The sequence below is a fragment of the Mesorhizobium sp. BR-1-1-10 genome (assembly GCF_020165595.1).
Lineage (GTDB): Bacteria > Pseudomonadota > Alphaproteobacteria > Rhizobiales > Rhizobiaceae > Mesorhizobium > Mesorhizobium australicum.
The window spans coordinates 56,051-110,411 of sequence record NZ_JAIUIL010000007.1; the positions used below are offsets into that span (position 1 = coordinate 56,051).

At 63.6% G+C, this 54,361-nt stretch carries 61 protein-coding genes (2 of these 61 cut by a window edge); 27 read left to right on the forward strand and 34 right to left on the reverse strand.

Translation table 11 applies throughout. From position 1 onward, the window contains the following. The 3 genes from fabI to LB555_RS16575 form a co-directional block, all read right to left on the reverse strand. Positions 1 to 780 carry the 5' portion of an enoyl-ACP reductase FabI gene (gene fabI / locus LB555_RS16565; RefSeq protein WP_140661425.1) on the reverse strand. The gene continues 39 nt to the left of window position 1, outside the view, so the window shows 780 of its 819 coding nt (coding positions 1–780); its start codon is at positions 778 to 780; its stop codon lies off the left edge, out of view. Positions 781 to 883: 103 nt separating this feature from the next. Beyond that, on the reverse strand, positions 884 to 1,816 hold the full coding sequence (locus tag LB555_RS16570; protein WP_140724792.1) for a DnaJ C-terminal domain-containing protein: 933 nt from the start codon (positions 1,814 to 1,816) through the stop codon (positions 884 to 886). 100 nt (positions 1,817 to 1,916) lie between these two features. Then, positions 1,917 to 2,378 (reverse strand): RT0821/Lpp0805 family surface protein, encoded by a 462-nt coding sequence (locus LB555_RS16575; protein WP_015318820.1) that lies wholly within the window; start codon positions 2,376 to 2,378, stop codon positions 1,917 to 1,919. Positions 2,379 to 2,418: 40 nt separating this feature from the next. On the opposite strand from LB555_RS16575, the gene pdxH reads away from it, so the two are divergent. After that, complete coding sequence (gene pdxH, locus LB555_RS16580; protein WP_140617306.1) at positions 2,419 to 3,036, forward strand: pyridoxamine 5'-phosphate oxidase; 618 nt, start codon at positions 2,419 to 2,421, stop codon at positions 3,034 to 3,036. A gap of 8 nt (positions 3,037 to 3,044) precedes the next feature. Here pdxH and LB555_RS16585 read toward each other — a convergent pair whose 3' ends face one another. Both LB555_RS16585 and LB555_RS16590 read right to left on the reverse strand, forming a co-directional pair. Beyond that, a complete protein-coding gene (locus LB555_RS16585) occupies positions 3,045 to 3,797 on the reverse strand; it encodes a crotonase/enoyl-CoA hydratase family protein (protein ID WP_015318822.1) in 753 nt (250 codons plus the stop codon). A gap of 19 nt (positions 3,798 to 3,816) precedes the next feature. Beyond that, positions 3,817 to 5,586, reverse strand: a complete 1,770-nt coding sequence (locus LB555_RS16590) for an acyl-CoA dehydrogenase family protein (RefSeq protein WP_224683285.1) — start codon at positions 5,584 to 5,586, stop codon at positions 3,817 to 3,819. A 211-nt stretch (positions 5,587 to 5,797) separates the two neighbouring features. Between LB555_RS16590 and LB555_RS16595 the strand changes: the two genes are divergently transcribed. Further along, the gene (locus LB555_RS16595) at positions 5,798 to 6,034 is read left to right on the forward strand and encodes a hypothetical protein (RefSeq protein WP_224683286.1); all 237 of its coding nucleotides are present in this window, start codon (positions 5,798 to 5,800) and stop codon (positions 6,032 to 6,034) included. Positions 6,035 to 6,117: 83 nt separating this feature from the next. Next, entirely contained in the window at positions 6,118 to 7,284 is a 1,167-nt protein-coding gene (locus tag LB555_RS16600) for a glycoside hydrolase family 25 protein (protein ID WP_263489134.1), read from the forward strand. Positions 7,285 to 7,303: 19 nt separating this feature from the next. Here the strand turns inward: LB555_RS16600 and purD are convergent, their stop codons facing one another. Beyond that, positions 7,304 to 8,581 carry a phosphoribosylamine--glycine ligase gene (purD, locus tag LB555_RS16605; protein ID WP_224683287.1) on the reverse strand — a complete coding sequence of 426 codons (1,278 nt, stop codon included), beginning with the start codon at positions 8,579 to 8,581 and terminating at the stop codon, positions 7,304 to 7,306. A gap of 151 nt (positions 8,582 to 8,732) precedes the next feature. Continuing rightward, the gene (locus tag LB555_RS16610) at positions 8,733 to 9,554 is read right to left on the reverse strand and encodes a phytanoyl-CoA dioxygenase family protein (protein WP_224683288.1); all 822 of its coding nucleotides are present in this window, start codon (positions 9,552 to 9,554) and stop codon (positions 8,733 to 8,735) included. Between the two features lie 90 nt (positions 9,555 to 9,644). Here LB555_RS16610 and LB555_RS16615 point away from each other — a divergent pair, with 90 nt between their 5' ends. Continuing rightward, positions 9,645 to 10,556: a LysR family transcriptional regulator gene (locus LB555_RS16615; RefSeq protein WP_224523536.1), complete on the forward strand. Its 912-nt coding sequence runs from the start codon at positions 9,645 to 9,647 to the stop codon at positions 10,554 to 10,556. A 75-nt stretch (positions 10,557 to 10,631) separates the two neighbouring features. Beyond that, complete coding sequence (gene ubiA, locus LB555_RS16620; protein ID WP_224683446.1) at positions 10,632 to 11,615, forward strand: 4-hydroxybenzoate octaprenyltransferase; 984 nt, start codon at positions 10,632 to 10,634, stop codon at positions 11,613 to 11,615. A 41-nt stretch (positions 11,616 to 11,656) separates the two neighbouring features. Here ubiA and LB555_RS16625 read toward each other — a convergent pair whose 3' ends face one another. The 3 genes from LB555_RS16625 to LB555_RS16635 form a co-directional block, all read right to left on the reverse strand. Next, the gene (locus tag LB555_RS16625) at positions 11,657 to 12,223 is read right to left on the reverse strand and encodes a DUF6101 family protein (protein ID WP_041163896.1); all 567 of its coding nucleotides are present in this window, start codon (positions 12,221 to 12,223) and stop codon (positions 11,657 to 11,659) included. A gap of 190 nt (positions 12,224 to 12,413) precedes the next feature. Next, positions 12,414 to 13,844: an FAD-binding oxidoreductase gene (locus tag LB555_RS16630; protein ID WP_224683289.1), complete on the reverse strand. Its 1,431-nt coding sequence runs from the start codon at positions 13,842 to 13,844 to the stop codon at positions 12,414 to 12,416. 9 nt (positions 13,845 to 13,853) lie between these two features. Then, positions 13,854 to 14,828, reverse strand: coding sequence for an L-threonylcarbamoyladenylate synthase (locus tag LB555_RS16635; RefSeq protein WP_224683290.1), 975 nt, complete (start codon positions 14,826 to 14,828; stop codon positions 13,854 to 13,856). 153 nt (positions 14,829 to 14,981) lie between these two features. Between LB555_RS16635 and LB555_RS16640 the strand changes: the two genes are divergently transcribed. Next, a complete protein-coding gene (locus LB555_RS16640) occupies positions 14,982 to 15,458 on the forward strand; it encodes a hypothetical protein (protein WP_224622699.1) in 477 nt (158 codons plus the stop codon). Between the two features lie 175 nt (positions 15,459 to 15,633). Next, the gene (locus tag LB555_RS16645) at positions 15,634 to 16,020 is read left to right on the forward strand and encodes a hypothetical protein (protein ID WP_015318834.1); all 387 of its coding nucleotides are present in this window, start codon (positions 15,634 to 15,636) and stop codon (positions 16,018 to 16,020) included. 71 nt (positions 16,021 to 16,091) lie between these two features. Here LB555_RS16645 and LB555_RS16650 read toward each other — a convergent pair whose 3' ends face one another. Together LB555_RS16650 and glyS are read right to left on the reverse strand one after the other, a co-directional pair. Then, complete coding sequence (locus LB555_RS16650; protein WP_224683291.1) at positions 16,092 to 16,382, reverse strand: ATPase; 291 nt, start codon at positions 16,380 to 16,382, stop codon at positions 16,092 to 16,094. A gap of 197 nt (positions 16,383 to 16,579) precedes the next feature. Further along, positions 16,580 to 18,811 (reverse strand): glycine--tRNA ligase subunit beta, encoded by a 2,232-nt coding sequence (gene glyS, locus LB555_RS16655; protein WP_224683292.1) that lies wholly within the window; start codon positions 18,809 to 18,811, stop codon positions 16,580 to 16,582. Positions 18,812 to 19,006: 195 nt separating this feature from the next. Here glyS and LB555_RS16660 point away from each other — a divergent pair, with 195 nt between their 5' ends. Next, positions 19,007 to 19,183, forward strand: coding sequence for a hypothetical protein (locus LB555_RS16660; RefSeq protein ID WP_224683293.1), 177 nt, complete (start codon positions 19,007 to 19,009; stop codon positions 19,181 to 19,183). A 3-nt stretch (positions 19,184 to 19,186) separates the two neighbouring features. Here LB555_RS16660 and LB555_RS16665 read toward each other — a convergent pair whose 3' ends face one another. After that, a complete protein-coding gene (locus LB555_RS16665) occupies positions 19,187 to 20,131 on the reverse strand; it encodes a glycine--tRNA ligase subunit alpha (RefSeq protein ID WP_140724753.1) in 945 nt (314 codons plus the stop codon). A 197-nt stretch (positions 20,132 to 20,328) separates the two neighbouring features. Between LB555_RS16665 and LB555_RS16670 the strand changes: the two genes are divergently transcribed. Further along, the gene (locus LB555_RS16670) at positions 20,329 to 20,790 is read left to right on the forward strand and encodes a GNAT family N-acetyltransferase (RefSeq protein ID WP_224683294.1); all 462 of its coding nucleotides are present in this window, start codon (positions 20,329 to 20,331) and stop codon (positions 20,788 to 20,790) included. 74 nt (positions 20,791 to 20,864) lie between these two features. Here the strand turns inward: LB555_RS16670 and LB555_RS16675 are convergent, their stop codons facing one another. The 5 genes from LB555_RS16675 to LB555_RS16695 form a co-directional block, all read right to left on the reverse strand. Next, complete coding sequence (locus LB555_RS16675; RefSeq protein WP_224683295.1) at positions 20,865 to 22,640, reverse strand: tetratricopeptide repeat protein; 1,776 nt, start codon at positions 22,638 to 22,640, stop codon at positions 20,865 to 20,867. A gap of 142 nt (positions 22,641 to 22,782) precedes the next feature. Then, entirely contained in the window at positions 22,783 to 23,232 is a 450-nt protein-coding gene (locus LB555_RS16680) for a DUF1284 domain-containing protein (RefSeq protein ID WP_224683296.1), read from the reverse strand. Further along, positions 23,229 to 23,822: a biotin transporter BioY gene (locus tag LB555_RS16685; RefSeq protein ID WP_140878100.1), complete on the reverse strand. Its 594-nt coding sequence runs from the start codon at positions 23,820 to 23,822 to the stop codon at positions 23,229 to 23,231. The genes LB555_RS16680 and LB555_RS16685 overlap by 4 nt, the downstream gene beginning before the upstream one ends. 107 nt (positions 23,823 to 23,929) lie before the next feature. Further along, entirely contained in the window at positions 23,930 to 24,598 is a 669-nt protein-coding gene (locus LB555_RS16690; protein WP_015318843.1) for a GntR family transcriptional regulator, read from the reverse strand. Positions 24,599 to 24,697: 99 nt separating this feature from the next. Next, positions 24,698 to 25,714, reverse strand: coding sequence for a polyprenyl synthetase family protein (locus LB555_RS16695; RefSeq protein ID WP_015318844.1), 1,017 nt, complete (start codon positions 25,712 to 25,714; stop codon positions 24,698 to 24,700). 188 nt (positions 25,715 to 25,902) lie between these two features. Between LB555_RS16695 and LB555_RS16700 the strand changes: the two genes are divergently transcribed. The 6 genes from LB555_RS16700 (at position 25,903) to moaB (ending at position 29,606) form a co-directional block, all read left to right on the forward strand. Beyond that, positions 25,903 to 26,127, forward strand: a complete 225-nt coding sequence (locus LB555_RS16700) for a DUF2007 domain-containing protein (RefSeq protein WP_015318845.1) — start codon at positions 25,903 to 25,905, stop codon at positions 26,125 to 26,127. Next, positions 26,127 to 26,927: a tRNA1(Val) (adenine(37)-N6)-methyltransferase gene (locus LB555_RS16705; RefSeq protein ID WP_015318846.1), complete on the forward strand. Its 801-nt coding sequence runs from the start codon at positions 26,127 to 26,129 to the stop codon at positions 26,925 to 26,927. Before LB555_RS16700 ends, LB555_RS16705 begins: the two co-directional genes overlap by 1 nt. Before the next feature lie 77 nt (positions 26,928 to 27,004). Next, positions 27,005 to 27,868, forward strand: coding sequence for a S49 family peptidase (locus tag LB555_RS16710; protein ID WP_140617598.1), 864 nt, complete (start codon positions 27,005 to 27,007; stop codon positions 27,866 to 27,868). Positions 27,869 to 27,950: 82 nt separating this feature from the next. Continuing rightward, positions 27,951 to 28,136 (forward strand): membrane protein, encoded by a 186-nt coding sequence (locus tag LB555_RS16715; RefSeq protein ID WP_015318848.1) that lies wholly within the window; start codon positions 27,951 to 27,953, stop codon positions 28,134 to 28,136. A 5-nt stretch (positions 28,137 to 28,141) separates the two neighbouring features. Next, the gene (locus LB555_RS16720; protein WP_224683447.1) at positions 28,142 to 29,065 is read left to right on the forward strand and encodes a 4-(cytidine 5'-diphospho)-2-C-methyl-D-erythritol kinase; all 924 of its coding nucleotides are present in this window, start codon (positions 28,142 to 28,144) and stop codon (positions 29,063 to 29,065) included. Next, on the forward strand, positions 29,052 to 29,606 hold the full coding sequence (gene moaB, locus LB555_RS16725) for a molybdenum cofactor biosynthesis protein B (RefSeq protein WP_140788095.1): 555 nt from the start codon (positions 29,052 to 29,054) through the stop codon (positions 29,604 to 29,606). The genes LB555_RS16720 and moaB overlap by 14 nt, the downstream gene beginning before the upstream one ends. 28 nt (positions 29,607 to 29,634) lie before the next feature. Here the strand turns inward: moaB and LB555_RS16730 are convergent, their stop codons facing one another. Further along, positions 29,635 to 30,156, reverse strand: a complete 522-nt coding sequence (locus tag LB555_RS16730) for a glycosyltransferase (protein WP_224683297.1) — start codon at positions 30,154 to 30,156, stop codon at positions 29,635 to 29,637. A gap of 150 nt (positions 30,157 to 30,306) precedes the next feature. On the opposite strand from LB555_RS16730, the gene LB555_RS16735 reads away from it, so the two are divergent. Next, a complete protein-coding gene (locus tag LB555_RS16735; RefSeq protein WP_224683448.1) occupies positions 30,307 to 31,461 on the forward strand; it encodes a PA0069 family radical SAM protein in 1,155 nt (384 codons plus the stop codon). A 152-nt stretch (positions 31,462 to 31,613) separates the two neighbouring features. After that, positions 31,614 to 32,309, forward strand: coding sequence for a ribonuclease HII (locus tag LB555_RS16740; RefSeq protein ID WP_224683298.1), 696 nt, complete (start codon positions 31,614 to 31,616; stop codon positions 32,307 to 32,309). 128 nt (positions 32,310 to 32,437) lie between these two features. Here LB555_RS16740 and LB555_RS16745 read toward each other — a convergent pair whose 3' ends face one another. From LB555_RS16745 to LB555_RS16775, 7 genes are all read right to left on the reverse strand, one after another. Beyond that, positions 32,438 to 32,929: a F0F1 ATP synthase subunit B gene (locus LB555_RS16745; protein ID WP_015318854.1), complete on the reverse strand. Its 492-nt coding sequence runs from the start codon at positions 32,927 to 32,929 to the stop codon at positions 32,438 to 32,440. Positions 32,930 to 32,939: 10 nt separating this feature from the next. Beyond that, positions 32,940 to 33,539, reverse strand: a complete 600-nt coding sequence (locus tag LB555_RS16750) for a F0F1 ATP synthase subunit B (protein WP_140823349.1) — start codon at positions 33,537 to 33,539, stop codon at positions 32,940 to 32,942. Between the two features lie 62 nt (positions 33,540 to 33,601). Continuing rightward, the gene (locus LB555_RS16755) at positions 33,602 to 33,826 is read right to left on the reverse strand and encodes a F0F1 ATP synthase subunit C (protein WP_013896722.1); all 225 of its coding nucleotides are present in this window, start codon (positions 33,824 to 33,826) and stop codon (positions 33,602 to 33,604) included. A gap of 66 nt (positions 33,827 to 33,892) precedes the next feature. Beyond that, on the reverse strand, positions 33,893 to 34,651 hold the full coding sequence (locus tag LB555_RS16760) for a F0F1 ATP synthase subunit A (RefSeq protein WP_140617330.1): 759 nt from the start codon (positions 34,649 to 34,651) through the stop codon (positions 33,893 to 33,895). A 56-nt stretch (positions 34,652 to 34,707) separates the two neighbouring features. Continuing rightward, complete coding sequence (locus LB555_RS16765) at positions 34,708 to 35,109, reverse strand: AtpZ/AtpI family protein (RefSeq protein WP_140724727.1); 402 nt, start codon at positions 35,107 to 35,109, stop codon at positions 34,708 to 34,710. 257 nt (positions 35,110 to 35,366) lie between these two features. After that, positions 35,367 to 36,548 carry a cell wall hydrolase gene (locus tag LB555_RS16770; protein WP_140878098.1) on the reverse strand — a complete coding sequence of 394 codons (1,182 nt, stop codon included), beginning with the start codon at positions 36,546 to 36,548 and terminating at the stop codon, positions 35,367 to 35,369. Positions 36,549 to 36,692: 144 nt separating this feature from the next. After that, positions 36,693 to 37,979 (reverse strand): MFS transporter, encoded by a 1,287-nt coding sequence (locus LB555_RS16775; protein WP_041163510.1) that lies wholly within the window; start codon positions 37,977 to 37,979, stop codon positions 36,693 to 36,695. Positions 37,980 to 38,095: 116 nt separating this feature from the next. On the opposite strand from LB555_RS16775, the gene LB555_RS16780 reads away from it, so the two are divergent. After that, the gene (locus LB555_RS16780; RefSeq protein WP_015318860.1) at positions 38,096 to 39,016 is read left to right on the forward strand and encodes a LysR substrate-binding domain-containing protein; all 921 of its coding nucleotides are present in this window, start codon (positions 38,096 to 38,098) and stop codon (positions 39,014 to 39,016) included. 36 nt (positions 39,017 to 39,052) lie between these two features. On the opposite strand, the gene der is transcribed toward LB555_RS16780, so the two are convergent. After that, entirely contained in the window at positions 39,053 to 40,483 is a 1,431-nt protein-coding gene (gene der, locus LB555_RS16785) for a ribosome biogenesis GTPase Der (protein WP_015318861.1), read from the reverse strand. Between the two features lie 61 nt (positions 40,484 to 40,544). Beyond that, a complete protein-coding gene (locus LB555_RS16790; protein ID WP_015318862.1) occupies positions 40,545 to 41,210 on the reverse strand; it encodes a tetratricopeptide repeat protein in 666 nt (221 codons plus the stop codon). Positions 41,211 to 41,469: 259 nt separating this feature from the next. On the opposite strand from LB555_RS16790, the gene LB555_RS16795 reads away from it, so the two are divergent. After that, positions 41,470 to 42,477 (forward strand): polysaccharide deacetylase family protein, encoded by a 1,008-nt coding sequence (locus tag LB555_RS16795; RefSeq protein ID WP_224683299.1) that lies wholly within the window; start codon positions 41,470 to 41,472, stop codon positions 42,475 to 42,477. Between the two features lie 30 nt (positions 42,478 to 42,507). On the opposite strand, the gene sbmA is transcribed toward LB555_RS16795, so the two are convergent. The 3 genes from sbmA to LB555_RS16810 form a co-directional block, all read right to left on the reverse strand. After that, positions 42,508 to 43,767 (reverse strand): peptide antibiotic transporter SbmA, encoded by a 1,260-nt coding sequence (gene sbmA, locus LB555_RS16800; protein WP_015318863.1) that lies wholly within the window; start codon positions 43,765 to 43,767, stop codon positions 42,508 to 42,510. A gap of 113 nt (positions 43,768 to 43,880) precedes the next feature. Continuing rightward, entirely contained in the window at positions 43,881 to 45,041 is a 1,161-nt protein-coding gene (locus LB555_RS16805) for a YbfB/YjiJ family MFS transporter (RefSeq protein ID WP_140715068.1), read from the reverse strand. A 78-nt stretch (positions 45,042 to 45,119) separates the two neighbouring features. After that, positions 45,120 to 45,350 (reverse strand): hypothetical protein, encoded by a 231-nt coding sequence (locus LB555_RS16810; RefSeq protein WP_224683300.1) that lies wholly within the window; start codon positions 45,348 to 45,350, stop codon positions 45,120 to 45,122. Between the two features lie 83 nt (positions 45,351 to 45,433). Between LB555_RS16810 and LB555_RS16815 the strand changes: the two genes are divergently transcribed. The 3 genes from LB555_RS16815 to LB555_RS16825 are packed head-to-tail and all read left to right on the forward strand — an operon-like array spanning position 45,434 to position 48,056. Continuing rightward, positions 45,434 to 46,426: a LysR substrate-binding domain-containing protein gene (locus tag LB555_RS16815; protein WP_224683301.1), complete on the forward strand. Its 993-nt coding sequence runs from the start codon at positions 45,434 to 45,436 to the stop codon at positions 46,424 to 46,426. Further along, a complete protein-coding gene (locus tag LB555_RS16820; RefSeq protein WP_224683302.1) occupies positions 46,423 to 47,679 on the forward strand; it encodes an aminopeptidase in 1,257 nt (418 codons plus the stop codon). The genes LB555_RS16815 and LB555_RS16820 overlap by 4 nt, the downstream gene beginning before the upstream one ends. Positions 47,680 to 47,702: 23 nt before the next feature. Beyond that, positions 47,703 to 48,056 carry a DUF488 domain-containing protein gene (locus LB555_RS16825; RefSeq protein WP_015318868.1) on the forward strand — a complete coding sequence of 118 codons (354 nt, stop codon included), beginning with the start codon at positions 47,703 to 47,705 and terminating at the stop codon, positions 48,054 to 48,056. Between the two features lie 96 nt (positions 48,057 to 48,152). On the opposite strand, the gene LB555_RS16830 is transcribed toward LB555_RS16825, so the two are convergent. Further along, positions 48,153 to 48,503 (reverse strand): ArsC family reductase, encoded by a 351-nt coding sequence (locus LB555_RS16830; protein ID WP_041163511.1) that lies wholly within the window; start codon positions 48,501 to 48,503, stop codon positions 48,153 to 48,155. Between the two features lie 165 nt (positions 48,504 to 48,668). Between LB555_RS16830 and LB555_RS16835 the strand changes: the two genes are divergently transcribed. Next, positions 48,669 to 49,025, forward strand: a complete 357-nt coding sequence (locus LB555_RS16835; protein WP_015318870.1) for an ArsR/SmtB family transcription factor — start codon at positions 48,669 to 48,671, stop codon at positions 49,023 to 49,025. Further along, complete coding sequence (locus LB555_RS16840; protein WP_224683303.1) at positions 49,022 to 49,501, forward strand: SRPBCC family protein; 480 nt, start codon at positions 49,022 to 49,024, stop codon at positions 49,499 to 49,501. The genes LB555_RS16835 and LB555_RS16840 overlap by 4 nt, the downstream gene beginning before the upstream one ends. A 94-nt stretch (positions 49,502 to 49,595) precedes the next feature. On the opposite strand, the gene LB555_RS16845 is transcribed toward LB555_RS16840, so the two are convergent. After that, entirely contained in the window at positions 49,596 to 49,949 is a 354-nt protein-coding gene (locus LB555_RS16845) for a SnoaL-like domain-containing protein (RefSeq protein ID WP_015318872.1), read from the reverse strand. Between the two features lie 125 nt (positions 49,950 to 50,074). Next, positions 50,075 to 50,677 carry a 2'-5' RNA ligase family protein gene (locus LB555_RS16850; RefSeq protein WP_140715078.1) on the reverse strand — a complete coding sequence of 201 codons (603 nt, stop codon included), beginning with the start codon at positions 50,675 to 50,677 and terminating at the stop codon, positions 50,075 to 50,077. Positions 50,678 to 50,934: 257 nt separating this feature from the next. On the opposite strand from LB555_RS16850, the gene LB555_RS16855 reads away from it, so the two are divergent. The 3 genes from LB555_RS16855 to LB555_RS16865 form a co-directional block, all read left to right on the forward strand. Continuing rightward, a complete protein-coding gene (locus tag LB555_RS16855; RefSeq protein ID WP_224683304.1) occupies positions 50,935 to 52,092 on the forward strand; it encodes a fumarylacetoacetate hydrolase family protein in 1,158 nt (385 codons plus the stop codon). Positions 52,093 to 52,387: 295 nt separating this feature from the next. Then, on the forward strand, positions 52,388 to 53,323 hold the full coding sequence (locus tag LB555_RS16860) for a substrate-binding domain-containing protein (protein WP_015318875.1): 936 nt from the start codon (positions 52,388 to 52,390) through the stop codon (positions 53,321 to 53,323). Positions 53,324 to 53,440: 117 nt separating this feature from the next. Then, positions 53,441 to 54,361 carry the 5' portion of an ABC transporter permease gene (locus LB555_RS16865; protein WP_140661452.1) on the forward strand. Its footprint extends 66 nt past the window's final position, so the window shows 921 of its 987 coding nt (coding positions 1–921); its start codon is at positions 53,441 to 53,443; its stop codon lies beyond the right edge, outside the window.

Sequence of the window (54,361 nt, forward strand, 5' to 3'; positions counted from 1 at the left end):
TTTCATGCCGACGACGTGGTAGCCGGAATCGACATGGTGCACTTCGCCGGTGACGCCACGCGACAGGTCGGACAGGAAATAGACGCCGGAATCGCCGACCTCTTCCTGCGTGACCGTCTGCTTCAGTGGCGAATTGTATTCGTTCCACTTCAGGATGTAGCGGAAGTCGCCGATGCCGGAGGCGGCAAGCGTCTTGATCGGACCGGCCGAGATGGCGTTGACACGGATCTTCTTGGCGCCAAGGTCGACGGCGAGATAACGCACGCTGGCCTCCAGTGCCGCCTTGGCGACGCCCATGACGTTATAGTGCGGCATGACCTTCTCGGCGCCGTAATAGGTCAACGTCAGCAGCGACCCGCCCTCGGTCATCAGCGCTTCGGCGCGCTTGGCGATGGTGGTGAAGGAATAGACCGAAATGTCCATGGTGCGCAGGAAATTGTCGCGCGTCGTCTCGACATAGCGGCCGGTCAGTTCGTCCTTATCGGAAAAGGCGATGGCGTGCACGAGGAAGTCGAGCTTGCCCCAATGCTTGGCAACATTGGCGAAGACCTCGTCCAGGCTCGCCGGATCGGTTACGTCGCAATGGCCGGCGACAAAGGCGCCCAGTTCCGTGGCCAGCGGCTCGACGCGCTTCTTGAAGGCTTCGCCCTGATAGGTCAGTGCGATCTCGGCGCCGTGATCGACGCAGGCTTTGGCAATGCCATAAGCGATCGACCTGTTGTTGGCGACGCCAAGAATCAGGCCGCGCTTGCCGGCCATCAGGCCCTGTCCACCCGCCATGCGTGTTCTCCGCAAGATATCTGCTTTGTGGAGTGCCTATCGCACAGGCACAGAGCCCCTTCAAGCGTTCAAACCGGACAGTTCGGGGGACAAAAGCTCACGATCAGCCTTTTTGGCCGCGCAACAGCGATTCCAGCGCGCTGTCGCCGCCTTCCGGCAGCATGATGCGCACATGGGCATAGAGATCGCCATGGCCGCCGGCTTTCTCCGGCAAGCCCCTGCCCTTGAGCCGCAGGACCTTGTCCGAGCTCGACCAGGCGGGAACGTTGACCGCAAGCCTGCCTGTCGGCGTCTCGACCGGCACCTTGGCGCCCAGCACCGCATCGGCCAGCGAAACCGGCAGGTCGGCGTGCAGGTCACGGCCTTCGATGCGGTAACGTGGATGCCGGCGGATATGGATCTTGACCAGTGCGTCGCCGGGTTGGCCCGGTCCCTGCTCGCCCTGGCCCTTCAGCCGGATGGTCTGGCCATCCTCGACATAGGCCGGCAGCTTGACCGCAACCTTGCGGCCATCCGGGAACATCGCCGTCACCTTCTCGGCATTGGCCGCTTCCTCGATGGTGACGTCGAGCGTGACGTTCAGGTCGGCTGCTGTCGCCGCCTGGCGGCGGTCGCCCGCGCCTGGCCCGCGCGCGCCTGAAAAGGCATCGCCGAAGATCTGGCTGAAGATATCGCTGTTGCCGTCGAATGGATCGCCGCCCGGACGGCCCGAACGGAACTCGAATCGCGAGCCTCCGGCGCCCTGTTGCTGGCGGCGGAACCCGGCAAAGGGGTCGCCACCGCCGGCCGCACCTTCAAAACCCTGGAAACGCGGCTTGCCGTCGGCGTCGATCTCGCCGCGATCGAAAGCCGCACGGTTCTTCTCGTCGCCGATGACCTCATAGGCCTGATTGGCCGCGGCAAAACGGTCCTTCGCCTTGGGATCATTCGGATTCTGGTCCGGATGATGCTTCTTGGCGAGTTTCCGGTACGCCGATTTTATGTCCTTGGCCGATGCGTTCTTTGCAACGCCCAGCACCTCATAGGGGTCGCGCATGCTTCCTGCCCTGGAAATGAGTTGAGTCCATACTTGCCCCCTATATGCGCTCGCATAGGAAGAAATTCCAGTAGCGGACCTTCATATCGACGGCGGAAAATCAGAGTGCCTTGAAGCCCTGCATGCGCCAGCCGCCGGCACCGGCAAGACAGAGTTCGCCTTGGAACATGGCAACGCCGTCAAAGCTTTCGCGCGAAACCTTGAAGCGGCGGCAGGTCTGGCCGCTGTCCTTCAATTCCGCCAGTTCGGTGATGGAGCCGCGCGAGCCGGTGCCGGTGTTCGCCCACGGCACCGCCTGGCCGCCGAGTTGCTCGATATCGGCGGACGATACCGCATTGCCGATCGTCGTCTGGTCGGAGTCGCGATCCGAATCGGCCGGCTTGGGCGAAGCCGATGTGCTGCTGGTCAGGATCGAGCGGTCGACTTCGGCCTTTTCCAGGCTGAAGCCACCTGCACCGCAGGCCGCGAGCGGCAGGGCGACTGCCACGATCGCCGCTTTCGTGCTGGCTGAAGCGATAACGCCCCATTGCCTGCTGTCAAAAGCTTGCGCGATACGCGACAATCGGCAACCTCCCTGGTCTCGTGACAATTTGAGAAAAACTATGAGTGACACAGAGTTAACAAGCAGTGACTTTACCGAGGCGGCCGAGCCGTTTCGCCTCTTTGCCGCATGGCTGGACGACGCTACCAAGAGCGAAATCAACGATGCCAATGGCGTGGCATTGGCGACCGTCGATGCCGAGGGCATGCCGGACGTAAGGATGGTGCTGCTCAAGGGGTTCGATGAAAGCGGCTTTGTGTTCTACACGAATTTCGAGAGCGCCAAGGGCCAGGAGATTCTTGGCAGCATGAAGGCGGCGATGTGTTTCCATTGGAAATCGCTGCGCCGCCAGGTGCGCATTCGCGGTCCGGTGGAGCTCGTCAGCGATGCGGAAGCCGACAGCTATTACGCCACGCGGCCACGCGGCAGCCGCATCGGCGCCTGGGCGTCGAAGCAATCGCGCCCGCTGGAAAGCCGCTTCGCGCTGGAAAAGGCGGTCGCAGAATACACGGCGCGTTATGCCATCGGCGAAATCCCGCGGCCGAAACATTGGTCGGGCTTCCGGATCGTGCCGAAGACGATCGAATTCTGGCACGACCGGCCGTTCCGGCTGCATGACCGCGTGGTCTTTTCACGCAACGCGGCAGGCGGCTGGGACAAGGCCAGGCTCTATCCCTGAAAAAACCTTCAGCCCTTTTTCCTGGTCATGAATGCCGTGAGAGCGGCGCGCGCCTCGTCGGATTTCAGCCGCTCGCGGAAATGCTCGCTCTCTATCCCGATGCGGGCAACCAGATCGTCGCGTGAGCCACGCATCAGGTCGCGCGCGATCTTGAGCGCTTGCGGTGGCTTGGCCGCGATCTGGCCGGCCGCTGCAAGCACCGAAGCCTCCAGCCCACCTTCCTCGACCACCTCGTAGATCAGCCCGGCGGCCTTCGCGCGCTCGGCCGAAAAGCCCTCACCGAGACCGAGCAGGGCGAAAGCACCCTGCTGGCCCAGGATGCGGGGCGCCAAAAGGCTCGACCCTGCCTCGGGCACGAGGCCGAGATCGACGAAGGGGGTCCGAAACACGGTGCGCGGCGTGGCGAAAGTCAGGTCGCAGTGCAGGTTGATCGTGGTGCCGATGCCGACCGCGATACCATCGACGCCGGATACGATGGGCTTTTCGACCCCGGCCAGGGCGATCAGGAAATCCCAGACTTCGGTGCCGCCATCGCCGCCGGTGGCCACGACCATGAAATCGGCAAGGTCGTTGCCGGAGGAAAAGGCGCCCGGCACGCCGAAAAAGACATGAACGCGGACCGCCGGATCGGCGTCGCCTTCGGCAAGGGCCGCCGACATTTTCGCATACATGGCACGCGTCAGCGCGTTCTTCTTGTCCGGCCGGTTCATGCGGATGATCTGGATGGCGCCCTGGCGGTCGACGAGGATGTGGTCTGTCACGGTGTTTTCCTTGTGAAGGTCAGGCGGAAATCAGTGCCTCGGCGGCAGCAGCCAGGCTGACGGCGCCATCGATGACGCGCTCCTTCAAAGCGCTGGCTTCGCCAAGCAGGTTCTCGGCGAAGAAGCGGCAAAGCGCGATGCGGCCTTGGTCGGCAAGAGCGGCCCGCGCCAGATAAGCGCCGCCGGCGGCAAGCGAGATCAGCCGGAGATACGGTGTCGCGCCAGCCAGCGCCTCCTCCGTCCGGCCCTCGGCCGACAATTTCTGCAGGAAACGCGTCGCTTGCGTCAAATCGGAGAGCGCCTGATCGAGAGTGTCGGCGGTGCGGCCAAAACCTTCGAGGTTCGACGTTCGCACCGCATTGGCGATACCGGCCAGTTCGTCGATATAGCCATGCACATGCTCGCCGCCGCCAAGCGGCAGTTTTCGGGTCACCAGGTCGATCGCCTGGATGCCGTTCGTGCCTTCATAGATCGGCGCGATGCGCGCGTCGCGATAGTACGCGGCCGCACCCGTTTCCTCGATGAAGCCCATGCCGCCATGCACCTGGACGCCAAGCGAGGCGACTTCCACGCCGACATCGGTCGAAAACGCCTTGGCGAGCGGAGTCAGCAAATTTGCACGGTCGCGCCAATGCGCCGCCTCGCCGCCTGACGACACGCGCGCCATGTCGATGGCGTGGGCACAGGAATAACTGATCGACCGCGCGATCTGGGTTAGCGCCTTCATGGTCAGGAGATTGCGCTGCACGTCGGGGTGGTGGACGATCGGCGCCATGCCGGCGCCGGCGTAATCCGCCGCCTTGCCCTGGCGGCGTTCATTGGCATAGGCAATCGCCTTCTGGGTCGCTGCTTCCGCGACCGCGACACCCTGCATCCCGACAGCAAGACGCGCATTGTTCATCATGGTGAACATGCAGGCGAGGCCCTTGTTCTCCTCGCCGATCAGCCAGCCGATGGCGCCAGGCCTGGCGCCTTGAAAACCGTCGCCATAGATCATGGTGCAGGTCGGCGAGGCATGGATGCCGAGCTTGTGCTCGAGGCCGGAACAGAAGACGTCGTTGCGCGCACCGAGCGAGCCATCGTCGCCGACCAGGAATTTCGGCACCAGGAACAGCGAGATGCCACGCGTTCCGGCCGGCGCATCGGGAAGCCGCGCCAGCACCAGATGGATGATGTTGTCGGTGAAATCGTGCTCGCCGTAAGTGATGAATATCTTCTGGCCGAAGAGGCGGTAGGTGCCATCGCCGGCGGGCTCGGCGCGGGCGCGCAAGGCGGCGAGGTCCGATCCGGCCTGCGGCTCGGTCAGGTTCATCGTGCCCATCCATTCGCCGGAGACGAGCTTTGCCAGATATGTCGCCTTGAGTTCCTCGGAAGCGTGCTTGTCGAGCGCCTCGACCGCGCCCATGGTCAGCGTCGGGCCGATGCCGAAGGCCATGGCGGCGGAGTTCCACATTTCGAGTGCGGCGACGCCGAGCATGGTCGGCAGTGCCTGGCCGCCATACTCTTCCGGCCCGGAGAGCGCATTCCAGCCGCCTTCGATCCAGCGGCGATAGAGTTCCTTCCAGCCCGGAGGCGTGGTCACCGCGGCATCCCTGAGCACGGCGCCATGTTCGTCGCCGATTTTATAAAGGGGGGCCACCTCCTCGGAGGCGAAACGGCCCGCCTCACCAAGGACGGCGTCGACCAGATCCTCGCTGAGGTCTCCGAACGCTCCCGTGTCGATGGCGGATTTCATGCCGGCCACATGCTTCAGGGTGAACGCGATATCCTCGACCGGTGCCCGATACATGCCGCTCGATCCTCGCTTATGCATCGGCCTCGCCGACCCTAGGGCCAGTGCCGCCGCAAAACCATCCGCCTTTGGGCGGTCTCCGATCGCCTTTTTACGTAAACGTCAAATTTTGTCACGCTGATTTTGCAATCAGGCAGGGCTGTATTAAATTCGACAGATGCCGGGCCAAATCGACCGGCGACGGAAAACCAGCGACCGGAACATTCCCATGCTTGCCAGACCTGACGCCTATCGCTGCATCGAATGCGGTTTGCCCTATCGGGCAACCGGGTTTTCCTATTATCACGGCGACCTGGGAAATGGTGCCGCCTACTGGTCGGATCGCGGCATATTGTGCTCGCCGCGATGCTCGCTTACCCACCACCGCAAACGCGCCGCCGAAGGTACGCTGCAACAGGAGCCCGCGCCCGACCCGTTCGAATTTCAACCGTTCAGCCGGCGCTAGCTTATCCCGCACCAGGGTCCGAGAAGCATTTTCTTAACCATAGCGGTCCAGGATTTACCCTTGATCAACGGGGATTCCCTGTTTTGAAAAGGACGGCGCGCCTCCTTTGCCGCACGGCGCTTCTCGCTTTCGCGGCAGCGATTGTGCTGGGCACGACGGCAAAGGCTTCGGACTTCTCCGAGCCGTGGAAGAGCGCTGACCGCGCGCTCGTCATCGACGCCTACGAATACAATTCCATCGATTGGGCCCAGCTTGCCACCGACAAGCGCATCGTCGCCTTCATCAACAAGGCTTCCGACGGCATGCCGCCGCCCTATTTCTGTTTCGGCGGCGAGACTGACGTGAAACTGTGCAAGGCACTGTGGAAACGCCACGCGGTGACGCGCGAATTGTTCCAGACACGCAGGGTCGTGGCCAAGGCGCTCGGCATGAAATGGGGCGCCTATCATCTCGCCCGTCCCGGCAATCCGGTCGAACAGGCCAACAATTTCCTCGATTTCGCCGACCCCGCACCGGACGACCTCATGGCCCTCGACATCGAGGGCATCGATCCCTCGCAATGGATGTCGCTCGACGATGCCGAGGAGTTCGCCCGCCAGGTGCATCGGCGCATCGGCCGCTTCCCGGTGCTCTACACCAACGGCAAGACCGCCCAATATATCGCCGACAACCGCTACAAATACCGGCTCTTGTCGCGGCTGCCGCTTTGGTACGCGCGCTATAAGCCTGACATCGACGTGCATTTTCCGATGGGCAACTGGCAGGGCTACGCGCTCTGGCAGTTCTCGGCGCAGGCCAATTGCGGCCGCTTCCGTTGCCCCTACAGGGTTGCCGGCACACCCGACAACATCGACGTCAACGTGGCGCCCACGGATGCCGTCACTCTGCGCCAGCAATGGCCTTTCGGTGGCCTGATCGACGTGCCTGCCGATTATCTTGCCAGCGTACCAGTGCCGCTCTCGCGGGAAGCCGCGCTCGCCGGCAAGGCCACCATCATTTATGCCGATGTGGCGACGCCGCCGACCTTCGAGGAAATAGTCGCCGTGCTTGGTTCGCGCTGGTCAAAATTTCGCGACGGGTTCCGCATGCCAGTCGTGAAGACGGTGCCGCGACGGCCGGGGTTCGGCATTGTCCAATATGTGGCCTGGAAGCGGGGCGGGCAGCCTTCCCCCGAACAGCTTGACGCCGCCTTTGCCGCGGCCGACCCGGTCAGCACCGCTTCGACAACCCTCGACCGAGGTCAGCAATAGCCGCCACCCGGTCGGAGCTTCAGCCGGCCTGCTCGCGCTCCACGGCCTGCCAGCCTATGTCGCGGCGGCAAAACCCGTCCGGCCAGTCGATGCGGTCGAGGGCGGCATAGGCCCGCGCCTGCGCCTCTCCGACCGTGGCGCCGCTCGCCGTGACATTGAGCACACGGCCGCCGTTGGCGACCAGCGCACCGCCATTGATTGCGGTGCCGGCATGGAAAATCTGGACGCCTTCACCGGCGGCGTCCTCGACGCCGCGGATGACGGAGCCTTTCTCCGGTGTGCCGGGATAGCCCCTGGCCGCCATCACGACGGTCAGCGCCGCCTCGTCACGCCAGCGCACCGACATATGCGCGAGCTGGCCATCGGTCGCGGCATTGAGCAGCACCAGCAGGTCATCCCTGAGCCGCATCACCAGCACCTGGCATTCCGGATCGCCGAAGCGGGTGTTGTATTCGATCAGCTTCGGCCCGCTTTCCGTGATCATCAGTCCGGCGAACAGAATCCCGGCGAAAGGCGCGCCAAGCTCGGCCATGCCGCGCATCGTCGGCTCGATGATCTCGCGCATGGTGCGCTCGATCATGTCAGGCGTCATTACCGGGGCCGGCGAATAGGCACCCATGCCGCCGGTGTTGGGACCGACGTCGCCATCACCGACGCGCTTGTGGTCCTGCGCGGTGCCGAAGGGAAGCGCCGTGGTGCCGTCGCAGAGGCAGAAGAAACTCGCCTCCTCGCCGGTCATGAATTCCTCGACCACCACCTCCGCGCCGGCAGCACCAAAGGACCCGTCAAAGCAGGAAGCGAGTGCCGCCCGTGCCTCGTCCATCGTCATGGCTACGGTGACACCCTTGCCAGCTGCGAGCCCGTCGGCCTTGATGACGATCGGCGCGCCTGTCTTCTCGACATAGGCCTTGGCCGAGGCCAGGTCGCCGAACCGGCCATAGGCGGCGGTCGGAATGTTGTACCGGGCGCAGAGGTCCTTGGTGAAACCCTTCGAGCCTTCCAGCCGCGCGGCGGCCTTCGAAGGCCCGAAGACGCGGATGTTTTCGGCGCGCAGATCATCGGCGATGCCGGCGACGAGCGGCCCTTCCGGGCCGACCACGACGAGATCGATTTTTTTCTCCCGGCAGAAGGCGGCGACCGCGGCGTGATCGGTGATATCAAGCTTCACCAGTTCGGCCTCGCTGCCAATGCCCGGATTGCCGGGGGCCGCGTAGAGCTTGGTCAGCAGCGGCGAAGCGGCGATCTTCCAGGCCAGCGCATGTTCGCGGCCGCCGGAGCCGAGAAGAAGAACGTTCATGGCCACCTCTTGATGCCGCCGATCCCATAGAGAGAACAACCCGCTATTGCTCTCTGGGCGACGGGTCAAGGCGTCAGGGTGGATTGCGCACGGGAACGTTATCCCTGTCGAATAGGGCGCCGGCTACCGCCGCCCCTATTCCGGCGCTCGTTCAGCCCTGAAAGACCACCGGAAACCAATCCACGCGCAGCTTCTGTCCCGGCTGCATGCCATGGCCGTGATAGGGCGGCGAGGTGCGGCCCGGTCGCTCGACATAATGGGCATCGTCGCCGACCCAGCGCAGCGACAACGCCCGGCGCCGGGCCGCGGTCATATTGCCGCGCGCGCCGTGTGCCGTCCTGAAGTCGAACAGGATGGCGTCGCCCGGCTCCATCTCCCATTCGATAACTTTCATCGACGGATCGGTGTCGGGATCGGGCACCGGACGGTAATCGCCCTCGGCGGCGTAAAAATTGCCATCGTCCAGCCAGCGTACCGGCAGGATCATCTTGTCCCATTTGTGCGAGCCGGCGATCAGGCGCAGCGTCGCCTCCTTCACCGGATCGATGGGGATCCAGAAGCTCACCGTCTGCTGGCCGTCAACGAAATAATAGGGAATGTCCTGGTGCCACGGCGTCGGCTTCTGCGTACCGGGCTCCTTGACCAGCACATGGTCGTGGAAGAACTGCGCGGTGCGCGACTGCATCACCGCGGCCGCCAGTCGCGCCGCCGGCGAATTGCGCACGACGTCGACGAATTCAGGGATACGCTCCCAGTTGCAGTAGTCGTCGAAGAAGCTGCCCTTGCCGCCAGCGATGTCGGACGCGGTGGCGCTGCGGCTCCGCATGTTGCGCTCGATGCCGGCGGCAATCGTGTCGACCCAGCCCTTGAAGGCGCCGCGGATACAGACCGCGCCGTCACGCTGGTAGTCGGCAATTGTCTGCGCATCGATGATTTCGGTGACGATTGGCTGCGTGGCGGTTTGGGAAGCCATGGTGTCCTCCTCTCAGGATCGAGGCCACTATCGCAATGTCCTCTCATTCAGTAAAATAATAACTTCTCATCTGACACATAGGTTTTGGCTATGAGCCTTACACTCACGCAACTCCGCTATCTCATCGCCGTCGCCCGCCATGGCAGCGTCACCGGCGCGGCGCGGGCGATCAACATTTCGCAGCCGTCGGTTTCAGTGGCCATCGACACCATCGAAAGGGATTTCGGCCAGAAACTATTCGTACGCCAGCGGGGAAGCGGCGTTTCGCTGACCTCGTTCGGCCGTGTCGTGGTAGCGAAGGCAAAGCAGGTTCTTGCCGAGACTGACGAACTCATGAGCCTGGGGGCGGGCAATTCAGCCATCGGTGGGGAGCTGGTGCTCGGCTGCTTCGAGGATCTGGCGCCCTTTTTCGCGCCGGGCCTTATCCGCGCCTTCTCCGAACGTCATCCAGCGGTCGCGGTTGTCGTCCGTGACGAGACGTTCGAGACGCTTGGGCGACGCCTGGCGGACGCCACAGTCGACCTCGGCCTCAGCTACGATCTCGGCCTGCCGTCGCATTTCGCCCGCATCCTGCTGCACGAGCTTCGGCCGCATGCGCTGCTGCCGGCGGGCCATGCACTGGCGGGCCACCCCGAGGTCAGCCTGGCGGATCTGGCCGCCTACCCGCTGATCACGACCGACCAGCCGCATAGCTGGCAGCATATGCTCGACCTGTTCCGCGGCCGTGGCCTGTCGCCGGTGGCCGACATGCGCACAAGTTCGTTCGAACTCCAGCGCAGCATGGTGGCCAACGGCTTCGGCGTCGCGGTCAGCTATACCCGCCCGCATGGCGACCGCAGCTATGACGGCTTGCGCCTCGTCTGCAAACCGCTGTCGGATCCGCTGCCCATGCAGCGCATCATTCTCACCCACGATACGCATCAGCGCGTGTCGAATGCGGCGCTGGCTTTCATCGCGGTGGCGAAAGTCTGGTTTTCCACACGCGACATCTTCGCGTCGTGACGGTTGGCGGGCCGCCGCTCCTCCGCTTGCCGCTTGCCGCTTGACGGTTTCCGCCGCTGCTGCCACTCCATGCCAATGGAACCTGTCCAGTCAAAAGCGGCCCAGGGTCGCGTCGCCGATGCGCCGAGCCGCCATTGGGTCTATCGCGTGCTGCCGCGCGCCATCTGGCCCTATGCGCAACTGGCGCGGTGGGACAGGCCGATCGGCTGGCAGTTGCTTTTGTGGCCATGCTGGTGGTCGGCCGCACTTGCGGCGAGCGCCTATCCGCGCCCAGGCGACCCGCTGCTCTCGCTGCTGCCGGCGCCCTTGTACCTTGTGCTCTTCCTGATTGGCGCCATCGCCATGCGTGGCGCCGGGTGCACCTATAACGACATTGTCGACCATGACATCGATAACCAGGTCGAACGCACCCGCTCACGCCCGCTACCGTCCGGCCAGACCACGCGCCGGCGGGCCTGGCTGTTTCTTTTCCTGCAGGCCCTGGTCGGCCTGGCGGTTCTCCTGCAGTTCAACAGCTTTGCCATTCTGCTCGGCGTCTGCTCGCTGGTGATCGTCGCCGTCTACCCATTCATGAAGCGGATAACCAACTGGCCGCAACTGTTTCTCGGCCTCGCCTTTTCCTGGGGCGCGCTGATGGGGTGGGCGGTCGAGTTCGGTGATCTCGATGGCCCCGCCGTCATGCTCTATATCGGTTCGATCCTGTGGGTGATCGGCTATGACACGATCTATGCCCACCAGGACAAGGAAGACGACGCCATTGTCGGCGTACGTTCGACCGCGCGGCTGTTCGGCGACAACACCAAGGCATGGCTCGCGGGGCTTTATGGCGGTACGCTGATCTGCTTCGCCATCGCCTTCGCCTCGGCGCAGGCCCCGGTGGTGGCACTGGCGGGATTGATCGCCGCCGGCGCCCACATGGCCCGGCAGATCGCGGTTCTGGATATCGACGATCCAGACCAGTGCCTGCGGCTGTTTCGGTCGAATAACCAGGTCGGCTGGCTGATCTTCCTCGGCCTGATCGGCGGCGCACTGTGGGTGGCGCTGAAGCCGCTGGTGTAGTGGCTTTTCCTTCTCCCCGTCTCTATACGGGGAGAAGAACGCTAGTCTCTTGAAATGATCTCCTCACCGCCGATCACCAGCCTGAGGCCGAGGTCACCGGCTCTGCGGCGGGCAAGGAAGCGGGGGCGGCGCATATTGGAAACGCGGCCCTTGCGGCGCTCCCGCGGCGGCAATGTCTTGATGGCGGCGCCGAGCGATTCTTCCAGGGTGCGGGCGACGCCATCGGATTCGATCAGCAGCATCGGCAGACGGTAGGCGTCGGCCCAGGCGCGCCAGTCGGCGGCGACGTCTTCGAGATCGTCGGCCACCAGCAGCGGCACCGACAGCATCGGATCGTTGTGCAGGAGTTCCAGGGTCACCGTGACATTGCCTTCCGGATCCTCCATCGCACGGGCGGCGACCCCGCGAAATGCATTGGCGGGCAGCACGATGATCGCCGGCAGGCCGCTCATCTCGAGCAGGCGGCGGATCACTGCGCCGCGCTGGTCGATGGTGAAGGTTACGTCGCCATAATCGTCGCGCGTGGCATAGCTCACCACCTGCGGCAGGCGGAATGGGTCGAGACGCATGTTGCGTCCCGCCCAGACTGGCTTCAGTCCAGTGTTCACGTTCATAGAGCGCCTTCCTGTCTGTCTCCTGAGAGCCGGTGTCCGGTTCTCTCCGGGCCAGTTTTCCCGGCCTCGTTATGGGGAAACAGTAGCGCCGGCTCCTTACCGCCGCGCTTAAGAAAGTCGGTTAAATTTTGCTGATCTCAGGGATGGTTATCGGAATGCCACCAGCCACAGGATGGTGAAAGGATCAGATAACCTTACCAGGATTCATGATGCCCGCCGGATCGAAGGCAGCCTTTACCCGGCGCATCAGATCGATGGCCATCGGCGGCGCGGTGGCGATCAGTTCGTCGCGCTTCAACTGACCGATGCCGTGCTCGGCCGAGATCGAACCGTGCAGGCTGCGCACCACGTCATGCACGGCCTTGTTCATCGCATGATAGAGCGCCAGGAACGCCTCGTCGTCGCCATCGACAGGCCGTGAAATGTTATAATGGAGGTTGCCGTCTCCCATATGGCCGAAACAGACCACGCGGGCGCCGGCGCTCACTGACGCCACGGCGCCGGCGGCCTCCCTTATGAAGCGCGGTATCGATGCGATCGGCACCGAAATGTCGTGCTTGATCGAAGCGCCTTCCGGCTTCTGTGCCTCGGGCAACAGCTCGCGAAAATCCCAGAAGGCATCGCCCTGCCCGAGGCTGGCGGCGATGACGGCATCGCCGACGAATTCCTGCTCTAGACCCGCCGAAAGCACATCCTCGATCAGCGCCCGAGAATCCTCCGCTGAGCGGCCGGACGATATCTGCATCAGCACGTACCAGGGCCAGTCTTCGGCCAGCGGCCGCACGACGCCCTGGGCGTGCGCAAGGGTAAAGTCATACGGGCGCTTGCCGATCAGTTCGAAGGCCGTGAGTGCGGCCCCGGCGCTGTCCATGGCCAGGCTGAACAGGGAAAGGGCGGCTTCGGGCGACGACAGGCCGACGAAGGCGACGTCCGTCCCCTTCGGCTTCGGGAACAGTTTGAGCACGGCGGCGGTGATGACACCGAGCGTGCCTTCGGCGCCGACGAACAGGTTCTTCAGGTCGTAGCCGGTGTTGTCCTTCTTCAGTTTGCGCAAATCGTCGAACACCTCGCCGGTCGGCAGCACCACCTCGACGCCGAGGCAGAGCTCGCGCGCATTGCCATAGGCCAGCACGCCGGTGCCGCCGGCATTGGACGACAGGTTGCCGCCGATCTGGCAGGAGCCTTGCGCGGCGAGCGACAGCGGAAACAGCCGGCCGGCGGCATCGGCCGCTTCCTGCAAGGTCTGCAGGATGACACCGGCCTCGACCGTGACCGTATTGGACAGGACATCGATCTCGCGGATGCGGTTCAGCCGCGACAGCGACAGGACGATCTCGCGACCGGATCTGTCCGGCACCTGCGCGCCGACCAGCCCGGTGTTGCCGCTTTGCGGCACGATCGGCGTTCCGGTCTCTGTCGCCAGCCGCATGATCCGGCTGACCTCGTCGACGCTGCCGGGCCGCAGCACCACGGACGTCGCGCCGTGCCAGAGGCCGCGTCGCTCGATCAGATAAGGCGCGATGTCCTGCTGGTCGCGCAGCGCATATTTGTCGCCGACGATCGCCGCGAAACGATCGATGAGGGCGGGATCGAGTGTCTTTGCGGTTGCGGTCATCTGGGAAAACTACGTTGTGGGCTGTGCGTTGTCACGAGGAGCGGCGGCACGGGAGAGCCGGTCGTTGATGGCCTCGCCGAGCCCGTCAAAGGGAATTGGCTCGACGGCGATAATCCGCGCGCCGCTACGGTCCAAATCCTGCATGTAGGCAAAGAGATTGCTTGCCGCTTCACGCAGGTCACCTGACAGCGAGAGGTTGAGGAAAGCGGTTGCGCCGCGCCAGCCTTCCGCGCGCTGGTCGCCGAAGGCAAGCAACGCTTCTCCTTCACCAACCGTGCCGGCATTGAGCCGAACAGCCGCGCCCGGTGCGTAATGCGAGGCAAGCATGCCCGGCGCCTCGACGCCGGCAATGCCGCCGCGCTGCAGCTCCATGCGGATGGCCGCCTCGATCTCGTCGGCCGCAATGCCGCCGGGCCGAAGCAGGCGCAACCTTTCGCCTTCGGCCTTGACGATGGTCGATTCCAGCCCGACCGGCGTGGCGCCACCATCGACCACCAGTTTGATGCGCCCGCCTAAATCCGCAGCCACCGCCTGCGCCGTCGTCGCGCTGATCTTGCCGGATGAGTTGGCGCTGGGCGCGGCAAGCGGTCGGCCAAGCCTGGCGATCAGGTCGCCGCCAAAACCCCTCGGCATGCGCACGGCGATCGTGTCGAGCCCGGCCGTGACCAGCGGATGAATGCCGTTGCCGGGGCGCTGTGGCAGTACCAGCGTCAGCGGACCCGGCCAGAAGGCAAGCGCGAGCTTCCTAGACAGCGGATCGAACGAGGCGATGCGCTCGGCCATCGCCATGTCGGCGACATGGGCGATCAGCGGATTGAAACGCGGCCGCCCCTTGGCTTCGAAAATGCGCGCCACGCCAATGCCGTTGGTGGCATCGCCGGCAAGCCCGTAGACGGTTTCCGTTGGGATGGCGACGACATCGCCGCTCTCGAGCAGCGCCAACGCCGGTTCCATCGCTTCGCCGACGGCAAGTATTTCAGCCACTCTCGTCACCTCGCGGATGCCGGCTGCGTAATACGACGGGGCCGCCGGGGCAAGCGGGCATTGGCAATTCATCAATTCCTAAAATGCTATCTTTCCACGAAAGCCGGCATCAATCGCCGAGTACTATCGTGCGGCTTCTGGGCAATGGGAGCTATGTCGGTGTCTGTTCGTATCTGGGGAGCGCTTGCCATCACTTTGGCCTCAATGGGTGGCGGGGCTCAGGCCTCGTCGCTGGTCTTTCCCGGTGCGCCGGCCTCGACACCCTCCATCCTTGCGCTGAAGGCGGCCGACGGCAAGGCGAGCGATGTTGTGTCCGTCGTTGTGCTTGGCGAGCCTGACGTCACCTACGAAAAGGTCGCGGCAATCCCCGGCAAGGCCGAGGCGAGGCACTCCTTCGCGCAGAGCCCGATGATCATTAGGGGCGGCGTCGTCGGCGGCGCTTTCTCGACACCCATGCAGGCCAAGGCGCCGGCCGCGGCAACGGCCCCAGCCACCCCAACCGCCCCCGCCACGGCGACAGCCTCGGCAGCCCCAGCGCCGGCAGCGCACGGGAAAGCAGCGGCACCGGCGGCAGCCGCGCCGCCACCGCCAGCCCACCAGCCTGCTTCAGGAGCCGGCAAGGTCAAGTAGCGACCACGCAAACCGGACGGGCAAAATGCGCAGCGGCTTGACGGCGGTCTGGCGTCCTGCGCACCACTGTCCGGCGAATTTCGTCTAGAGTATCTTGCTGGCGGCCCTGCGGCTGATTTTCGCCAAGTGGCTCCAGCGGACGCAATTGCATCGTTCAAGGCAGAGGGGGTTGCTCATGAAAAATTCGAAGACCGTTACCGTGGCAGGGCTTCTGTTGGCGTCATTGCTTGGTGGCGTGGCCCAAGCGGACGACATGCTGGGATCCTATGTCGCGCGCATTTCCGATCGCGACCACCAGGCGAGCGACGGCTATGCGCTGGATGGCGCCGCGCAGATGGTGCGGCAAGACCGTGCCAACTGGCACAAATTCCATCGCCGCGACGGCGACGACGAGGGCGACGCCTGGTTCAGGACCAACGACCAGCGCGCCGACCTGCAGCGCATGCTGGAGCGCCCCGGCGCGATGAGTTCCTCGACCAAGCGCGCCATCGTCAATGGCGAGCCGCTGATCCAGGTCGACGTCTATGAAAACAGCGTGCGCGTCAGCATCCTGGAGAACTGATCAAATCAATTTGGGAAGACGGCGGAAGGGGGGCGCGAAAGCGCCGCCCTCGAGAATCTGTTACCTGAAAATCAGGCTGCTTCTTCCTTGTCGTCGTCGTCTTCGGACTCGCCGTCTTCGGATTCTTCTTCGGCGTCATCGCCTTCGGCCTTCACGGTGTCATCGGCGTCGTCTTCGTCAGACTCTTCGCCGTCTTCATCGTCGCCTTCCTCGTCATCGCCATCTCCGTCTTCGTCAGACAGATCAGCGGCTTCGACCGTGATCGCAGCGGCGTGATCGAGGGCGGTTTCGGAAGCGGATTCAAGCGGCTCGGCAGGAGCCGAGGTTTCTTCTGTCACTTCGATTTCGTGATCGGAATTCATGGAAGCCTCCGTTGGGATGGGGAACACACCCCTTTTGCCACGGAGAGATCATCGTCATATGACTGTAAGCCGGCTCGAAGGGCCGGCCGGAACATATTTTTCCAGGGGCCTGAGGCCCCTCTATCCCGGCGTGATCTCAGGACAAACGGAAACCGTTTGTCCGAGAAAATCGGTGCCGACTTTTCGAAAAGTGCTTCTCAACCAGCGATTTTCGAGAAATCCGCGACCTGACCGGTAGCCGTGCGAATGCGCGCGAGCAGCGCCAGTCGGTTGGCACGCACGGACAGGTCCTCATCATTCACGAGAACATGCTCAAAGAATGAATCAACGGGTTCACGCAACACGCTAAGCGCCATCATGGCAGCCGAAAAGTCTTGGTTTTGAATCGCTTCGCCGGCTTGCTTCTCGGCCTGATTCACCGCAGCGAACAGCGACTTCTCCGCATCTTGCCGGAACAACGCCGGCTCAACGGTTTCGGCGACGGCCGTTTTCTTCTTCTCCTCGGCGGCCAGAATGTTGGCGGCACGCTTGGTGCCGGCGAGCAAATTCTTGCCGTCCTCGGTGTCAAGGAAAGAGCCAAGCGCCTCGACGCGGCGCACGATCTGGAGGAGGTCGTCGGACTGAAGTGTGATCACGGCGTCGATGAGATCGTGACGGGCGCCTTGGTCACGGAGGTAGACTTTCAGGCGGTCGTGGAAGAAGGCGAGCAGGTCTCGATCCACAGACTTCCCGTCGCCGACTTGCCCGCGCCCGTGCGCATGGTCGCCGCCTGACTCGGCCTCCTCCCTGGCGTGCCTTTCATCGATCTGGTCAACAGTGGTCTTTCGATGTTTGGCCATGGTGGAAAGAAGCGATAGCGGTGTTCCATTCTCCAGAGTCAGCCTCACCATCCCAAGCGCGGCTCTGCGCAATGCGTAGGGGTCCTTCGAGCCTGTCGGCTTTTCATCGATGATCCAGAAACCAACCAGCGTATCAAGCTTGTCGGCGAGCGCCACGGCGACCGACACTGGATCGCTCGGCACATAATCGGACGGTCCTTGCGGCTTGTAGTGCTCCTCGACGGCCGCGGCCACGGATGGATGCTCGCCCTGCAGCAGTGCATATTTGCGGCCCATCGCGCCTTGCAATTCGGGAAACTCGCCGACGACTTCAGTGGTGAGATCGGCCTTGGCGAGAACAGCAGCACGACTTGCGAGCGCGGGATCGGCACCGACAATCGGTGCTAGCTGTCCGGCCAGTTCCCTGATCCGCTCCACCCGCTCGCCCTGCGTGCCGAGCTTGGCATGGAACGTGACATTGAGATGGTCGAGGCGGGCCATGCGCTGGTCTAGCGGCTTTTTCAGATCGAGCCCGAACTTTTCGGCCGATGCCTGGAGTTGGTCAAGGTCCGGCAAATCGCCCTGGTCGGTGGTCCAGAAATAGAGCGCGTCGGACAGGCGAGCGCGCACCACCTTGCCATTGCCGTGAGCGATCTCCTTGCCGCCATCCTTCGCTTCGATGTTGGCGGTGAGGATGAAGCGGTTGGAGAGCGCATCGCTTTCCCCCTGCGGCCGCGTCACAAAGCATTTCTGGTTGGCGCGGATCGTCAGGCGGATCACCTCGGCCGGAATGGCAAGGAAAGCCTCTTCGAACTCGCCCATCAGCACGACGGGCCATTCGACCAGCCCCGACACTTCCTCAAGCAAGCCCTCGTCCTCGACCAGGTCGAGCCCGTTGGCGAAGGCGAGATTGCGGGCGTCGGCGAGGATGATCTCCTTGCGACGGTCGGCGTCGAGCACGACCTTGCCCGCCTCCAGCTTGCCCACATAATCGTCGAAGCGGCGCACGGTGATTTCGCCGGGCGCGAGGAAACGGTGGCCGTAGGTGATGTTGCCCGAACGGATGCCGTCGATCTCGAAATCGACCACCACCGGCTCCTCGGTCTCGGGGCCGAAGGTGCACAGGATCGACTGCAGCGGGCGCACCCAGCGCAGCGAGCCCGGCTTGGCCGAGGCCGGTCCCCAGCGCATCGACTTCGGCCACGGAAAATCGCGGACGATGTCAGGCACCAGTCCGGCGATGATCTCTTCGGCCGCCCTGCCCGGCTTCGAAATATGGGCGACGTAGAAGTCGCCCTTCTTCGGGTCGGAATGGACATGCGCCTCGGCGATCGAAGACAGGCCGACCTTGCGCAGGAAGCCCTGGACCGCCTGTTCTGGTGCCGATGTCGACGGTCCCTTGATATCCTCGTGAATGTCTTTCGAGCGTGCGGTGAGCCCGCGTATGTCGAGCGTAAGGCGCCGGGGCGTCCAATACTCACGCGCCGCCTCATAGGTGAGACCCGCCTCGACCAGGCCGTCGGTGAGCATCTTCTTCAAATCGCCCGCCGCCTTGCGCTGCATGCGGGCAGGAATTTCCTCGGAACGAAGTTCAAGAAGCAGGTCAGGCATCGGGGTCAGCTCATGCGGGAGAGTGGTCCGGGCGGGGCATAGCAACTCGGCTGGCCGCTGTCACCCTTTCCAGAAATTTTGGCCACTCTGTCGGGACGAGCCGAACCCGCCCGTCCTTGGATCAAAGATTTCCATGAACTGAAAGCTGCGCTGAAGCGACCCACGCTCAGGCAGGGAACTATTGGCTGAACGACGATGAAAACGGCATCCAGACTTCTTCAGATCCTTGCGCTCAGCGCCTGCTTCACCGCGCAGGCCCACGGCGCCTTCTCGATGCCGGGCGTGCGGCAGGCGCTACGGACAATGGCTGGCCAGAGCGGCCAGATCCTGCCGCCGATCCATGCTTCCCTCGGAATGATCGAGGACGCTTGAGGCTCAGGCCGCCAATCCACCGGCCTGCGTCTTCAAGAACGCCTCGCCGCAGGCCTTCGCCAGATTGCGCACGCGCAGGATGTAGCTCTGGCGCTCGGTGACAGAGATCACGCCACGCGCGTCCAGCAAATTGAAGACATGGCTGGCCTTGATGCACTGGTCATAGGCCGGGAAGACCATCTTGTGCATCGGCAGATTGTCGTTCGACGCCGGCGCGCCGGCCTCGAGCAGCGCCTTGCACTCGGCCTCGGCGTCCTCGAAATGCCTGAGCAGCATCGCCGTGTTGGCGTATTCGAAATTGTGGCGCGAATATTCCTGCTCGGCCTGCAGGAACACATCGCCATAGGTCACCTTGTCGGCGCCCTCGCGGCCGTTGAAGTTGAGGTCGTAGACATTGTCGACGCCCTGCACATACATGGCCAGGCGCTCCAGGCCGTAGGTGAGTTCCCCCGCCACCGGCGCGCATTCGATGCCGCAGACCTGCTGGAAATAGGTGAACTGCGACACCTCCATGCCGTCGCACCAGCATTCCCAGCCAAGCCCCCAGGCGCCCAAAGTCGGGCTTTCCCAATCGTCCTCGACGAAACGTATGTCGTGCAGCAACGGGTCGACGCCGATTGCCGCCAGCGAGCCGAGATAGAGCTCCTGCAGATTGGGCGGATTGGGCTTCAGGATCACCTGGTACTGGTAGTAGTGCTGCAGCCGGTTCGGATTCTCGCCATAGCGGCCGTCCTTGGGACGGCGCGAAGGCTGGACATAGGCGGCGTTCCAGCCCTTGGGGCCTAGCGCGCGCAGCGTCGTTGCCGGATGAAAGGTGCCGGCGCCGACCTCCATGTCATAGGGCTGGAGGATGACGCAGCCATAAGCCGCCCAGTAATTGTGCAAAGTGAGGATCAGCCCCTGGAATGAGCGGCTGGGATGCATATGGGCTGGGATTTCAATCGTCACGGTGGCCTCGGCGACACAGGCTAGCTTGCGGCCACGTCCTAGAGACACGGCGGCGAAGCGTCAAGCAAGGCGCGCGCCCGCGACCTTTGCAGGACCGGTCGAAAGCTTTGCGAGCGGCTGGCCCATTGCCGGACGTGGGCGACCTGCGCTTTCTTCGAAGCCCTGTATCACCCATGTCAACGACGACAGGTCAAGCCATGTCCAACCCCGTCACCATCCGCCCCGTCACGCGCCAGGATTTCGACCGATGGCTGCCGCTGTGGGACGGCTACAACGCGTTCTATGGCCGTTCGGGCGAGACGGCGCTGGCAAGCGACATCACCGCAATGACGTGGTCCCGCTTCTTCGACGCCTATGAGCCGGTGTATGCACTGGTCGCGGAAAACGAAGGCGAGTTGCTTGGCCTCGTCCACTACCTGTTCCACCGCAGCACGACGGCAATCGCACCAAACTGCTATCTGCAGGATCTTTTCACCAGCGAGGCCTCGCGCGGCAAAGGCGTCGGCCGGGCGCTGATCGAAGGCGTCTACGAGCGCGCCCAGGAGGCCGGTTCCGGCCGAGTATACTGGCTGACGCATGAAACCAATCACACCGCCATGAAGCTATATGACAAGGTCGGCGAACGCTCTGGCTTCGTCGTCTATCGAAAGATGTTCTGAGCGCGTTCTGAGCAGACGGACATCAAAACGAAAACGGGGCTCCGAGAGCCCCGTTCGGATTCCAAAAAGGCGTCTCACCCCTTCGGGGCGGGAACCGGCTCCGGCTTGACCTTCGGGGTCTCCTGCGCCGTGTTGGACTCGATCGGCGGCAGGCCCTTCATCAGCTTCTGTTGCAAGGAGGCAAGCACGTCGGGATCCGGCTTCAGGTCGCGGGCCTGGTTCCATTGGAAGGTGGCTTCCAGCTTGCGGCCGACGCGCCAGTAGGCATCGCCGAGATGGTCGTTCAGAACCGGATCTTCCGGCTTCAGCGAGACCGCGCGTTCCATTTCGCGCACCGCGTCATCGAACCGGCCGAGGCGGAAATAAGCCCAACCCAGGGAATCGACGATGTAGCCGTCGCTCGGCTTGAGATCGACGGCCTTCTGGATCATCTCCAGGCCTTCCTTCAGATTGGTGTTCATGTCGACCCAGGAATAGCCGAGATAGTTCAGCACCTGCGGCTGGTCTGGCTGCAATTCCAGCGCCTTGCGGAAATTCGGCTCGGCCTTCGGCCATTCCTTCAGCCGCTCATAGGCGATGCCGCGCTGGTAGAAGATGTTCCAGTTGGCGGCGGTCGGTGTCTTCAGCACCTCGACGGCCTTGTCGTAGAGATTGGCGGCGGAGCGGAAATCATCCTTCGAGGAGTAGACACCGCCGAGCGCCAGATAGGCGCGCATGTCGTTAGGATGGGCCTCGACGAAGGCCTTCAAATGCGTGATCGCCTCGTCATGGCGGTCGAGATCGGCAAGGTTGAGGCCAAGCTGCAGGTCCGAAATCTCCTTCAGCGGCGAAGAGTCGGGGATGCGCCGATAGAGCGCGATGGCGCCCTCGCCGTTCTTCAGCTGTTCGGCCACGGCGGCGAGTTGCACGAGGGCAGCGTCGCTGTCGGGCTTCAGGGCCAAAGCATATTGCAAATAGAGGCGCACGAATGGCTCGCCGCCGCCACGGTTGAGCGCGGTGGCAAGATCGAGCAGGATTTCGGAAGCACCGTCGGACGGACCGGACACGAAGGGCGCGATCTTGTCGCCCTTGCTGATCCTGTCGCGCAAGGCGACGATTTCCAGCTTGCCCGGCGAGAACGCCTCGGCCTGGTCGAGAACCGACATCGCCTTGGCCTTGTCGCCCTTACGGGCCAGGAACGAGGCATAGGCCTGCGCATTGCGCATCCAGGTTTCAGGCGCCGCACCGCCGGCGGTGGTGTCCTGCATCGTCGCGGCATAGATAGCCTCGGCCTTTTCAGGCATACCAGACGCATCGGCGATCAGGGCGCGGTGGAAGGATTTGAACAGGCCGAACCAGTCCGGCCCCTGCAGCTTGTCGATCGAAGCCATCGCTTCGCTGGCCTGGCCGGCACCTTGCTCGGCCCAGCCGGACATGACGCCGGAGATCAGCCGATCGAGATCGGATTCCAGCGACAGCTTGAGCCAGTACTGTGCCTTGGTGAAATCCTTCTTGTGGAAGGTGTCGACCGCCAGCGCCAGGCGCGAGAAGCGCTCGACATCGGGCACTTCCTTGAGCTTGTCGGCATAGACCAGCGATTCGTCGAAGCGGCCTTGAGCGATCAGCGACAGCATCAGGCTCTGCTGCAGGGCTGTGTCACCAGGATTGAAGGCCAGGGCTTGCTTGTAATAGGCGATGGCGCTGTCGAGGTCGTTGTCGCCCTCGGCGATCCTGGCAGCCAGATAGGCGCCCGAGAATGACGAGATCTTGACCGGTTCGGTGGATTGCTTGGCATAGGCCGGCAATGCCGAAATCGCCATGCCCGTCACAATTGCCAGCCTTGTCAGCCAGCGCGCACGTCCTTGCTGCATCATATCCCTTTCAGCCAGGCGCCATCTCCGCGTCAGCGGATCGACCCAGACTCGATCTTTCCAGGCAAAGCATGGCCTTTTTGGGGTCGCGCTTCAATCCGCCTGAAATTCACAATCGGGTCACCCGATTAACAAACCATGGCTAAATGGGACGGTTTTGCGCGTCAACAGGCCGCCGCAGCCGCGTATCGCGATAGCCGCCGCTTGCCACCGCGCCGCACAGCCCGATCCATTCGCAGCCGCCGCACGCCTTGCGCACGTGGCCGGTCGAAAACGCCTGCCGCAGCCTTGTCAGGATGGCGGCATCGAGATCGAGGCGGATGCCGTGCCGGATCGGCCGAGCCAGCAGCGCTTCCACGTCTTCCGCGGCCTGCCGGTCCCGCCCGGCCGCACTGTCACGCAGGCAGTGCGGTTCCGGCTCGCCAAGCAACGGAGCGCAGATGTCGTCTGGTCCGGAAACGAGGAGGATGTCCTCGCCCCGGCTCAAGCGCTCCGCGATCCCGTCATAATTGGCGGTAAAAGCGGGGCTGTACCCCTTGCCCACATAGGTGAGCAGGCAAAGGAGATGGTGGGCGCGCAGCCTGACCGTCACGGCTTGGGCAAGTTCATCTTGCCGTGCGGGAGCGCCATCAGCGTCGCGGCGCCAAGCGCCGATTTCAGCAACCCGCCGACGATGAACGGCACGAAGCCGAAGGTGATGGCCTTCTCGGCGCCGATCATGACGGCAAGCCAGGCTGTGCCGAGAGCCAGGCAGGCAAGATTGCCGAGCAGCATGGCGGCGAAGGCAGGCAAAACCCTGTTGCCGTTCCAGCCGCGCTCGGCCAACCAGCCGACCAGTGCGCCGGTGACAGGAAAGGCAAAGAGATAGCCACCCGTCGGGCCCACGAAATGCTGAATGCCGGCAGCGCCGCCGGCCAGGACTGGAAAGCCGACAGCACCTTCGACCAGCCATGCCGCGATCGTCACCGCGCCAAGCCGCCAGCCATAGAGTGCGCCAATCAGCGTCACGGCGAAGGTCTGCATGGTCACCGGAACTGGCACCATCGGAACCTCGATGTAGGAGGACAGCGCCAGCAACAGCGTGCCGAGCACGACGGCGCCGGCCCGCCAACCGAGCGATCGCTGCTGGAGACGCAGCGGGCTGAAGGACGGTCTGGCGGACGAGAATGCGAGGTTGGTCATAGGCTTCCCTTCGGTCGATCCGAAATTATAGATAATTTTTGCCTTCGATCTATTATCGAATCCACATTTCTGGAGCGATAGCAAGCCTAGGCTTGGGAAAAGATCGTTCAACCCACGATCGCGAAAGCTTCGCGCGTGGCGCCGGAGGCTGTCCTGACCGGCTTGCGGCCAATCCATTGGACATGCCGTCCCAATGTTGTCGCGGCCGATTCGGTGTTCCCCTGCCGCAAGGCGGTGAGGATCGCCCGGTGGTCCTGGTCGGTGCGCGTCTCCCACTCCGAGCGCCAGGCCGCGAACAGGAAGCGGGCGCTCGCCGCGTGCAGGTCGTCTATGGTGGCAAGCAGGCGGGGCATGCCACAGGGCGTCAGGATCAGCCGGTGAAAGGCGCGATTGGCCTCCTCCCACGACCTGACGTCATGGGATTTGTCGCCGGCTTTTGTCGCCTCCTCGGCCTGGTCGAGAATGGCCGAGGTCAGATGCGGCGCGGCTTGGCGCAGTGCCAGCACTTCGAGTGCGGCCCGCATTTCGGCGACCTCCTTGACCTCGCCCAGATCGAAGGCCGCGACACGCACGCCACGACGCGGCTCACTGACGGCGAGGCCCTGCGCCTCGAGTCGGCGAAAGGCCTCGCGCACGGGAACGTGGCTGGTGTTGAATTCCTCGGCGACATGATCCTGCCGCAACCTCGCCCCTGGCTCGATCGCGCCGGAGATGATGCGATCCGCCAAAACCTTGCCGATGCGGACCGCGATGGTGTCGTCAGTGCCCTTGGCCATGTTTTATAGATAATTTGCGACTGGGCTGCTTGTCGAGACGGCAGGGCGAATTCACAGGCGTCTTTTCACTGACGGCCCCGGTAGCAAGCCGTCAGGCGCTCAGTTCACGCGGCTGATGCAGAAGTCGATGACGTCGATCAGCGCCGATTTCTGCGGCGTCTCTTCCAGCGGCGCCAGCGCGTCGCGGGCGATCTCGCCGAAATGGCGAGCGCGCCCGATCGTGTCGGCAATGGCGCCGTGGCGGGTCATCAGGCCGATCGCCTTTTCCAGCCCGGCGTCGTCGGTGACATTGTCCTCGATGGCGCGCTTCCAGAAGGTGCGTTCGGCCTTGCTGCCGCGCCGGTAGGCGAGGATGACCGGCAAGGTCACCTTGCCCTCGCGGAAATCGTCGCCGACATTCTTGCCCAGATCCTTGCTGGTGCCGCCATAGTCCAGCGCATCATCGATCAGCTGGAAGGCAAGGCCGAGATTCATGCCGTAGGAACGCAGCGCCGCACGGTCGTTGCGGGTCGCCTGGGCGATGACCGGGCCAACCTCGGCGGCGGCCGAAAACAGCGCGGCGGTCTTGGCCTTGATGACGGCGAAATGCTCGTCCTCGGTGGTTTCGAGGTTCTTGGCGGCGGCCAGCTGCATGACCTCGCCCTCGGCGATAATCGAGGCTGCGCTGGACAGGATGTCGAGCGCTTCGAGCGAGCCGACATCGACCATCATGCGGAAGGCCTGGCCGAGCAGGAAGTCGCCGACCAGCACGCTGGCCTGGTTGCCCCAGATCATGCGGGCGGTCTTCTTGCCGCGCCGCATGCCGCTTTCATCGACCACGTCGTCATGCAGAAGCGTGGCCGTATGCATGAATTCGACCGAAGTGGCGAGCTTGACGTGGCCCTCGCCGGCATAGCCGAACATCTGCGCCGCGGCCAGCGTCAGCATTGGCCTGAGCCGCTTGCCGCCGGACGAGATCAGGTGATTGGCGACCTCGGGGATCATCTCGACGTCGGAGCCGGCCTTGGACAGGATCAGCTCGTTGACACGTCCCATATCGGCAGCAGTCAGATCGATGAGATCCTTGATGGAGGCGGGCTCCCGCTTCCCGTTTTCGATGTTGAGAACGACACCCACGACAATCACTCCCGTCTTGGTACAACGCGTGCGACGGCACCCTTAGTCCCGACAAGACTCTAGGGCCGCTGGCACGGCCACGGCAAGTGGCGAATTGGCGCGGCGGCGGCGACAGCGTGTCAACGCCGGGAAATGCGGGAATGCGGCCGCACGTTTACATGCACGCCGCAACCTGCGAGTTTCTTGCGATGATAGAGCTCATCCGCACCAACGACGCCGTCATCATCTCCTTTGTCGAATCGCTGATGCGCGATGCCGGGATCGGCTGCTTCGTCGCCGACCAGAACATGAGCGTGCTCGACGGCTCGCTTGGTATCCTGCCGCGACGCGTCATGGTCGATGCCGACCAGGCCGACGCCGCGCGCCGCATCCTGACCGATGCCGGCATCGCCAACGAGATCCGGGGGAAATAATGTCGGCCGCGCCAGCCGCCCTTGTCCCGGATACGCCGGCCCACACGGTCGACGCGTTCCACCGCGGCCGGTTCTGGCTCGTGCAGCCCAAGCATGGCGGCCATCGCGCCGGGATGGATGCAATGATGCTGGCCGCATCCGTACCGTCCTCGTTTGGCGGACGGCTCGCCGATTTCGGGGCCGGCGCCGGTGCTGCCGGTCTTGCGGTGCTGTCGCGCTGTCCGGGTGCCCAGGCTGTGCTGGTCGAACGCGCGCCTGAGATGGCGGCCTTCGCGGCAGCCACGCTTGCCCATCCGGGCAACGCGCACCTCAGCGATCGCGCTGCCGTGCTCGTCGCCGATGTCACCGTGTCGGGCCGCGCCCGGGCCGCCACCGGCCTTGCCGACAATGATTTCGACTTCGTCATCATGAACCCGCCTTTCAACGCCGCACGGGACCGCGCCACTCCCGAGCCGCTAAGAAAGGAAGCCCATGTCATGGAGGACGGACTGTTCGAAAGCTGGATCCGCAGTGCGGCGGCGGTTGTCAGGCCGCGCGGCGGGCTTGCCGTCATCGCCCGGCCCGAACAGCTCGGCGCCATTCTCGACGCGATTTCAGGCCGCTTCGGCGAAGCCGAGATGCTCGCCGTGCACCCTCGCCCGGACGCGGCCGCAATCCGCATTATCGTGCGGGCGGCACTTGGGGCACGAGGAAAGCTCGCCATCCGTCCGCCCCTGATGCTTCACGCGCGATCGGGCAACGGCCCCGACGAGCGCAGCGAAATGATCACCAACGGGCTCGCCTCGCTGTTCGGAGACTGAGCTGTTGGCGGCCTACACATTGCCGTTGGCCGGGAAATCCCTACATGCCTGCAACCATCGCCGGAGACCACGCCATCGTGAAACGTCTTTTCAACCGCCTGCTGCCGAAGTCCTGGCGCTCCTCCGTCGTCACCGTTCCGGTCATCCGACTGCACGGCACCATCATGGCCGGCGGAGGCCAGTTCCGGCCGAGCCTGTCGCTTGCTTCCACCGCCGGACTGATCGAAAAGGCGTTTTCCTTCGAGGCGCCGGCGGTCGCGATCTCGATCAATTCGCCGGGCGGCTCGCCGGTGCAGTCACGGCTGATCTTCAAGCGCATCCGCGACCTTGCGGTCGAGAAGAATAAAAAGGTCCTGGTCTTCGTCGAGGATGTCGCGGCGTCCGGCGGCTACATGATCGCGGTCGCCGGCGACGAGATCTTCGCCGATCCCTCCTCCATCGTCGGCTCGATCGGCGTGGTGTCGGCCTCGTTCGGTTTCCCGGAACTGATGAAGAAGATCGGCGTCGAGCGCCGTGTCCACACCGCCGGCCAGAACAAGGCGGTGCTCGATCCGTTCAAGCCCGAGAAGAAGGAAGACGTCGAGCGGCTCAAGGTGCTGCAGCTCGAAGTGCACGAGACCTTCATCGATCTGGTCAAGGAGCGCCGCGGTACGAAGCTGGCGGACGATCCGGACCTGTTCACCGGTCTGTTCTGGACCGGCAAGCGAGGCCTGGAGCTCGGCCTCGTCGATGCGCTGGGCGACATGCGCACGGTGCTGAAGACCCGCTTCGGGCCGAAGACCCAGCTCAGGCTGGTGGCGGCGCCGCGCGGTTTGTTCGGCCGCTTTGGCCTGTTCGGCTCGAGCAAGGGCTTTTCGGCACCCGATATCGCCGCAGTTGCCGCCAGCGGCGTCATCGATGCGGCGGAAGAGCGCGCATCGTGGGCGCGCTTCGGGCTTTGAAAAAGCCATGAAAGCGTCTAGCATGGTTGCCCGAAAGACCCGACCGGCCGGTCTTACCGGCCCAGCGTGGTAGGAGTTTGACATGCCGCAGCTCATTTTTTTCGCCGTCGTCGGCGTCGCCGCCTATTTCGGTTACCGCACCTTCGTGCGCGAGGCTGAACGCGTGACGGCCAAGGTGCGGCGCACCGAAAAACAGGCGGCCAACGGCGCGATGGGAACGCTGGTCAAGGATCCGCAGACCGGCGAATACCGGCTGGCCAAGGACTGACCCTCATTTCACTCGCAATCGAGACTGCGGAATCCGGTCAGCGTGTCCGGACATGGGCCGCACCCGCCAAGATAAACCTAGCTTTGCACGTCACCGGCAGGCGCGCCGACGGCTATCATCTCATCGAAAGCCTGGCTGTGTTCACGCGCTTTGGCGACAGGATCGAGATCGCGCCGGCCGACGCCGATGAGTTCAGCGTGTCCGGCCGCTATGCGGCGGACGTACCGCTCGATGGCGGCAATCTTGTGCTGAAGGGCCGCGACGCCCTGCGGCAGGCCGCTGGCGTTCGGAGCACGCCGCCGGTAAGCATCAGGCTCGAAAAGAACCTTCCGGTCGCATCCGGCGTGGGCGGAGGATCGAGCGACGCGGCGGCCGTGCTGCGCGGGCTGACCGAGAGCTGGGGGCTGGAGCTCGACAGCGCCGAACTGGCGCGGATCGGTCTTTCGCTTGGCGCCGATGTGCCGATGTGCCTGGCGGCAAAGCCGCTGGTCGCGCGCGGCATTGGTGAGGAACTGTCGATGGTGCCGGATTTTTCAGCACTGGGTCTCGTGCTGGTCAATCCGGGTGTGCCGGTCTCGACGGCGGAAATCTTCGCCGCACTTTCGCATCGCGATAATGAGCCGCTGCCGCCGCTGCCGCGCAGTATCGAGTTTCACAGCCTGCGCAACTGGCTGGAAATCACCCGCAACGATCTCGAGCGGCCAGCCCTTGCGATGCAGCCCGCCATCGGCAGGGCGCTTTCGTGGCTTGATAAGGCCGGATCGGGCTTTTCACGAATGTCCGGATCGGGCGCGACGTGCTTCGGCCTGTTCGAGACCGGCAATGTCGCCAAGCGCGCTGCGGCCGAGATCCGCGGCCGCCAGCCCGACTGGTTCGTCGCGGCAACGCGCAGCATGGCGTCGGAGGCTGGGCGAGATGGCCAGAATTGACGAGAGCCGTGCCTTCATTCCGGTGCGCATCGCGGTGCTGACTGTTTCCGACACACGCAGCCTGGCCGACGACAAATCCGGGCAGACACTGGCCGATCGCATTACCAAGGCCGGCCACATCGTGGCCGCCCGCGATATCGTCACCGACGACCGCGAAAAAATCCGCGACACCGTTCTGGCGTGGTCGCGGGACAAGGCCGTCGACGTCGTGATCACCACTGGCGGAACCGGTTTTACCGGACGCGATGTGACGCCCGAGGCGCTGGAGCCGATCTTCGAAAAGCGCATGGACGGCTTTTCGGAAGTGTTCCACCGCATTTCCTATGACAAGATCGGCACCTCGACGATCCAGAGCCGGGCGACCGGCGGTGTCGTCAACGCCACTTTCGTCTTCGTGCTGCCGGGATCGCCCGGCGCCTGCAAGGACGCCTGGGACGGCATCCTCGAGCCACAGCTCGATTACCGGCACATGCCCTGTAACTTCGTCGAGATCATGCCGCGCCTGGACGAACATCTGCGGCGCGGCAAATCGGCGTCGTAAGCAACGCCACGCAGAGCCGTTGCAAAAATCACCCCCGAGAGCGGTGCTTCGGCTGCGCTGGCCAGATTTCGGCGTCGAGCCGCCTGGTCGCCAGCCCGCGCGCTAAGGCCTCGGCGGTGCCGTCATTCTTGGACAGCGACGCCGCCTGTCGCTTGCTGATCACCAGTCCGTCGGCGAGCGCGCGGTTTGCCGAAAAGACCCGGGCCAGGAACGGTGGACGGCTGCCCCGCGCCCGCGAGAACCGGGCCGCTATTGTCTGCCTGGCCGTATGGGCGACGACGGCGTCGATCCAGCCCTCCACCAGCCTCGCACCCGGTTCGAGAAACAGCAGCCAGTCACCCTTGGCCTGGCGGATGCCGGCGGCGATGCCCCCGCTCCCCACATAGTGGCAGCCGGCATGCTCGGCGACGCGATGCGTCTGGTCGCTGGAGCCCGTGTCGCAGACGACAACCTCGCGCACCACGCCCTCGACCGCGCCGCCAATCAGCGTCGCCAGCGTAAGAGCGAGCCCCTCCTCGTCATTGTGCGTTTCAATCAGAACACTGAGCATGGTTAGCCGAATAGCGGAAAGCGTTGGTCGGCGCCAGTTTTTGCAGCGCACCATAGAAAGTTCTTGATTTGTTCTCATCGACAAAATAGGAACAGTTTCATGAGCAGAGCGATTCGACACAACATGGACAGTCCCTGGGAGCGGGCGAAGATGGAACCGATCATGCGCGCCGACATTGCAGCCTTCGGAGCAGGGCGAGCCGAAATGGCCAACGCGATGATCGAGCAGAGCGGCATGCGGGTCCGTCCGGACCGCAACCGCGGCCGGTCGGCAGGCATCAATCCGTCCGGCCGGTTCGAACCTGTCAGCCGGCATGTCTTCGACGACGGCTGGAGTTCGCTGGAGGAACTTCCTCCCTTTAAGACCGAGGTGCAGGTGGAAAAGCCGCGCACCATCATCACCCGCAACGAATCGCCCGACATCTCCTTCGACCGGTCGATCAATCCCTATCGCGGCTGCGAGCACGGTTGCGTCTATTGCTTCGCGCGGCCGACACACTCGTTCATGGGCCTGTCGCCGGGCCTGGACTTCGAATCCAAGCTGTTCGCCAAGCCCGACGCGGCACGCCTGCTCGACAAGGAATTGTCAAAGGATGGCTACCAGCCGCGCACCATCGCCATCGGCACCAACACCGATCCCTACCAGCCGATCGAGAAGCAGTACCGGATCATGCGCGAAATCCTCGAAGTGCTGGAGGCGCGCGGCCACCCGGTCGGCATCGTCACCAAGTCAGCCCTGGTCGTGCGCGACATCGACATTCTGTCGCGCATGGCGGAGCGGGGCTTGGCCAAGGTGGCGCTGTCGGTGACGACGCTTGACCGCATGCTGGCCAGGACGATGGAACCTCGGGCATCGACGCCGACCAAGCGGCTGGAGGCGATCAGGCAGCTTTCGGATGCCGGTATCCCCGCTTCGGTGATGGTGGCGCCGATCATTCCGGGCCTGACCGACCAGGAGATGGAACGCATCCTCGACTCGGCGCACTATGCCGGGGCGCGCGAAGCCGGCTATGTGGTGCTGCGCCTGCCGCTGGAGGTCAGCCCGATCTTCAAGGATTGGCTGCTGCGCCACTATCCCGACCGCTACCGCCACGTCATGTCGCTGGTCCGTTCGATGCGCGACGGCAAGGACTACGATTCGGAATGGGGCAAGCGCATGAAGGGCGCCGGGCCCTATGCCTGGCAGATCGGCCGGCGCTTCGAAATCACCGCCAAGCGGCTCGGCCTCAATGCCGAGCGGCGTACACTGCGGACCGACCAGTTCGTCGCTGCCGGCAAGGACCAGGAGCAGTTGATGCTGCTCTGAACCGAAAATCGCCTCGGCTGTTCATTGCCGCCGTGGCAAAGAAATCCCGTCCGGCCTGCCCCGGCCTGCAGACGGTGCCCTCCCGGTCCGGCGCCCCACCCGACCCGGAGGGACTTGCGGAGAATCGGAGCCGATGCGAACCTCGCCGCAACATGGCTCGCGCGCGTTCTGATTCTCCGCCTCTCTTCGAAATCGTCGAGAAACCCGATTTCTCCTTCGAGACGAAGGCGATGGCCGATGGTTTGTGGCCGGTCGCGGGGATGGACGAAGCCGGCCGCGGCCCGCTCGCGGGTCCCGTGGTCGCGGCGGCAGTGGTGCTCGACCCCGCCAATATTCCCGAGGGTCTCGACGATTCCAAGCGGCTTAGCCACCTGCAGCGCGAAGCGCTGTTCCTGCACATCATCGGCTCCGCTCTCGGCGTCTCGATGGCGTCGATCAGCGCCGAGGGTATCGATGGCACCAACATCCTCAAGGCGAGCCTCGAAGCGATGCGCCGCGCACTGGTCGGGCTGCCGGTGCAGGCTAAGCTCGCGCTCGCGGATGGGCGCGACGTGCCGCCGGGATTGCCCTGCGAGGGGCGCGCGCTGATCAAGGGCGACCAGCGCTCCCAATCGATCGCCGCAGCCTCGATCGTCGCCAAGGTCATGCGCGACCGCATGATGCGCGGCTGCGGCAATCATCACGGCCGCTACGGCTTCGAAGTCCATATGGGCTACGCCACGGTCCGGCACCGCACGGCAATCGAGGCGCATGGGCCAGTGGCTCGGCTGCATCGCACCTCGTTTGCGCCGTTTCGGCTGGGCGGGACGGATGTGGTTGAGGAAGAGAGCTTGGCCGGGCTGGAGTAGGGCGACGGCAGTGGCAATTCCATCTTCCCCACGAGGGCGGAGATTGGCCGCTTTGACGCGCCGCTTTCTCCCAAACAAAAAAGCCGCCAGGTTGACCGGGCGGCTTCGTGTCAGCGACTGAAGAACGCTCAGTTCAGCTTGGCCTTCACATCCTGCAGCGCGGACCTGAACAGGTCGGCTCCGGCCTTAGCGTCAACCTTGGCGGCGAGCAATGCGCGTGCCGCCTCGACGGCTATATCGACGGCGCTGGCCCGCACTTCGGCAACCGCGTCACGCTCGGCTTGGCCGATCTTCTGCTCGGCAAGCGCGGTGCGCCTGGCAACATAGTCCTCGGTCTTCTTGTGGGCGTCGGCAGCCAGCAGTTCGGCCTCACGCTTGGCGGCCGCTACAATGTCGGCGGCCTCCTGCTCGGCTTCCTTGCGCTTCTTCTTGTATTGGCCGAGCAGTTGCTGGGCTTCGTCGCGCAGCTTGCGGGCCTCGTCGAGCTCACTGCTGATCCTGGCGGCGCGGGCGTCGAGCGCCTTGGCGATCATGCCGGGCACCTTGATGTAGATGGCGATGGCCAGGAAGATGATCAGGGCAATCGTGGCCCAGAGCGTTGCGAGAGATGTAGCGTCCATGATGCGCTCCTCACCGGGCCACGGATTTGACCGCGGCCGCGATCTCGGCCTTGCTGGCCTTGCCGCCAACGAGCGCCTCGACGATCGCCGAAGCGGTATCCTCGGCGATGCTGCCGACTTCCTTCATGGCGTTGGCCTTGATGGAAGAAATGCGTGCCTCGGCCTCGCCAAGCTTCTCATCGAGCGCGGCCTCGATCTTCTTGCGCGCGGCGTCGGCTTCCGCCTTCGCCGCATCGCTGGCCTGCTGGCCGATCGAGTTCGCGTTCTTCTTGGCTTCCGCCAGTTCCTGTTCGTAAGCGGCAACGGCGGCGTCGGCCTCGCCCTTCAACTTGGCCGCCTGGTCGAGATCCTGGCTGATGCGGTCGTTGCGGACATCGATGATGCCGCCGACGCGCGGCATCACGACCCGCTTCAGGAACAGGTAGAACAGCCCGAACGTGATCGCCAGCCACAGAAGCTGCGACGGAAACGTCTCCGGATTGAATGGCGGAAACGTGCCGTGCGCTTCGGCAGGCACGCTGGTGCCGGAATGCGTGTCGCCTCCGGTCGCAGCGTGGCTGGTGTCGGCTGATGGCGCGGACTCTTGCGCGAAGGCAGATGTCACGAACATGGACTATCCCCAGATATCAGGCCCGCCGCTTGCGCGGCCGGCCTGTCCAATCTTCTCAGTACTCAGCCGAACAGGGCCAGCAGCGCAATGAGAAGCGAGAAGATGCCCAGAGCTTCGGTCACGGCGAAGCCGAAAATCAGGCGGCCGAACTGGCCGTCGGCGGCCGACGGATTGCGCAGCGCGCCCGAGAGGTAGCTGCCGAAGATGTTGCCCAGGCCAATGCCCGCGCCACCCATGCCCAGGCAAGCGATGCCGGCGCCGATGTACTTTGCTGCTTCTGCGTCCATTTGTTCAACTCCTTTGGATCTGAAAATTCCGTTGCTATTCCATCCGGCGTCGTGCCGGAAACCTGATTAGTGCGAAGGATGGAGGGCGTCGTTGAGATACATGCAGGTCAGCACCGCAAAGACATAGGCCTGCAACAGCGCCACCAGCAATTCGAGCGCCGTCAACGCCACCGCCATGGCTAGCGGCAGGATCGATCCCGCAATGCCGAGCGCACCCAGCGCACTGAGGCTGACCACAAATCCCGAAAAAACCTTCAGCGTGATGTGGCCGGCGAGCATGTTTGCGAACAGACGAACCGAGAGGCTGACCGGGCGCGACACGAAGGAAATCACCTCGATCGGAACGACAAGCACCATCATCAGGAGGGGCACGCCCTTCGGCACGAACAGCTTCAGGAAGCCAAGGCCATGCTTCATGAATCCATAGACGATCACGGTGCCAATCACCATGATGGCCAAACCGAAGGTGACGATGATGTGGCTGGTGATGGTGAAGAAATACGGGAACAGGCCGAGCAGATTGGCGACCAGCACGAACATGAACAGCGAGAACACGAAGGGGAAGAATTTCATGCCCTGCGTGCCGGCGGCATCGCGCAGCATGTTGCCGACGAATTCATAGGCCATTTCGGAGACCGACTGCAGCCGGCCGGGAACCAGGCTGCGGCTCGACGTCGTCAGGTACAGGAAGGCCGCGGCAATGACCACGGTCGCGACCATGAACAGCGCGGAATTGGTGAAGGACAGATCATAGCCGCCGATCTCGATCGGAACCAGCTTGATGATATGGAACTGGTGGATCGGATCGACCTTGTCAGCTGCCACGTTCAAACCCCGTCAATGCCGCGCACGGCTAAATTACCATTGCCGCGCCAGGGCGGCTATTTGCTGTCGCCTCGGTCAGGACGCGATTTATCGCCCTGTCCGAATTCCGCCACAACGCCAGCTGAACGCATGACATTGAGCACGCCGGCGCCAAAACCAAGCAGCAGGAAAATGATCAGACCCCACGGCGATGTCCCCGCCATACGGTCGATGATCCAGCCGATGCCGGCGCCTACCACCACCCCGGCGATAAACTCGCTGGATAGCTTGATCGCCTGACCGTATCCGGTCACTGGTTTCGCGTCGTCTTTCCCCTCGAGCCGGTTCGGCAGCCTTGTCGCAAGCGATGCTCCAAGTTCACGCCGACGTCGCTCAAGATCGTCGTCACGGATTTCGGGGTCATGCTGCTTGCCGCGGCCGGTTTCTCCGGTTCCGTCTGGCCTGTTTTTCTCGGCCATCGCAACCCCCCTGCCCGGGCAGACCGTCACCGTCCGTCCGCTTCTAAAGTCGCCGGCAACATAGTTAGAGGGTTTGCGCCCGTCAAGCCACGGAGGGAAGTTCCGCGCTGTGTATTTTAGTTAGTAAAATCAAATGGTTACAAAGGTGCGACATCGTGCCCTTTGCGATCGGCGGAATGCGCCGCGCGAATCCCCCCGACAATGGCTCTCCGATCGATCGTGCGACCGCGCGAAAAGACGGGCGGGCGGCGGACCGTTCAGCTCCAGCCACCACCATAGGTCCGGTAGAAGATATGCAGGCCGATCTTGGTCATCTTCTGCATCGTGCGGGCCCAGCCGGGATGGACGTAATTGGCATAGTAGTGGGTCGACGATCCCACTTCCGGAATGAAGATCTTGCCAGCGGTGACGGCCATGCCGACATCCTGAGCGGTCTTGTAGGCGACCGGATTGTCGATGCGCTTCTTCCTGCCGTCGCAGGCGAAGGAGAACTGGCAGCGGTTGAACCAGCTGTCGTTCTGGTAGACGACGCCGCAGATCGAATTGGGATAGGCGGGGTTGCGGACCCGGTTGAGGATCACCTGGGCGACGGCGGCCTGACCGCGCACGGCTTCGCCGCGGGCCTCGAAATAAATGCCGTTGGCCAGGCACTTCTGCTCCGGCTTGGAGAAGACGCTGGCCGGAAGCGGATTCTGGATCCATGAATGGTCGCCCTTGGCCATCGGCGGAATGAAGCGGCCGCTGTTGGGCTCTTCATCCTGAAGCAGGGCTTCAAAGGGCGAGGCCTTGGCATAGTCCGGCGCGGATTGCGCATAGGCGGTCGCCAGCACATCGGGATGGTCGTTGTTGACCAGGGCCGCAAGCATGGCCGGCACGCCGGGATCCGGCTTCTTGTCCTCACGCGCATGGAATGCCGCGGCGATCTGGATTTCCTTGCCTTTGATCCGCGGCTTGGCGAAGGCCATTTTCAGATCGCCGTCCATGCTCGGCCGCATCAGCGAGGAGGTCCGCTGGAAGATCGAGCCGGCATTGAAGTTCTTCGGTGGCGCCACGGGAGAGACCTGGACGATGCGGCCCTTCTTGTCGGCGCGCACGACGCGATCCTCGTCGGGCGACCCGCTGACCTTGCCGCCCTTGCCGCGAAACGAGACGGCGCCGACACCGGGAAGGCGAACACCGGAACCCGAGATCGAGCTGGTGATGTCGGAATCGACGAACGGCATCTCGGCGGCGTGGACCGAACCGGCGACGGATTTCTCGACATAGGAATTCCAGCGCGTGGTCGGCGATTCAAGGCCGGAAACGAGGCTGGTCATGTCCTGGTAGGCAGCGACGGTCGGAAAGCCGATCCAGATACCGAGACCAATGATGAACGGAGACACAAGGCTGCGTTTCTCACCGGCGGCGGCCATCAGCCGCTTCAACACACGTCGATGCACGGAACTCTCTCCAGGAACGCAACTGACCCCACTGGAGAGCAAAATGATGCATTAACCTTGATGGGACGTTAACGAGGTCGGTCAGGTTTTCTCGGTCGGCTAGAGGTCGTGGGTTCGAAGTCGGGCGATTTTGCGACGGGAAGCTCAGGTCCGCCGCAGGAAGATCGGCCAGGCGACCAGGGCACAGGCGGCTGCCGACAGCCACACGCCAGGCCATGACCAGAGGTGCAGCAGCCCTGGAATGGCCACCGGAACCAGGAAGAAGCCGACGAAGACAAAGCTGTTGGCAAGGCTGAGTGCGGTTCCGACATGGCCTGCACCGGCAAGCGTGGCAAGCTCGGTATAGGCAACGCCGTGCCAGGCGGAGACCGAGATGCCGGCAATGACAAGCACCAGGGGCAGGACAGCGATCAGGAAGGATTGGCTGGAAGGCGTTGCGTGAGCCGCCAGAACCAGCAACCAGAGCACCACGAAGGCCAGCGCGCTCAGCGCACAGCACAAGCGGAGAAATTGACGGCGGTTGCCGTGGCGGTCGGTAAAGCGGCCGCTCCAGACGCGCATGACCATGGCGCCGACCTGTACAGCGGCGAGGCTGGCGCTGATCGCCGTCGTGCCAAGCCCGGCGAAGTCGTGCAGGAACACCGATGCGAAAGTGAGGACCGCCACCTGCGGAAAGCAGAGCAGGCCGATGGCGGTCGAGATGCGCCAGACCTCGACGTTGCGCAACGGTGCCGGTCCGGCAACGTCGGATGAGACGGCCTCACCCGCCATCGGCGGTTCGTGCAGCCAACGCCAGGCGAACAGGGCGGAGAGAGCGGATGCCGCCGCCAGAAGCCCGAACACCGCAGCGAAACCGAAAGCCAGGGCAAGCGAAGGCAGGACGAGCGCGCCAAGGCCGCCACCAAGCGGCACCGCCGTCTGCCGGATGCTCATGGCAAAACCACGCTCATTCTGCCGGAACCAGCCCATGATTGCGCGGCCGCTCGAGCCATTGACACTGCCGCCGAGCAATCCCGTGACGAGCAGGCTTGCCGCCAGCAACGTGACATCGGGAATGCTTGAGCTTGTCGGCACGACGAGCATCGCCATCGCAAGCAGCCAGGCCGCCGTTGCACCGAGGCCGATCAGAAGCACGCGGCGATCCCCCCAGCGGTCGGTGAGCAGGCCCCATGGCAACTCACTGAGCGCAACCCCCAGGCCAAGAAGACCGAGCGCCAGGCCAAGCTCGGCATTGCTCAAGTGATAGCCTTGGCGAAGCACGACCGCCGTTGCCGGTATGCCGGAGAAAGTCGCCGAGAAACCGGCGTTCGCGGCCACCCCGATGCCCAGGACCTTCCAGCGGTGGTTGGGGCCAAAGGTCCGGCCGGCCGCGGTCATGGCAGTGCCTCGCCCGGATAGCTGGCAATCGTTGCGAATGACGGTGGCAGACATGATTCCATTCCCGTGACGCCGGCCGAGCGGCCTTGACGGGAGGCATATAGCGCCATAGCTTCATCCATAAAATCAGGAAGATTTTGATCGATAATCCTGAAAAAAAGGACGATCTTATGCGCCGTGTCACATTCGATCTCGACGTGCTGAGGACTTTCGTCATCGGCATGGAACTGGGAAGTTTTGCCAGGGCAGCTGAGCGGCTTGGCCGCTCGACCTCCGCCGTCAGCGCGCAGCTGAAGAAACTGGAAGAGCAGGCCGATACGCCGATCTTCCGCAAGGCGGGGCGCGGCCTGTCACTGACCGAAGCCGGCGAGACGATGCTCGGCTATGCGCGGCGCCTGATCGAGCTCAATGACGAGGCAGCCCTGGCGATCCGCGACGTCGAACTGGAGGGCTGGGTGCGGCTCGGCCTGCAGGAGGATTTCGGCGAGGCCGTGTTGCCGGAAGTGCTCGGTCGCTTCGCTCGCGCCCACCCCAAGGTCCGGATCGAAGCACGGATTGGACGCAGCCACGAATTGGCCGAGCGTGTCCTTTCCGGCAACCTCGACATTGCGCTCGCCTGGCATGATGGCACGACGCTGCCGTATAGCCGGCATGTCGCCGACGTGCAGGCGCGCTGGATCGGCCCGGCGAAACCGATGGAGGCAGGTCCCCACGATGGCGAGGCGCTGCAACTGGTCGTGTTCGAGGCGCCTTGCCTGCTGCGCACCGTGGCGACCGAGACGCTGGATCGTGCCGGGCGGCCCTGGCGGATGGCGTTCTCCAGCCCCAGCCTTGGCGGCATATGGGCGGCGGTGGCGGCTGGCCTCGGGCTGACGATCCGCACCGATATCGGCCTGCCCGCGAATGTCCGGGCGCTCGCGCCCGGAATGCTCGGGCTGCCGCCGCTGCCGAAAATGGCGCTGCATTTGCATCAGAAGGATGCCGAGCTCGATCCGATCGCGGCGCGGCTGGCCGGCATCCTGCTGCAATCGGCGTTCGAAGCGTTGCCCGAGGGTGCCGAGATCAAAGAAAACCTGCTGAAAGTCGCTTAGCCGCAGCTCTCGGCGGAGGCGGTTGCCACCCTATCGTCAACGCTTCTTCGCACGGCCGGCGAACGGATTGTCCGAAGTGCGCAGCGCGATGCGGATCGGTACGCCCGGCATGTCGAAGGCTTCGCGCAGGCTGTTGGAGAGATAACGGACATAGCTTTGCGGCATCGCGTCCGGCCGCGAACACTGGACCACGAAGCCCGGCGGCCGGGTCTTGGCCTGGGTGACGTATTTGACCTTCAGCCGGCGCCCGGCGACGGCAGGCGGCGGGTGATGCGTCAGGATGGCTTCAAGCCAGCGGTTGAGCTTGCCGGTCGAAACACGGCTGTTCCAGACCTTGTGCGTCTTCAACACCGCATCCATCAGCTTGTCCAGGCCGCGTCCGGTCTCGGCCGAGACCGGCACGGCCTGGATGCCGCGCGCCTGCGGCAACAGCCGCTCGGTCTTCTCGCGCAGTTCGGCCAACAGTTCCTGCGGGTTGTCGATCAGGTCCCATTTGTTGAAGGCGATCACCGGTGCCCGGCCCTCGCGGATGATCAGATCGGCGATCTGCAGGTCCTGCTTTTCGAAGGGAATGGTGGCGTCGAATACGATGATGACGATCTCGGCGAAACGGATGGCGCGCAGGCCATCCTGCACCGACATCACTTCCAGCTTTTCGTGGATCCTGGCCTTGCGGCGCATGCCGGCGGTGTCGAACAGTTTGATGCGGCGGCCGCGCCAGTCCCAGTCGACCGAAATGGAATCGCGGGTGATGCCGGCTTCCGGTCCGGTCAGCAGCCGCTCCTCGCCGATCAGCGCGTTGATCAAAGTCGATTTGCCGGCGTTCGGCCGGCCGACGACGGCGATGCGCATCGGCTTGGTGTCGTCATAGGATGGCTCGGCGTCCGGATCGGCGATGTCCTCGCCGATCAGCACCTCGCTGGCGGCGGCGTCTTCGTCGTCTGTATCCTCGTCTTCACCGAAGGCGCGCGCCTCGCCGAGCGCTTCGATCACGGCGTCGCGTAGGTCGGGCATGCCCTGGCCGTGCTCGGCAGAAACCGGGATCGGTTCGCCAAGGCCAAGTTCCCAGGCCTCCAGCATGCCGCCCTGGGCGCCCTTCGCCTCGGCCTTGTTGGCGACCAGCACGACCGGCTTGCCGGATTTTCGCACGATCTCGGCAAAGGTCCTGTCATCCGGCAGCAGGCCGGACTTGGCGTCGATGGTGAAAAAGATCAGATCCGCCTCGCGGATGGCGATTTCGGTCTGCGCGCGCATGCGGCCCGGCAAGGTCGAAGCGCCGGCGTCCTCGAAGCCCGCGGTATCGATGACATCGAAATGCAGATCGTAAAGCTTGGCGGCGTGGACGCGGCGGTCGCGGGTCACGCCCGGCGTGTCGTCGACAAGCGCCAGCTTTCTTCCCACCAGCCGATTGAAAAGCGTCGACTTGCCGACGTTAGGTCTGCCGATGATGGCGACTTTGAATGTCATCCGACCCTACATCTTCCACGCATGTCGTGGTGCCAAACCGCTGCGCGCCTTGGGCAACGGGTCACGATGCGCTGCCCGACCCGCGGATCAGCTCGGACATCAAGGTCGCCCGCTCGCGCGTGTTGCGCGGGGCGCCATCATCGGAGGCGATCTGATCGAACAGCTTCAGCGCGTCCTGGGTCTTGCCTTCCTTCCAGGCGGCAAGGCCAAGCGCCTCGCGCGCGCTGTGGCGCAGCGTGTTGGTGTCCGATGTCAGCGCCTCGACGCGGCTCGACACGTCGGCGAAGGAGCCATGATCGACGAGCAGGAGCGCCGCCCTCAGCCGCGCCATGTCGCGCAGGCCCTGGGGAATGGCGGTGTCGGCGGCGACATCGTCGAAGTCCTTGACGGCGGCAGCGACGTCGCCCTTGTTGGCCTTGACGGTCGCGGCGCGCATGCGGGCGAGCAGCGGATAGGCGCCGTAGCCATCCTTTTCCAGCTGATCGAGCGCGGCCAGCGCGTCATCGTTCTTACCGTCATTGGCGAGCTTCAGCGCCTGCGAGAAGGCATCGCCGGAGCGATTGGCGCGCGTCTCGTCCCAATAGCGATAGCCGACGAAGGCCGCGGTGCCGAGCACCACAAGCACCGCAATGACAAGCAAGGCCGGGCCAAAACGGTCCCACAGCTTCTGCGCCTGCTCGCGGCGCATCTCATCATTGACTTCGCGAATAAAACTGTCGTCGGACATCAATCAAACCATTCCTGCCCCGGGCCGGGGCGGTTCATGAGCCCGCGTTTTAGCGAAATTTTGTCGGCATGGAAGGGGTTCGGCCGGAAAATCGGCTATTCCCGGGGCAAACAAATGTTTGTCCCCGGCAAACAACTGTTTGTCCCCCGGGCAAACCAATGTTTGTCCCCGGGGGCAAACCCACGAAAACCCAATCGCACCGGCGCCACATTTGCGCGATAGCCGGCTTGCCGACCACCCGGAGCCCGTGAATTTGCCGATGCCTTGTTTGTCCCGCGTTGTTTTGTTCTCGCTTGCCTCACTCGCCACCGCCGGCGTGGCCCTGGCCGATCCGCCCGCGCCACCAGCACCGGCAAGGCCGAAGCAGATCGTGATCATCTCCTTCGACAGCGCGCGCGACATCTCGCAGTGGAAGCGCAGCCGGGCGCTGGCCCAGCGCACCGGCGCGCATTTCACCTATTTCCTGTCCTGCGTCTTCCTGCTGTCGCCCGAGACACGCGGCCAATACACCGCGCCTGGCAAGACGGCGGGCAAATCCAACATCGGCTTCGCCGCCTCCAGGCAGGACGTGGCAGAGCGGCTGGAACAGATCGGCCTCGCCGCCCATGAGGGTCACGACATTGCCAGCCACGCCTGCGGCCATTTCGACGGCAAGGACTGGAGCAAGGCCGACTGGCTGAAAGAGTTCGCCTCCTTCGAGCACATTTTTGAGAACGCCTATGCGATCAACGGCATTGGGCCCGAACCCGAGGGCTGGCGGGAATTCGCGCGGCATGCGGTGGCGGGTTTCCGGGCGCCCTATCTGTCGACCGGCAAGGCGCTTTACGAGGCACTCCCGACAGCCGGTTATCGGTTCGACGCCAGCGGCGTTTCAATGGGTCCTGCCCTGCCGCCGACCGTTGGCGGCGTCACCCGCTTTTCCCTGCCGCAGATTCCCGAAGGGCCGAAATCACGGCCGGTGATCGCCATGGACTACAATCTGTACGTCCGCCATTCCGGCGGCTTCGAGCGGCCGAGCAACGCCGGCGAGTTCGCGGACCGGACCTATCAGGCGTTTCGCGCCGCCTTCGACGCGCAATATCGGGGCAAGCGCGTTCCGCTGGAACTCGGCTTCCACTTCACGCTGATGAATGACGGCGCCTACTGGAATGCGCTGGAGCGTTTTGCCGGCGAAGTCTGCGTCAAATCAGATGTCGAGTGCATCAGCTTTCGCGATTACGTCTCGCGGCAGGATGGCGGCCGGAAGCAGGCCTCCGTCGGCGGCTGAGCCGCCGACCGGCGTTTCGTCAGCGCATCCTCAAGCCGGATCCCCGGCCCCCTGCCTTGCCAGATAGCGCTGGTCGATATCGGGCAACGGCTCGCCTTGCAGCGTCGCCTCGAAGGCGCGCAGGCGTTTGTGCACCGATTGCAGCTCGACGATGGTCGACCATGAGGTAAGCAGGAACTGCAGCGAACCCGTCACCTTGCCGAACGCGTTCGATATCTGATTCAGCGCGCCGAACGTTATCTTGTGCGCGACCAGCGACGGGCCCAGGATCAGCAGCGAGAAAATGTTGTCGGCCTGAAGGTAGGTGTACCGGACGACGTTGAAATAGATGTAGTGGAAATAGAGCCGGAAATAATTGTGCCGGACATTGGCGAACAGCTCGGCGGTGGTGGCGGGTTGCGCCCTGTCCGCATGATCCTCGCCATAGACCAGTTCCTTGCGGTAAGCGGCTTCGACGCGCTGGTTTCGGAACTGCAGGCCGGGAAGCTTCATGCCGGCAATCATCACCGAGATCGTGCCGAACAGACACCAGGCAAGTGCCGCGACCACCAATGGCTGCGGGATCGCGCCGATGATCGGCAGTTCGCTGATGTGGGCCTGCAACTGGATCATCACCGGCAGGAAGGCGATCAGGGTCATGATCGACTGGACAAAGCTGGAACCGAGATCCTCCATGATCTGCGAGAACCGCATCGTATCTTCCTGGATGCGCTGCGAAGCGCCCTCGATATGGCGCAGCCTGCTCCAGTTCTCGATAAAGTAGTTGTTCATGGCTGTGCGCCAGCGGAAGATCCAGTGGCTGACGATAAAGGCGTTGACCACCTGCACGTTCATGCCGACCAGGGCCAGCCATGAGAAGTCGGCCAATCCGGTGTAGAACTCGGCGTTCGTCGACTTTCCGGTCCCCGACATCAGCCCCTGTACATAGTCGAAGAACGGGCCGTACCACGCGTTGACGGCGACGCTGACCTGCACGTTGAAATAGATGAAGAACAGGATGACCGCCGTCATCAGGATCGACCAGCGCTGCCATGGGTGCGGCGAATACCAACTCCAGAACGCGTAGAAGATGGCCACGCAAAGCGTGAAGTAGATATAAAACCAGAGGAATGGCTTCGATACGAGAATGGCGATGCCGATGATGGGTGGCGCTCCGGGAGCAGCAGGCGGCATGCCGAAAACCGCCCCCAATTGCTCCCCGCCGAAAAACCAGAACAGGATCGCCGCAAGGCTCCAGATGGCGGCCGAAGAGAAGAACAGCTTCGGCTGCGGGAAGAAGGATACGAACACTGTGGCGAATTCCTCGATCGATGCGCAAATCAGCAGGTTTGAGCCGGCATAAGGTCACACATTAGGGGGAAAGAAAATGCCTGCCCGATGCCGGTGCAGAGCAAGACCACAAATCATGGCGATTTTGGCGCAGCGGACCACGTGACGGCGCCGGAGGCGACCAGGACGGCCGCGGCGACGATCGAGGCGAGGAAGAAATCGCCCGATGCCTGCGCTAAAAGCCCGGCCGCGATCGGGCCGATGATCTGGCCAAGACCGAAGGAGGCGGTCATCAGGGCAAAGATGCGCCGGGGCGACGCAGGGGCCTGCTGCCGGGCGGCCTGCAGGCCAAGTGCCGTGATGGCAATGAACGTGCCGCCGAGCAGCACGCCGCCAAGCAGCGGCCCCATGCGCCCGCCGGTGGCGACGCTCGCGGTAACGCCGACAACTTCGACGAAACATCCCAAGGCATAGGCGGCATAAAGCCCGATCCGCGCCGCTATCTTCTGCCACAGCCAGACCGAAGGAAAACCGGCAAGACCGGCAACCATCCACACCATGGCCTCGAAGACGCGGCTGCCGCCGCCTTGGCGGACGATGGCGACGAGGAAGGTCGCCGTCACCACATAGCCAAAACCGAACAGGCCATAGGCGACGATCACCTTCATCAGCGACCGATCTTTCGGCAGCGCCGGTTCACGGCCGACCTCGCCATTGATGAGCGGACCCTGGTTCACCAGCAGCGCCACGGCGACGAAGCCGCCAGCCGAAATCGCCCCCGACCACAGCCAGCCCTGCGCCCAGCCGGCATGCTCGGTGACCAGCACCGTCATCATCGCCGCCGATATCGCTATGCCGAGGCCGACGCCGCCGAAATGCCAGGCCTGCAGGTCGCCGCGCCCGGCGGCCGCGATATGGCTGAAAACGATGCTGGCCATGAACACCATGACGAAAGCGCTCGCCAGACCGGCCAGAAAACGAATGGCGACGAAGGCGGCCATAGCGTCGGTCAGCCCCATCGAGGCGGCCAGCACGGCGCTGGCACCGAGGGCGCCCAGCATCAGCAAACGCTCGCGTCCATGTGCCCAGCTGCCCGCCGCCGCCAACGCGCCAACGAGATAGCCTAGATAATTCGCCGAGGCGATCCAGCCGGCATTGGCCGGCGACAGATGCAGTTCCTCCATCATGCCAGGCAGGATCGGCGTGTAGACGAAGCGGCCGATGCCCATGGCGACGGCCATGGCGATCATGCCGGCGAAGGCGTAACGCAGCGCTGTCGATTGGGGCGAAGTCATTGCAGTGCACAATAGATGTGCGAGCGGGTGAAACAATCCGCCTCGTGTTGGGCCAGTGCCCTGATCGCGATCGCGCGCTCAGCAGCGATCGCCGAAACCGGTGCTCGGTGAAACGGTCTCATACGCGGTCCGGCGCGCCGTCAACCGGAACGGCACATCACCGAGTTCGCGCTCCGACATTACACCCAGCGCGGGATGGGCAAGCGGATCGGTCAGCCAACTCAGCGTATCGAAGTCGCAGTCCGTGTCATCCGGCGAAGTGGCCGCGACCAGGGCCTTCAGCAACATGCTCAGCATTTCCGGCTCCATGGGCCTGTTTCCACCCATAAGGTCTGCCGTTTCGATATGTCTTTCAATTGAGATTTCGGCCGGACCGGTTTAGAAAATCTCAAATGGCCATGCTCAACCGCGTTCATCTCAACGGCCTTCGCGCCGTGGAAACCGTCGCCCGTCTCGGCTCGCTCGCCGCCGCCGCCGGCGAACTCAATGTTTCCGTCAGCGCCGTCAGCCAGCAGATCAGCCGCACCGAAAAACAGCTCGGCCAGGCACTGTTCGAGCGCACGACCAGCGGCCTCGTCCTGACCGAATTCGGCGCCGTCTTCGCGGCCCGCCTGGGCACTGGATTTCGCGAGCTTGCCCAGGCCGTGGCACTGGCCGACAAAGCCAGCCAGTGCACATTGGTCGTTTCGGCGGCACCGGCCTTTGCCTCCAAATGGCTGCTGCCACGGCTGTCGCGGCACTTCGACCGGCATCCCAACGTGCTGCTGCGTATCGACGCTTCAGTGCGGCTGGCCAATCTCGATCACTCGGACGTCGACATTGCCATCCGGCTTGGCGACGGCAAATGGCCGGGTGGAAAGGCGGAGCTGCTTTTGGCGCAGGAAGTCTTCCCGGTCTGCGCGCCCGGGATTGCCAGAAAACTAACGTCGATCTGCGACCTCGCCCAGACCTGCGCCATCACCGACGAGCGGGCGATGATCAACTGGGAAAGCTGGTTCGCGGCCGCCGGCGTTCAACCCGTTACCTTCCAGAAAGGCGCGAGCTTCACCGACCCGATGCTGTGCCTGGAATCGGCGATCGCCGGCCATGGCGTGATGCTCGGCTGGCAATTGCTGACGGCCGATGCGCTGGCCGACGGGCGCCTGGTGGCGCCGTTCGGAATTCGCGCCCAGAGCGGCCTCGGCTACTGGCTGGTGACCTCCGCCACCAAGGCCGAGAGCCGCAAGGTCCGGGACTTCATGATCTGGATCAAGGAAGAGATCGCGGCGACGATGGCGCGGTTCGGATCGTCGGTCGCGGAGCCCAGCGGCACGATCACGGTGGAAAGCACCGCGGCACCGGTCTATGTTCAATCGAACATCCCAAGACGACAGGCAGGATCATGACCACACATTCGCGCGGCGTTTCCGCAACGATCGACCCGGTGAAGCTCGACAGGCTGGCGGAAGTCGCCATCAAGGTGGGGCTGCAATTGCAGCCCGGACAGGACCTGGTGCTGACATCGTCGATCGCGGCCCTGCCGCTGACCAGGCGCATCGTCGAACACGCCTACAAGGCCGGTGCCGGGCTGGTGACGCCGATCTTCAACGATGACGAGATGACGCTGGCGCGCTACCGCTTCGGCGCCGATGCTGGCTTCGACCATGCCGCCGGCTGGCTCTACGAAGGCATGGCTAAGGCCTTCTCCAACAACGCAGCCCGGCTTGCCGTGCGCGGCGAGGATCCGTCGCTCCTGTCGGCGCAGGATCCGGCGAAGGTGGCGCGCGCCAACAAGGCCAATTCGATGGCCTACCAGCCGGCGCTGGAGAAGATCACCGGCTTCGACATCAACTGGAACATCGTCGCCTATCCGGATCTGGCCTGGGCCAGGCAGGTTTTCCCCGGCGATGCCGACGATGTGGCGGTCGCGAAGCTCGCCGACGCCATCTTCGCCGCCTCGCGGGTGGACGTGGAAGACCCGATCGGCAACTGGACGGCGCACAATGCGGCGCTGCGCGGCCGCACCGAATGGCTCAACGGCCATGATTTCCATACCCTGCATTTCGCTGGACCGGGCACCGACCTGACGGTCGGGCTGGCGGATGGCCATGAGTGGATGGGCGGCGCCTCGACCGCCAAGAACGGCATCACCTGCAATCCCAACATCCCGACCGAGGAAGTTTTCACAACTCCGCATGCGCGGCGCGTCGAGGGCCATGTCTCCTCGACCAAGCCGCTGTCCTACCAAGGCACGCTGATCGACGACATCTCGGTGCGCTTCGAGGGCGGCAGGATCGTCGAGGCCAAGGCGTCGAAAGGTGAGGACGTCCTGAAGAAGGTGCTCGACACCGACGAGGGCGCGCGTCGTCTGGGCGAAGTGGCGCTGGTGCCGCATTCCTCGCCGATCTCGGCCAGCGGCCTGTTGTTCTTCAACACATTGTTCGACGAAAACGCCGCCTGCCACATCGCGCTCGGCCAATGCTATTCGAAATGCTTCGTCGACGGCGCCTCGCTCAGCCCTGACGAAATCGCGGCGCGCGGCGGCAACAAGAGCTTCATCCATATCGACTGGATGATCGGGTCGGACAAGATCGACATTGACGGCGTCGCCAAGGATGGCAGCCGCGTGCCGGTGATGCGCAAGGGCGAGTGGGCCTGAGGGGTTCGGCGTAGGGAGGTCGAATGGCTTTCGACCTGATGGTCAAGCGGATTTACGAACCGCCCGCTGCCGATGACGGGCAGCGGGTGTTGGTTGACCGCATCTGGCCGCGCGGCGTCAGCAGGGAGCATGCCGCGCTGGCACTGTGGCTGAAGGAGATCGCGCCGAGCGACGACCTGCGGAAGTGGTTCGGGCACGAGCCGGCACGTTGGGCGGAATTTCGGAAGCGGTACGGGGCTGAGCTCGACGGGAATGGTGAGGCGGTTGCGCAGCTGCGCGGCTTGCTTGGCGAGGGCAAGGTAACGCTGCTCTACGGCGCGCATGATGAGGCGCACAATAATGCGGTGGCACTGGCGGAGTATTTGAGCGCGGGTTGAGGCGCTCGGACCTTCGCGAGCAGGCGGGACAGCGCCCTTCTGTCCTGCCGGACATCTCCCCACGAGGGCGGAGATCGGACGGCGCGACGCTTCCGCCTACTTCCCCACCGTCTGCTCATAAACCTCCGGCTTGAAGCCAACCACCACCCGATCGCCGATCTCCAGCACCGGCCGCCTGATCATCGTCGGCTTGGCCAGCATCAACGCTTTCGCCTTCTTCTCGTCGAGGCCTTGCTTGTCCGCCTCCGGCAGTTCGCGAAACGAAGTGCTGCCCTTGTTGAGCAGCTTTTCCCAACCGACCTTGCCGGCCCAGCCATTCAGCTTGCCAGCCTCGATCCCTTCGGCCCGATAGTCGTGGAAACGATAGGGAAGGTCATGGCTCTCCAGCCAGACGCGCGCCTTCTTGATCGTGTCGCAATTGGTGATGCCGTACATGGTGATCGTCAAAGTGCTCTTCCCTTGGGCTGACAGTCGAATCCGTTTCGCAGCCTAAAACCGCCCTTCCCGCTTGGCCAGCAGCTTGGTCAGCGTTGCCGGAAATTTGGCGCTTGCCAACACTAAGGCAATTACCTAAGTGTTTCTAATCGCTTTTTGACGACCCGGGACCGATCGATGACCAGCCTCCAGAGTGCAAATCCAAGCCTCCCGCCGATCGACGGCATTTTTCGCGCGCTTGCCGACCCGACGCGACGGCGCGTGGTCGAGCGGCTGAACAGGAGCCCTGCTTCGGTCAGCGAACTGGCCCAGCCTTTCGAGATGGCCCTGCCATCCTTCATCGACCATCTCAAGATTCTCGAAGGCTGCGGGCTGGTTCGTTCGCAAAAGACCGGACGGGTCAGGACTTACGAGCTTGCGCCTGAACCGTTGAAGCTCGCCGAAAGCTGGCTGGCCGAACAGCGTACAGTTTGGGAACGCCGCCTCGACCGGTTCGATGCCTATGTCATGACCCTCAAGGAGCAGGAAAAATGAGTTATTCCTTCGAGCCCGATCCCCGGCTGGACCTGACGCTGGAGCGCGTAATCGATGCGCCGCGCGAATTGCTTTGGCGAGCCTGGACGACACCTGAGCATGTCAGGCAGTGGTTCACGCCGAAGCCATGGCTGATCACCGACTGCGAGATCGACCTCAGACCGGGCGGCCTGTTTCGGACACGCATGCAGTCGCCCGACGGCAAGGAGGTCAGTGACCGCCACTGCTGCTATCTGGAAATCGTGCCCAACGAGCGGCTGGTGTGGACGGATGCGCTGCTGCCCGGCTATCGACCCTCGGGCCAGCCTTTCATCACCGCGGTCATTTCGCTCCATCAGGATGGCCAGGGTACGCGCTATACCGCCACAGCCATTCACCGTGACCAAGCCACCCGCGACAACCATGAAGAGATGGGTTTCTTCGACGGCTGGGGCACGGTGGCCGATCAACTTGCGCAGTATGTGAAGACGATTTGAACACTCCCAGCGGCCAGAGGATCGCTCTGGCCGCCGTGCACATTTTCAACCTTGCCGCAAAGAGAGCAAAGCTGGGAAGACCCGATTTCCGGCCTCAGTAGTAAAAGCGCTCTTCGGTGATCTTGCCGTTCTTGACCGTGTACAGGCCAACCTCATCCATGGTGACACGCTCGCCGGTGGCCTTGGGCGTTATGTCAAAGGTGAAGCGCACCGCGAATTGATCGCCGTTGACATAAGGGCCCTCGACCGAGCCGCCATGCACTTCGTGGTTCTCTTGCCACCACTGGCTTTTCTGCCTGAGGGCCTCCTTGCCGTGACTGACGGCCATCGGTCCCTCCATCGCTTCGTAGCTGGCGATATCGTCGGCATTGTATTTTTCGGCAGCACCTTCGTTGTTGCCCTGCTTGAGAAGTTCGGTGAACTCCTTGGCGATTTCCGTGACGGTCATTTTTGTTCCTCCTGTTCAGACGCATTGCAAGTAGGGAACCGCTTGCGGACCTGCCATCGCGGACAGGTCGATAGCTGACATGACCCTGTCAGGATGGGGTGTCGCGCGAACCAGCGGCCCCTTCGTTACATCGCAATCAGCGGCCAACGTTCCAGAAAATCATATTGCGTCAGCCCGCGCAGGCTGTGCACGAGAATGAACTCCCGCGCCACGAAGCTGATCGGCTCGATCGGCAGTTGTGGGATAAGTTTCTGGTCATAGGCAAGGGTCAGATGAGGGACGAACCCGTCTGACGCCTTGAGGCCTTGACGCAGCATTTCGGCGCCGAGATTCCCGCTCAGTTCACAAACCGGTCCGTCATCGGCCACAAGCACGAAGGGGTGCTTGGCCGGTCGGCCTCTTGTCGCCGGACGGCCAGGAAAGCTCCTGGCGTGGCGAAAGGTGATCTCAAAAGCAGGCATCACGACGCGCTGCCCCGATCGGGTGGCCGCAAAGATGATTTTCGACCGCAGCCGCTTGTAGTCCCCGACATGCTGCTGGCTGACATGAAAACGCTCCGGTATCAGCGGTGAGCCGGCTATGCCAAATTTGTGGCATAGTCGGCTTTGACAATCAGCAAACCGAGAATAATCCCCTGCCTGCAGAAACACGCCGAAGAAGACACGATCCGGTTTTTTGGGCCGCCTTGGCGGTTCTGGAATTCCGAAATCCAATTCGCCTTGGTACATTACCTATACGCTCGCCAAGGAACGCCTCCGTTCTGTTCTGGCACCCAGAACAAAACACGAACAATTCTCTGAGTCAAGTTCGAGTAACCGGACCCTAAAGCCCGGTGATGTCCTTGATCTCCGGAGACAGTGGATGACCCAGTCGGCATTTCGCGGCCACTGCCCGATTGCGTGGACGGGATAGACGTTTGAATGGATTCCGGCGAAAGTGCCGCGCCGACCGGCCACCATTTTCGATCCAACGAGGAACCCAACTCATGACCAACCCGACACATCTGCCCGCCGAAGGCTTGTTTGTCGGCCGCGCCAGGAGCGGCGATGCCTCGTACCCCCTGGTCGTCACGGTGCGCGACGACACCGTCTTCGACATCACATCCAGCGCGGCGCCCACCGTGCGTGACGTCTGCGAATTGGCCGACCCGGCCGGCCATGTGCGCTCGGCCAGGGGCAAGCCGATCGGTTCACTCGACGCCATCGCGGCCAACAGTTTCGAAGCCACGCGCGATCGGGCAAAACCCTTTCTGCTGTCGCCGGTCGACCTGCAGGCGATCAAGGCTTCCGGCGTCACCTTCGTGGTCAGCCTGCTCGAACGGGTGATCGAGGAACAGGCGCGTGGCTCGGCCGAGAAGGCCGACGCCATCCGCGCCGACATTGCGGGTCTGATCGGCCATGATCTTTCGAAGCTCAAGCCCGGTTCGCCAGAGGCGATGGAGATCAAGGCCAAGCTGATTTCGCGCGGCGCCTGGTCGCAATATCTGGAAGTGGGCATCGGCCCCGATGCCGAGATATTCACCAAGTGCCAGCCGATGGCCTCGGTCGGCTTCGGCGCCGATGTCGGCCTCCACCCGGTTTCGACCTGGAACAATCCGGAGCCGGAGATCGCCATGATCGCCGCCTCGAGCGGCAGGATCGTCGGCGCCACCATCGGCAACGACGTCAATCTGCGCGACGTCGAGGGGCGTTCGGCGCTGCTGCTCGGCAAGGCCAAGGACAACAACGCCTCGGCCTCGCTTGGCCCCTTCATCCGGCTGTTCGACGACACGTTCTCCACCGCCGACGTGAAGCAGGCCGTCGTGCGCCTGAAGGTCGAGGGCGAGGACGGGTTTTCGCTGGAGGGGGCAAGCTCGATGGCCGAGATCAGCCGCTCGCCGGAGGAGCTGGTTGCCGCGGCCATGGGCCCGCATCACCAGTATCCGGACGGGCTGGCGCTCTATCTCGGCACCATGTTCGTGCCGTCGAAGGATCGCGGCGAAAAGGGCAAGGGGTTCACGCACAAGGTCGGCGACATCGTCACCATCTCGTCGGAAAAATTCGGCGCGCTGGTCAACCGCGTGCGGCTGTCGCCCGATTGCCCGCACTGGACCTACGGCGCCAGCCATTTGATGCGCGACCTGGCCAAGGCCGGCCTGCTCTAAGCGGCTCTTTGGGGGCTTTCGCCCTCAGAGACCGCCCAGACGTGATCGGGATAGTCCGCCCGGCTGAGCTCTCGGCGACAATCATCCGACTGCCCGGGAAAAATCATCCCGACTGATGCGATCTGATGGGGTCGCTGATGGCGCCGCGTCAGGCGCCAACTACATCTGCAGATGGAGGCTTGCCATTCGTCGAAAAAGGGAATGCTCTTAGGCATCCGAGCGGCGCTGGCAAAAAGACGCAATCCGGCTGAAGCCGGAACAAGGGACGGATCATCTTCAACCGGGAGGAAATCAAATGCTGACGAGACTAAGACTTGTGCTCTACGGCCTGCTGATCGCGCTGACGGTCATTCCGGCAGCCGCGCAGGCCAAGACGTTCTACTGGATTTCACATGGCGGGCCGGCCGACCCGGTCTGGACCTACTTCCTCGCCGGCGCCAAGCAATGGGCCAAGGACACCGGCAACACCGTCAACACGTCGTTCCACAATGGCGACGTCGCCTCGCAGCAGGAGGCGGTCCGTGCCGCCCTCTCGGCCAAGGCCGACGGCATCGTCACCACCAGCCCCGATCCGGGCAGCCTGGTCGAGATCGTCAAGGAAGCGCGCGCGGCCAACGTCCCGATCATCAACTTCAACACGCCCGATCCCAAGGCCAATTTCAACGCCTATGTCGGCGGTGACAACGTCACTTTCGGCAAGCACTGGGCGCAGTATCTGGTCGACAAGGGCCTGGTGAAGAAGGGCGACTTCGTCTGGATGCCGGTCGAGATCCCCGGCGCCACCTACGGCGTGCAGGAAGAAGAAGGCATCAAGAGCGTCTTCGGCCCGCTCGGCATCACCTATGAAGTGACCGAAGCGACGCTCGACCAGGCCGAGGTGATCAACCGCATGGTCGACTACCTCACCGCCCACAAGGGCAAGGTTAACGCCATCATCGGCCTGGGCGACCTCGTAACCGGTTCGATCAAGCGCGTGTTCGACCAGGTCGGCGTCAAGCCGGGCGAAATCCCGGTCGTCGGCTGGGGCAACTCGCTCGACACCACCCAGGAAGTGCTGAACGGCTATGTCAATGCCGGCCAGTGGCAGGATCCGCAGGCGACCAGCTATGTGGCGCTGTCGCTCGCCAACATGGCGGCCAGCGGCATTCCTCCGGGCTTCAACGTCATCACCGGCGCGCTCTATGAGAAGGACACCGCGGCGGTCTACGACAAGATCCTGTCCGGCAAATAATCCGCGATCCCCTGGCGCCGCGCGTTTTCGCACGGCGCCAGATATCTTCCTGCGCCGTGGCATGCCACCCGATGCGGTGGAGCTCGCGGCCCGTCCCAACCATGTCGCGGGTTCCCAGTGGAAAATCATTCGCTCATCCAACGCCTGATCGCGCGGCCGGAATTCGGACCTTTCATTCTGCTCATCGTGGAGATCGCCGTTTTCTGGGGTTTCAACCACGACTTCCTGTCGCCGCAGAACATCTCCAACACGCTGGCCTTCACGGTCGAGCTCGGCCTGATCGCGCTGGCGATGACGCTGTTGATGACTTCGGGCGAATTCGACCTCTCCGTCGGGTCCCTGTTCGGCTTCTCGCCCGTGCTGATGTGGACGCTGTTCAATGCTGGCGTCACCTCGCTGGAAATGGGCTTCCTTGTCGCGCTGGTGGTTGCCGCCTTGATCGGCCTGGTCAATGGCTGGTTCGTCACGCAGCTCAAGATCCCGTCCTTCCTGGTGACGCTTGGCATGCTGCTCGTGGTGCGCGGCAGCGCGCTTTTCATCACCGACGGGTTTCCGCAGCGCACCTGGAGTGCCGAGGGCAGCTGGCTGGCGGAGGCTCTGGTCGGCGACTTCTTCATCGGGCCGTTCCGCATCTACATGTCGCTGTTCTGGTTCATCGCCGCGGCGATCGCGCTCGGCTTTGTCCTGACGCAAAGCCGGACAGGCAACTGGATCCAGGCGGCGGGCGGCAATCCCAACGCGGCGCGTGCCCGCGGCGTCAATGTCAATCGCGTCAAGGTCGGCCTGTTCGTCCTGTCGTCGGTCATGGCCTCGCTTGCCGGCGTCATCTCCTCGCTGCGCACATCCGCCGCCAACCCCAACAGCGGCACCGGCTACGAGCTCGAGGTGATCGCCATGGTGGTGATCGGCGGCACCGCACTCACCGGCGGGCGCGGCACCATCATCGGCACCGTGCTCGGCATCCTGATCCTGCGCGTGATGCGCAACGGCATCGTGCTGATCGGCGTGCCCGGCCTTGCCTACAACATCTTCATCGGC

Excerpts from the sequence above, each read along its gene's own strand:
- LB555_RS16675 (WP_224683295.1), bottom strand. The coding sequence starts at position 22,640 with ATGCAGCAAGGACGTGCGCGCTGGCTGACAAGGCTGGCAATTGTGACG.
- LB555_RS16660 (WP_224683293.1), top strand. The coding sequence starts at position 19,007 with ATGAAAACGGCATCCAGACTTCTTCAGATCCTTGCGCTCAGCGCCTGC.
- LB555_RS16860 (WP_015318875.1), top strand. The coding sequence starts at position 52,388 with ATGCTGACGAGACTAAGACTTGTGCTCTACGGCCTGCTGATCGCGCTG.
- LB555_RS16820 (WP_224683302.1), top strand. The coding sequence starts at position 46,423 with ATGACCACACATTCGCGCGGCGTTTCCGCAACGATCGACCCGGTGAAG.
- LB555_RS16855 (WP_224683304.1), top strand. The coding sequence starts at position 50,935 with ATGACCAACCCGACACATCTGCCCGCCGAAGGCTTGTTTGTCGGCCGC.
- LB555_RS16840 (WP_224683303.1), top strand. The coding sequence starts at position 49,022 with ATGAGTTATTCCTTCGAGCCCGATCCCCGGCTGGACCTGACGCTGGAG.
- LB555_RS16685 (WP_140878100.1), bottom strand. The coding sequence starts at position 23,822 with ATGACCAACCTCGCATTCTCGTCCGCCAGACCGTCCTTCAGCCCGCTG.
- LB555_RS16705 (WP_015318846.1), top strand. The coding sequence starts at position 26,127 with ATGTCGGCCGCGCCAGCCGCCCTTGTCCCGGATACGCCGGCCCACACG.
- LB555_RS16715 (WP_015318848.1), top strand. The coding sequence starts at position 27,951 with ATGCCGCAGCTCATTTTTTTCGCCGTCGTCGGCGTCGCCGCCTATTTC.
- LB555_RS16630 (WP_224683289.1), bottom strand. The coding sequence starts at position 13,844 with ATGACCGCAACCGCAAAGACACTCGATCCCGCCCTCATCGATCGTTTC.
- purD (WP_224683287.1), bottom strand. The coding sequence starts at position 8,581 with ATGAACGTTCTTCTTCTCGGCTCCGGCGGCCGCGAACATGCGCTGGCC.
- LB555_RS16615 (WP_224523536.1), top strand. The coding sequence starts at position 9,645 with ATGAGCCTTACACTCACGCAACTCCGCTATCTCATCGCCGTCGCCCGC.
- LB555_RS16825 (WP_015318868.1), top strand. The coding sequence starts at position 47,703 with ATGGCTTTCGACCTGATGGTCAAGCGGATTTACGAACCGCCCGCTGCC.
- moaB (WP_140788095.1), top strand. The coding sequence starts at position 29,052 with ATGGCCAGAATTGACGAGAGCCGTGCCTTCATTCCGGTGCGCATCGCG.
- LB555_RS16595 (WP_224683286.1), top strand. The coding sequence starts at position 5,798 with ATGCTTGCCAGACCTGACGCCTATCGCTGCATCGAATGCGGTTTGCCC.
- LB555_RS16645 (WP_015318834.1), top strand. The coding sequence starts at position 15,634 with ATGAAAAATTCGAAGACCGTTACCGTGGCAGGGCTTCTGTTGGCGTCA.
- LB555_RS16850 (WP_140715078.1), bottom strand. The coding sequence starts at position 50,677 with ATGTACCAAGGCGAATTGGATTTCGGAATTCCAGAACCGCCAAGGCGG.
- LB555_RS16780 (WP_015318860.1), top strand. The coding sequence starts at position 38,096 with ATGCGCCGTGTCACATTCGATCTCGACGTGCTGAGGACTTTCGTCATC.
- LB555_RS16740 (WP_224683298.1), top strand. The coding sequence starts at position 31,614 with ATGGCTCGCGCGCGTTCTGATTCTCCGCCTCTCTTCGAAATCGTCGAG.
- LB555_RS16640 (WP_224622699.1), top strand. The coding sequence starts at position 14,982 with ATGTCGGTGTCTGTTCGTATCTGGGGAGCGCTTGCCATCACTTTGGCC.
- LB555_RS16750 (WP_140823349.1), bottom strand. The coding sequence starts at position 33,539 with ATGTTCGTGACATCTGCCTTCGCGCAAGAGTCCGCGCCATCAGCCGAC.
- LB555_RS16790 (WP_015318862.1), bottom strand. The coding sequence starts at position 41,210 with ATGTCCGACGACAGTTTTATTCGCGAAGTCAATGATGAGATGCGCCGC.
- LB555_RS16810 (WP_224683300.1), bottom strand. The coding sequence starts at position 45,350 with ATGGAGCCGGAAATGCTGAGCATGTTGCTGAAGGCCCTGGTCGCGGCC.
- ubiA (WP_224683446.1), top strand. The coding sequence starts at position 10,632 with ATGGAACCTGTCCAGTCAAAAGCGGCCCAGGGTCGCGTCGCCGATGCG.
- LB555_RS16755 (WP_013896722.1), bottom strand. The coding sequence starts at position 33,826 with ATGGACGCAGAAGCAGCAAAGTACATCGGCGCCGGCATCGCTTGCCTG.
- LB555_RS16670 (WP_224683294.1), top strand. The coding sequence starts at position 20,329 with ATGTCCAACCCCGTCACCATCCGCCCCGTCACGCGCCAGGATTTCGAC.
- LB555_RS16845 (WP_015318872.1), bottom strand. The coding sequence starts at position 49,949 with ATGACCGTCACGGAAATCGCCAAGGAGTTCACCGAACTTCTCAAGCAG.
- LB555_RS16610 (WP_224683288.1), bottom strand. The coding sequence starts at position 9,554 with ATGGCTTCCCAAACCGCCACGCAGCCAATCGTCACCGAAATCATCGAT.
- LB555_RS16735 (WP_224683448.1), top strand. The coding sequence starts at position 30,307 with ATGGAACCGATCATGCGCGCCGACATTGCAGCCTTCGGAGCAGGGCGA.
- LB555_RS16805 (WP_140715068.1), bottom strand. The coding sequence starts at position 45,041 with ATGACTTCGCCCCAATCGACAGCGCTGCGTTACGCCTTCGCCGGCATG.
- LB555_RS16815 (WP_224683301.1), top strand. The coding sequence starts at position 45,434 with ATGGCCATGCTCAACCGCGTTCATCTCAACGGCCTTCGCGCCGTGGAA.
- LB555_RS16690 (WP_015318843.1), bottom strand. The coding sequence starts at position 24,598 with ATGGCCAAGGGCACTGACGACACCATCGCGGTCCGCATCGGCAAGGTT.
- LB555_RS16700 (WP_015318845.1), top strand. The coding sequence starts at position 25,903 with ATGATAGAGCTCATCCGCACCAACGACGCCGTCATCATCTCCTTTGTC.
- LB555_RS16775 (WP_041163510.1), bottom strand. The coding sequence starts at position 37,979 with ATGTCTGCCACCGTCATTCGCAACGATTGCCAGCTATCCGGGCGAGGC.
- LB555_RS16570 (WP_140724792.1), bottom strand. The coding sequence starts at position 1,816 with ATGCGCGACCCCTATGAGGTGCTGGGCGTTGCAAAGAACGCATCGGCC.
- LB555_RS16835 (WP_015318870.1), top strand. The coding sequence starts at position 48,669 with ATGACCAGCCTCCAGAGTGCAAATCCAAGCCTCCCGCCGATCGACGGC.
- LB555_RS16590 (WP_224683285.1), bottom strand. The coding sequence starts at position 5,586 with ATGTATCGGGCACCGGTCGAGGATATCGCGTTCACCCTGAAGCATGTG.
- LB555_RS16765 (WP_140724727.1), bottom strand. The coding sequence starts at position 35,109 with ATGGCCGAGAAAAACAGGCCAGACGGAACCGGAGAAACCGGCCGCGGC.
- glyS (WP_224683292.1), bottom strand. The coding sequence starts at position 18,811 with ATGCCTGACCTGCTTCTTGAACTTCGTTCCGAGGAAATTCCTGCCCGC.
- LB555_RS16730 (WP_224683297.1), bottom strand. The coding sequence starts at position 30,156 with ATGCTCAGTGTTCTGATTGAAACGCACAATGACGAGGAGGGGCTCGCT.
- pdxH (WP_140617306.1), top strand. The coding sequence starts at position 2,419 with ATGAGTGACACAGAGTTAACAAGCAGTGACTTTACCGAGGCGGCCGAG.
- LB555_RS16795 (WP_224683299.1), top strand. The coding sequence starts at position 41,470 with ATGCCTTGTTTGTCCCGCGTTGTTTTGTTCTCGCTTGCCTCACTCGCC.
- der (WP_015318861.1), bottom strand. The coding sequence starts at position 40,483 with ATGACATTCAAAGTCGCCATCATCGGCAGACCTAACGTCGGCAAGTCG.
- LB555_RS16745 (WP_015318854.1), bottom strand. The coding sequence starts at position 32,929 with ATGGACGCTACATCTCTCGCAACGCTCTGGGCCACGATTGCCCTGATC.
- LB555_RS16650 (WP_224683291.1), bottom strand. The coding sequence starts at position 16,382 with ATGAATTCCGATCACGAAATCGAAGTGACAGAAGAAACCTCGGCTCCT.